Origin of the sequence: Bacillus sp. EKM206B (assembly GCF_011066015.1) — a bacterium.
GTDB classification, from domain to species: Bacteria; Bacillota; Bacilli; order Bacillales; family Bacillaceae; genus Bacillus; species Bacillus velezensis.
Genome location: NZ_JAAMNL010000007.1, coordinates 115,343 through 173,013, shown reverse-complemented (window position 1 = coordinate 173,013; position 57,671 = coordinate 115,343). Strand labels below are relative to the sequence as shown.

The following is a 57,671-nucleotide window of genomic DNA, read 5'->3' as shown; positions in this document are numbered from 1 at the left end:
GAGAAAAAATACAGCGATTTGTCAGGCGGACAAAGAAGAAGAGCGGATATTGCCCGTGCCATCATCCATAAACCGACTATATTATTTTTAGATGAGCCTACTACAGGTCTTGATCCGCAAACGAGAGTTTTTGTTTGGAATGCGATTAAAAGGCTGCAGGAAGAAACAAACATGACGATCTTTTTAACGACCCATTACATGGAGGAGGCCGCTGTGGCTGATAACGTTGTGGTCATCAAAGAAGGACGTCTGATCGCAGAGGGTACACCGAGTCAGCTGAAAGATCAATATGCGTTTGACAGTCTGCATATGATGTTTAAGCAAGGCGTTGATCCGACTGCATGGTTTGAAAATAAACAACTGGATTTTACGGTTAAAAACTCTATTTATTCCCTTCGTGTAGAGTCCACTCTCCAAGCGTTTGACATTTTGAAAGGTCTTGAAGGAAAAATTGAATCTTTCGAGGTGATTAAAGGGAATATGGATGATGTGTTTATCCATATTATCGAAGAACAAGGAAGCAGTTTGCCAGTAAAGGGGAGCATTGCATAAATGAAGTCTTTATCCAGTTTAATCAGCAGAAATATAAAAATATACTTCCGTGATCGAACGCTTTTGCTTCTTTCTTTGCTGTCAGTATTTATCGTCATTCTGTTATATGCCGTGTTCTTACAGCAGACACAGCTGGACGCCATTAAGGCCTTGGTCGGTTCGACAGATGATTCCAAAGCAATGGTGAACGAATGGATGGTGGCGGGATTGCTGTCCATTACAGCTGTGACAACGACTTTAGGCGCTTTCGGAATTATGGTGAAAGATAAAGAAAGTAAAAGAACGTATGACTTTTTAACAGCTCCTTTATCAAGGGCGACCATCCAATTGAGCTATGTCATTCATTCATTTGTCATCGGCTTGATCTTTTCTTTCATCGCCTTTTTAGGCTGTGAAATTTTTCTCGTTTCAACAGGCAGCAAACTTTTAAGCGGAACAGATATACTTGAAGTATTGGGGATCATTATTCTTTCAGTTGCACTGTCAAGTTCCATAAATTTATTTTTAACGCTGTTTATTCATACACAAAATGCATTTTCGACGTTAAGTACGATTGTCGGAACAGCCATCGGTTTTTTATGCGGAGTATATGTGCCGATCGGCGGCGTACCGGTGTTTGTGCAGAAAATTATTATGTATTTCCCTATCAGCCACACCGCTGTTCTGTTCAGAAAAGCGTTTATGACAGACTCAGTTGATAAGGTATTTAAACATGCCTCTGCGGACCAAATACAGGAATATGAAAAGCATTACGGGATCGTCTACAAGTTAAACGGCCATTTTATCAGTACAGCAGCAAGCTTGTGGATCATTGTCATTACAGCCATCATATTTACCGTCATATCTATTTTCATATTTAAAAAACAAAATAAATGACTTCTTCAGACGATACATAACGATGTAACAGGCAGCATCCGTTTACTGGATGCTGCCTGTTTTGTTTATCATTATTTCCGAAGCCTTACTTAATATTTAGATAATCCTTAACAAATTCTTTGTCCTCTTCGTCTTCAGGGAAAATCCCCAAGTTATTGAATTCCCAAATCATTTGTCTTTCGTATTCGTCCAAATCAGATTCAATAACATCTTCATAATCATAATTAATTGAGAACGTTCCAGTGCTTTCAAGCTTCAGGGTCAAATTTGTCCATGCTTCGGGATTATTTTCTTTAAATTCATTGTGTAACTGTTTAAATAACTCTTGAAGATCTAATAATAGTTCTGTATAAATTTTTTTACTGACTTGAAATTGTTCTGGAATGTCGTGAGAGTATATATATTCATCGTTTTCTGGTGTTTGAAAGAAAAAATACACTTCTCTGGAGCCGTCTAATATTTCTGCATAAAGAACAACTTTGCTCCATTCGGAAGGGATCATATCATTAATTTGTTCTGCTATCTTTTGATATAGAACTTCCATCTTTTTTGTTTCCATTAGATTAACCCCCTGGTTTATTTTCTATAGTAACTTGTCTCGCTCTACGATTACCTATCTTATATTCAACATTAAATAATACAGGTCTTAGTGAATCTCCCTGATAAACGGGTTCTATATTAACTTTTACTTGCTTAGGAGGTTTTCCGTTTAATGCCTTTGACCACACTTGCTCCATTTTGTACCATTTCCCGCCGCTCCTATTAATCTGAGAATTCATCGGCACGATATTGTCGAATTGGCCTGAGCCTTTGAATTGGGTGGCGATTAGGTGGCCTCCATCGTCATCTGTCAGACGGTCTGGTTTACCTGCTTTTGACTGCGCATATTGGTTGCGTTTTGCTTCTCCCAGCTGCAAGTCTGCTTTGACACTTGTAATTCTACCATAGTTGTCAGTAGTGTATGTGTAGCCTTCTTTTGTTTTGTAGATGACATTCGGCTTCAATACTTTCTTTCTGGTCCATTTCGCAAAATGCTCGCCGTATTTGACTGTTACCGGCGGTACATGCGGTGCCGGTGTACGCCTGCCGCTTGCGGAGGTTCCGTACGGTTTCGGCAGGATGACCTTGGTGAATTTCTGAAGTCCTTCTTTAAGTGTGACCCCGCTGACAGCATTGTAAGGCACGCCCGCCGGCACTAAGTCGTGACGCGGATGATACGGGAGAATATCAGCTAGAGTGAGATTTCCGATTTGATTCAACTTGGTTTTGACACGTTTTTTTGATACTTCCATGCCTGTGTTGACCTTTTGCTTGATGTGGTCAACGGTTTGTTTTGAGACCGTTATCGCTTTTTGAGCTGTGGCGGATTTGCTTGCTGCTGTTTTAACTTTGGTTGTCACTTTGGCGGCTGTGCCTGTTTTTGAGACGGCGCCGACGCCTTTTGTGCCGACGACTGATGTCACAACGGTGCCCACTGCATATGACACCCATCTTGCTCTGGAGTAGGTGTCGCCATTCACCATGTCTTTTTGGTACGATTCTTCGATTGCCGCTGAAATGGCTTCATACGTTTTGATCGGGTGAGCCACCGCTCCTGTAATGGCTTCAACCGTTCCGCCCGGATCTGTGACCATATCCCACAGGCCTGTGACCGCGTCTTTTCCGGAATCATAAAGGCCGACGGCAACGCCTTTGAAACCGTCTGTAAGTTCACGCGTGTTTTCAATTTGAGTGAAGTAGCGCTGCTGTTCTTTTGTCAGGTTTTTATAGCCGATCGTTTTGGCCATTGAGTAGAATTCATCAGCATTCGTATAATCGTAGTTTTTCAGTCTTTCTTTCAGTTTTTCAATCTCCCGCTCTTTCGCTTCTTCCTTCTTAATCGTCAAATAAGCATCCGAATGTCTTGCAATCTCGCCTTTCTTCTTATGGATGTCGCTTTCACGATATGCTTTGGCGTTGTAGTGAAGCGGTGTGGCGCTTTTTCCTTTGCCTGTTGCGTTTTGAAGCTGCTGAAAGTCGGCCTGGATGAACTGTTCGTTCGCTTCGGTTTCTGCGTATTCTTTCGTTAGATCGTGATCAAGTTTGCCGAGTTTATGTATCGTTTCGTTTCTCTTTTTGTCGGCTGATTGGAGCTTGTGATCCACGCTTTCGGTGGAAAAGAGATCAAGCGAGATGATGTCATCGATCTCTCCGAGGATGGAGCGCATGTCCTTTTTCTGCTCCTCCATAATCTCCTTTGATTTACTGAGGGCGTGGGTGAGCTCGTGTTCCAGAAATGATTCCTCCACATGCGAATTGGAAAGTCCGGCATCTTCGACCTTACCGGGAAGGCTTGTGAGAAATGCGATTTTCATGTCGATCAGATCAAGCCAGCTGTCTGTGACGCCGGCGTGGTCCTGGAAAAAGGCTTTGATGTTGTCAGCGCCCCGGCCGGAGAAATCGCTGTCACCAAGGTCAGCCATACCTTGAAACGCTTTTTTCAGGTTGACCATCTGACCGCGCAGTTTTTTATATTCACCCGCGCGCTGTTTGGCGGCGGCGAGGAGGCTGTTTGCTTCGAAAACTTTCATGACCATATCCTTTCCCCTTTCATTCGGGGTTATTTTTTCAGTTTATAGAGGGAAAGATTAAGAAACTTATCAGGGACTGTGCAAACATAGGAATAGGGTTTCCCTGAATCTATAAAGACTCAATATTTTTTTCGATTTTTTGAATGACTTGTCTGAGCCATAGTATTGGGGGATAGTTCGTAACTATTGATATCTACACCATCAGCAGATTCTTCTATAAAAACGTTTTTTTGTTCTTCTGAGTAATCGCTATTTATAAACGCTTTGAGTGCTTCTACATCGTTTTCTTGTTCTTTTTTAGGTATTTCTGCTAAGTATTCTTCAAGAGCTGACTCAGAAGTGTCTATATCTTGATGGAAAATCCCTCCTAAAAATTGAAATGCAGGTTCAGAAATATTTGTTTCAATCATTAATCTCACCTCTTGGGTAGGCTGTTTGCTTCGAAAACTTTCATGACCATATCCTTTCTTTTGTTCGATATCAAAATTTTACCACGTGAGTCAGGATATACAGTGTAGGAAATAGGTAATGAGAATAAAATGAATCTTTTGGCTTGCGACTTCCTTCCTGTATGAAGGGAGGCTTTTTATGTTTTGTATAATAACCCTCACATTCGGCTTACTGCGCTCCGGTGATTTTAAGCGTGCCTGTTTTTTCTAATGTCTTACACTCGAAACAACCCAACCGCTGAGGTATAATAGAAGCAGAGTATTTATCATACAGATTCAATTCGTGAAAGAGAGTGGAACAAAATGGGCCGTAAGTGGAACAATATTAAAGAAAAGAAAGCATCAAAGGACGCAAATACGAGCCGGATTTACGCGAAGTTCGGCCGTGAGATTTATGTGGCGGCAAAACAAGGCGAGCCAGATCCGGAATCGAACCAGGCGTTAAAAGTGGTGCTTGAGCGCGCGAAGACGTACAGTGTGCCGAAAAATATTATTGAGCGTGCGATTGAAAAGGCGAAAGGCGGCGCGGAGGAGAACTTTGACGAGCTGCGTTACGAAGGTTTCGGGCCGAACGGTTCAATGATCATCGTTGATGCGTTAACCAATAATGTAAACCGCACGGCGCCTGAAGTGCGCGCCGCATTCGGGAAAAACGGCGGAAATATGGGTGTGAGCGGGTCTGTCGCTTACATGTTCGATGCGACTGCCGTTATCGGCGTTGAAGGCAAGACGGCGGATGAAGCGCTGGAATTGCTGATGGAAGCTGATGTGGACGTGCGCGATATTTTAGAAGAGGATGACAGTGTGATCGTGTATGCCGAGCCTGACCAATTCCATGCCGTACAGGAGGCATTCAAAAATGCCGGCGTTGAAGAGTTCACGGTTGCGGAGCTGACGATGCTCGCGCAAAATGAAGTCGAGCTTCCGGAAGATGCGAAAGCTCAATTTGAAAAGCTGATCGATGTGCTGGAAGATCTGGAAGACGTACAGCAGGTTTATCACAATGTAGATTTAGGCGAATAAAGACAAAAAGGCCGGGGCGGCATAAGTTCCGGCCTTTTTATTTTGCTTAAGCGGTCGGCCTGTATCGTATTTTTCTCCGTAAGCAATTATTGATTATTTCGCCAAAACTGGGCGGATGCCCATACGTTTCCTTCCGGATGTCATAAACTGGACTGTAACCTATGTGAAGGAGCGATAAACCATGAATGAAAGAAGACCGATTTACGGCGGAGGCTATGGCGGCTACGGAGGCTACCCGGGGTACGGTTTTGGCGGCTACGGCGGCTACGGAGGATATCCGGGATACGGTTTCGGCGGAGGCTACGGCTACCCGGGATACGGTTTTGGCGGTTACGGCGGTTTTGGCGGCTACGGAGGCTTCGGGGGATATCCGGGGTACGGTTTTGGCGGCTATGGCGGAGGCTACGGCGGCTACCCGTTCCATCATCATCATCGGGACAGCCAATATATCTGACCATTCGGGAAAAAGCACTCTTGGAACAGCAAGAGTGTTTTTTTGTGACCGTTTCTAAGCGCTGGCTTTTTTCATTTCTTGCGGGGCATAAATGCCGATACGGATTCATACCTATTAAGGTCATGTGTTGAGGAAAGGAGGATCGTAATGAAAGAAAATCAGCCGTTTACACCGGTCAAATCCTATAAACCCTTCCACAGCCGGTTTGATCCCTGCCCGCCGATCGGGAGAAAATACTTCAGAACGCCGCCGCATCTTTATATGCGGTTTCAGCCGTATCACTTGGAGCAGTTTTCTCCGATGGAGGCATTGAGAAAAGGGACCCTTTGGAAGGATCTTTACGATTTCTATGATAATCCTTATCGGGGGGGAATCGAATATGGCGAAAAAGATTGATGATGAATATTATCGGCTGCTGGAGCAAATTCAGGCGGCGGACTTTGTCTTGGTGGAGCTGACGCTTTATCTGGATACGCATCCCCATGACCGTCTCGCGCTTCAGCAGTTTCATGAATATTCCCGGTACTCAAGACAGCTGAGAAAGCGGTTTGAGCCTGAGTACGGACCGCTTCTGCAATTCGGCGTGAGTCAGGTCGGCGCTCAATGGGACTGGGGCCGCGGTCCTTGGCCATGGCAAGTATAAGGAGGGATCTGTAAATGTGGGTATATGAAAAAAAGCTGCAGTATCCGGTTAAAGTCAGTACATGCAACCCGATGCTGGCTAAGTTTCTCATTGAACAATACGGCGGGGCGGACGGCGAATTGGCCGCAGCGCTCCGGTACTTAAACCAGCGCTACACGATTCCTGACAAGGTGATCGGCCTGCTGACGGATATCGGCACGGAGGAGTTTGCGCATTTAGAAATGATTGCGACGATGATTTATAAGCTGACAAAAGATGCGACCCCGGAGCAGCTGCGTGATGCAGGGCTCAGCGATCATTACGTCAACCATGACAGCGCGCTGTTTTATCACAATGCGGCCGGAGTTCCGTTCACAGCGTCTTACATACAGGCGAAGGGAGATCCGATCGCTGATTTATATGAGGATATTGCGGCTGAAGAAAAGGCGAGAGCGACGTATCAATGGATTATTGATATTTCCGATGATCCTGACCTGAATGATTCACTCCGTTTTCTGCGTGAGCGTGAAATCGTCCACTCTATGCGTTTCAGGGAAGCGGTTGAGATTTTAAAAGAAGAACGTGATAAGAAGAAAATTTTTTAAACGGCCCTCAAACACGACGGCTGTTTTTTTCCTTTCTGCGTTTGGTCTATAATGAAGGTGTCAAATATTCTGATTACAGGAGGATTTTATGGCACCTTTTACGATTACGGAGGAGAAGGCGGGGGCATTCCGGGTCACCTCCGCCCGGAAAGATGATGCAAAAGAGGTCATGGATCTGCTCGTGCAAGCGGCAGAATGGCTTCGCTATAAAGGGTCGAACCAGTGGAGCGGCCTTCTGCAAGGGGAAGATACCCACAATATGCGGGAGGCGATCGCCCAAGGGTATGTTTTTTTATTCAGGCAGAATGAAGAGCTGGCCGGCGTCGTCATGCTGCTTCCCGAAGCAAGCGGGTGGGACAGACGTCTTTGGGGCGATGAGGGACATGAGGAGTCCGTATATCTCCACCGGCTGGCGATTAACAGGCGGTTTGCAGGGGCGGGGCTCGGCCGGACAATCATGACTTGGGCGGAAACGGGTGTGTCTTGTCCGGGAAAAACGAAAATCCGGCTCGATTGCGTGTCCGAAAACAAGGCGCTTCAGTCGTTTTACAGCGGAATGGGTTACGAATCAAAAGGACTCGCGCCGGGTTATCATTTGTTTGAAAAAAAGGTGAGTAAATAAAAAGCTTCTTATGACGGAGGTAAAAGATATGGGTTTTTTTTATCTGATCTGTCTGGCCGCATTTTGTCTTAACTTTGCCGTATCGGCTGTGCTCCGCAAGAAATGGCCGAAAAAGATGTGGCCTGAGTGCCTTTTGGCGGTGCTGGGCCTGACTGCTTTCGGTACGGTTGTTTACAGCATTTTCGGTGTCGGCGGCTGGGAAGGAATGGGCTTGGGGCTTGCCGCGATGTTTGCGGGTTCCGGAGCGGCCGCCGGTTATGCCGCTGAGGTGTGCTTACGGGTCGTCAGATCGAATCAAAAACAGTAAGCAGAAGTGAAAAAACGCGGCCTCGGCTGCGTTTTTTTGTGTGTTGCCGGCCGCTGTATAGAAAACAGGCGAATGTCCATAATGGTAATGACTTTTAAGAAGAAGGTGCGAATATGGGACATTTACTTACAGTGGCTTGGGAGTTAGTATGCGGTTTGGGTATTTTATTTGTGATTTTAAAATTGCTTGGAAAAACTCAATTCTCGCAAATTACGCCGTTTGATTTTATTTCCGCGCTCATCCTCGGCGAACTGGTCGGAAATGCGGTGTATGATAAAGGCGTCAGGATTTTTGAAATCATTTTTGCCTCTCTGTTATGGGGGATTTTAATTTATCTCATCGAACTGATTACGCAGAAAGTAAAAAGCTCCAGAAAGCTGTTGGAAGGCGAGCCGAGTATTATCATACATAAAGGAAAACTGAAATATGATGTGCTGAGAAAGAATAAGCTGGACATTAATCAATTGCAAAGCCTTCTCAGACAGGCGAATTGCTTTTCCATACAGGAAGCGGAGTACGCGATTTTAGAAACAAACGGGATGGTCAGCGTCCTGCCGAAATTTCAATATGACACGACGAAAAACGGCGACATGCAAATAAAGCCGAAGCAGGTCTCTTTGCCGGTCACGCTGATTATTGACGGCGAAGTGCTGTATGAAAATCTGAAAGAAGCCGGGCTGGAAGAAAAGCAGCTGAATCAGGAGCTGAAAAAGCTGAACATCAAAAAAACGGAGGACGTGCTGTATGCGGAATGGAAGCCCGATAAACCGCTGTTTGTCCTGCCGTATGATGAGAAAAAATAAAAAGAGCATTGCCCTGGGGCAAATGCTCTTTATTATTTTTCGTGTACGCCTGTTTTAACGGCTCTGACATGATACATACCGACATCCGTCCCAAGCATATAATCAGGTTTCGGCTTGCCTTGGTTTGCTTTGTGGGCCGCGATGTGGTCTTCGCTTTTTTCCCATTGTTTCCAATGGTCTTCTGACTCCCAGCGGATTAACACGACGACTTCTTCATCACCGCGGCGGACTTTTTTTTCCAGGACCGTTACGTCTATCAAACCTTCCTGCTTTTCAATCACGCCTTCTGAACTGAAGCGTTCGATTACTTTGTCGGCATGTCCTTCTTTTACGGTCATTTTTCTGATTTGCACGAACATCTGGCATCTCTCCAATCCTTTTCACGGCTTTATCCAACATTTTAAATGAAAATGATTCTCAAAGTCAATTAAGATGCCTGACGGATTACGATTTCAGGAGAAAGACATGACCATCCTCATCTTTAAATTGCACGAAGCTGCCCCATTCCATTTGTTTCGGTTCATCTAAAAAGGTGATGCCGTTCTTTTTCATCTGTTCGTATGCGGCAAAGACATCTTCACACTCAAATACGATAGAAGCCTTCATATGCTCGGCCCCTTTCATCATCGATTTCGGATAAATAACCAAATGAGTGGCGGCCCCTTTGGGCGCAACCTCAAGCCAGAAGGCGCCCGGGCCCATCGGATGCTCGGCGACGGTTTCAAACCCCGCTTTTTCCGTCCAGAATGTTTTCGCTTTTTGCTGATCATCAGTGTATACGGCGACTGTTGCGATTTTTTTGATCATCATACTGACCTCCTGTTTCATTTCTTTTATAGTGTATCCTCCTGCCGAAAAAAGCAATCAAAAGCTTTAATGTGCAGGCTTTTTTTAATTTCTCTAGTACGATCGGCGATTCCGATTTATAATTTAGACAAAAGTACATATTCTTGAAAGAGGAGACGGCAGTGAACAAAGACCAATTACTTCATGATTATATTATTACACATTCGGCAGAGCTGACGGAAAAATGGCTCAAGCTGAGACGGAAGCTGAGAGGGCGTTTTTATTCTGCAGATCAATTAAGTGAGGAAATGAAACAGCTGCTGATCGAGCAGCATACCTTTACAAACACGGTCATCGCAAGTGCTTTTTTGGAGGATCCTGCCGTTTTTCAGCATAACAAAGAAAAATGGGCCGCACAGGTAGCGAAAAGCAGAGTGGAGCAGGACGCGGAGGTTCATGAGGTCGTTGAGGCGATCGGCAATTCAAGAACCGTCTTTTGGGAGGCGGTCACCCGTTTTATGGATGAGCATCAGGACATCGTAACAAACGAGGATGCCCGCCGCTGGAATCACCTTGTCAACGGCTCGTTTGATCAGCTGATGACGGATTTTACTGAACAGTTTCAGAAATTAATGATCGCGAGGCTGTCATCTCAGCAGGAGCTTATTTCCGAATTGAGCTGTCCGGTTATTTTGATCGCGGATACGATCGGCACTCTGCCGCTCATCGGCTCGATTGATACGAGACGGGCACGCGTGATTTTGGAGTCGGTGCCGGAAAACTGTGTCGCCAAACGGATCACAAATCTTGTGATTGATCTGTCCGGTGTGCCCATTGTCGATACGATGGTGGCGCAGCAATTGTACATGCTGTCGAAAACATTATTTCTCCTCGGCATCAAAACCGTGTTTTCCGGCATTCGGCCTGATGTGGCACAGACTTCTATCCAATTGGGGCTTGATTTTTCAGAGTATCAAACTTACGGCTCCCTGGAGCAGGCGCTCGCCAGTATGGGTGTCACATGTGTGATCGAGGAAGCAAAAGCATAGTAAAAAGGTGCTCCGGCCAGAGGCGGGGCGCTTTTTTTTGTCAGCGGAAAACAATGTAAATATATCGGAACTTGAAGATTGCGTTCTTAAAAACAGCTATATGACGCCTTGGGAGTCGATTTCGGGATGACACGGTTTATATCAAAGCGAAGGAAGTGAAAGTTTTCGCAAAGAAAACATATCCAAAAATTGTGTAAATGTTATTGATTTCTGAATGAAAACATAATAGTATAATTATATATTTCTTATCAGAATAGTATGAATTAAAACACTCATTGTCAAAAGACGAACGGCCAGACATAAAGGGGGAGCATGATGACGTCCAAAGGAAACGTAGATCCGCATGTGATCGAAAAGATTATCAGCGCGCTGGAAACGCTCGATTTCGGGACAGTTCAGATTACGGTTCATAATTCCCAAGTGACACAAATTGATAAGGTGGAGAAATATCGATTTTCCCTGAAGAGCAAAGAAGTAAAACAATCTTAAAAAACAGCCAATGACAGGAGGCGGTACATATGAAGCATTCAACTGTTCCTTTCCGGGAGAGCCGGTATCTGCACCTGCCCGAAGTGCGCTTTCTGCATTGGTGCACGAAGCAATACGGCATTAACAAAGGCGTGCTCAATACAATTGACGGCTGGTTTTATGATGCGGGCGTCATTCCGATTCCCGTCAGGCGTCTTTATGTGCTGGCATTTCTCGATTTCGCGAAAACGCCGGGGCAGAAGGGGAATATCCGATTCGGGCACGGCGGCTTGACGAAAAAACTGCATGATTTCATGGATATGCAGGAATGCGCAGCAAAACGTCAGGCCTGACATCCTTAAAATCTTCTTAAAATCATACAAATTTCTCCCATTTTATTTATAATAGACCTATCACGATCATTTTTTGGGAGGACTTTTGACATGCAAACTGCTGCTTATGAGAGCAAACAATCTATTATGCAGCGCATTATAACGGTATTTGTGTTTACACTGTTAGTTGCGACAATCGGCCTGTATACGGGTCAGTTCATTCCGCCGGCATTGATGCTGCCGCTGTCGGTCTTAGAGGTCGTCATGATCATCGCCGCATTTTGGCTGCGCCGAAAAAAAGCCGTCGGATATGTGTTTGTCTTTTCATTCGCTTTCATTTCCGGAATGACGCTGTTTCCGATTATCAGCCATTATGCGTCCGCAGCGGGGGCCTATGTCGTATTGGAGGCATTCGGTTCATCGTTTGTGATTTTTGCGGTGCTCGGCACGATCGGCGCTAAGACGAAAAAGGACTTGTCGTTTTTATGGTCCTTCTTGCTTGTCGCTGTTATCGCGCTTCTCGCAGTGGGGATCTTTAATATTTTCAGCCCCCTGAATTCCGCCGCCATGATGGCGTATTCCGTCATCGGAACGATTGTGTTTTCAATGTACATCTTATACGATCTGAACCAGATCAAGCACCGGAACATCACGGCTGACCTGATTCCTTTGATGGCATTGACGCTTTATATCGACTTTATCAACTTGTTTATCAACCTGCTACGTTTTTTCGGAATTTTAAACAGTGATGATTAACCGCGCGAAAAAGGCGCCCTGCTGAGAGGGGCGCCTTTTTATGTTCTGCCGCCGGAAAACAGCAGAAGCTTATCAAATAATACTTCAAGCATTTTTGTCAATTCCGCTTTTTGTTCAGCGGTGAAGCTTTCCATGACTCCTGAAATGTTGGAGAAGTGGCCGGGAAGAAACAGCATCAGCTTTTCTTTTCCTTCTTTTGTGAGTTCGATGCTGATTTTTCGTCTGTCGCCGGTATGCCGGCTGCGGTTTACAAAGCCGTCCCGTGCGAGTCCGTCGATCAATCCGGTGATGGTCGCTTTGGTGACGTTGGATTTTTTCGCCAGCTCTGTCGGACTCAGGCTGTGTCCGGGTGCGTCAAACAGAAACATCAAAATTTTGAATTTCCCTTCGGACAATCCGTGACTTGAGAAATAATGCTCCATGACCTGATTCATTTTTTTAGACATATCAAATAACGTCAAAAATGTTTTCAATGATTCAGCATCCATATCGGCGTAAATCTCAGCGCGTCCGGCAATCTGCGAATAATCCGGCAAATGTCTCAACTCCATTTTTGTAAGCCTCCGTACCATTTTAGTGATTCAAAGTATAAGCTTGCCGGATTCAAAAGGCAACCTATAAAGATTGACAGTTTTTCAGCTCATATAGTAAGGTGGCTAATAGTTAATGAATAATAAATAAATAGAGAAGGCGGTATCGTGATGAACCATGAAGTGAAAAAGATCATCATAGCGGGCGGAGGGATCGGCGGCCTGTCCGCAGCGATTTCTCTCGGCAGAGCGGGTTTTGAAGTGACCCTTTGCGAGGCGGCGTCCGACATGCGAAAAAGCGGAGCGGGCATTCTCCAGCCTCAAAATGCGCTGCGGGTGCTGCGGGAAATCGGTGTGTATGATGAATGCTGCCAACACGGCTTTCAAACGGAATGGCTGAAGCAGCATGATGAAAACGGAACGCTGCAGTTTAAAGTGAGTGAGGCGTTTTTAGATGATTCATTGCCGGGGCGGAATAATATATTGCGGCAAACGTTAAACGATATCCTCAAAAAGCATGCTGAAGCGGCGGGGGTCACGATTCTGCCCGGTAAAAAAGTCGTGTCTTACGAAGAAACGGCAGATGACATAACGGTGCATTGTGCAGACGGAACCGCGATGACGGCTGACATTCTCGCCGGCTTTGACGGCATTCGCTCCGCTGTCCGCGATCAAATGCTGCAAAGAGAAGTGAAAACAGAGTATCTCGGCATGGGAGCGCACAGATTTTACATTTCTTTTCCCGAGCCGATATTTCATGATTCGACACTGATGTATAAAAAAGGGCAGACGCAGGTCGGAGTCGTGCCGCTCTCTGAAAAAACAGGATACGTATTTATCATCCGGCCGTATGACGCTGACTTCAGGGATGACGAGGACACGCGTTTTGAACGGGTGAAAGACTTGCTGCGCGGAATTCCGGGAGTGAAGTTTGTGACAGAGAATATGTCAAAGGAATATCCCGTTTTGTTTCATAAGATTGAGCAGATGGCGGTCAAAGAACCGTGGCACAGAGGCCGCGTCGTTCTGGGCGGGGATGCCGTCCATGCAGGAGCGCCGACATTGGCGCAGGGAGCGGCGATGGCGATTGAAGACGCGATTGTGCTTAGTGAAGAACTGCGAAAACACGAAAACCATGAAACTGCATGTCAAGCATACTTCGAAAGACGGGCGGAGCGGGCATTACAGGTGCAGAATCTATCATCTGAAATCGTCCGCCGCGAGATAAAGGGAACGCCCGGCGTCCAAGACATCATCAGTGAATGCTATCGATTGCTCAAAGAGCCTTATTAAATAAAGAAAGTCCAGAACATGGCGTCTGGACTTTTGTCAGTCTTGTTCAGATTTATTCCGTATCCGCTCAATCACCTCATGCAGCCCCTCAGGCTTGTGAAACTCCACCGGCGAACTGCCTTTTTCAAACGAGATCGTCTCCGCCTCAATGAGCGCGACATAGCGCCCGTTCACTTTTGCGAGATGGATGGATTCGCCGAAATCAGCCAGTAATCCTTTAATCTCTGTTTCTCCGACTTTCATTTTCAGCTCGGCTTCCGGCGTGTGTTCAATGATCTGCGCGGATGCCTCGATGACTTGATGGGTGTCGAGGCGCTCCTGAATTTCCCGCTTTTCACTCGCTTCCCAAATTTCAATGTCGTGCTCAAACTGCTGAAGCTCTTCGCTGTTTTCTTCAAAAGTTTCATACACGTGTTCCTGCACCATGTTCATGACTTGGCTTTTCATGATTTCCGGCATCGATTCGCCGTATTCGACAAATTTGAGAAAATCTTCGAAATAACGGGCGTGCGAGGCCTGGTGGATTTTCAGCTCATGCTCTTCCGTCATGCCTTCTTCCGGCATATACGGATATTGAATGCTTTTCATGTTTTTTGTCGTGATGGCCATTTCGACCTTTTTAATGAGAGACGAGGCGTCTGAGATGCGGGCGACCTTCGGCTCGAAATCGCATTTCATCATAAAGACGAATTTGTCTTCAAAATACTTGCGCGGAACGGCCGATGCCACGATAAAAACACCGCCGCGCACGGCGCTCGTGTCAAGGTAAGTGCGGACGAACTGCTCGCTTGCTTCGATAAATGCTTCCTTCGTATCCGCAAGTCTGGCGCGGTTGAAAAGGTTGTAATTCGGATTTGAATCAAGCTCATGGCCCGGCTCCGTGATAAAATGGCCGATTTTTGTTGGGACTTGCTCGGATTGCGGATGCCGTTCGGCTTTCCGTTTGACGATTTTCTTTAATTCCCCGTCAAGAAAATCCTTCAGCTCGCTTTCTTCAAATTCTTCCGTGTCAAGCGTCTGGAAATGCTTGAACTGTTTGTTTGCCTGTTCGTCTTTTCCTTCTACTTGAATGACATAAAACGATAAAAACTTGATTTCAAAATCCATATATGAACTCACCTTATTTCTGTATTTGACAAGCCTCTCCAGTATAGAAAAAACCGTTATCGATCGTCAATCCGATGATTGATCCGTGACGGCGGATAATCGGCCGGTGAAAAGGGCAATGTAGTTGGAAGGAACGCATCAATGTGTTAGAAAGGGTGTTATTCATGAAGGAAACAGGTCCGATTCCGCAGCCGAAGACATTCGGCCCGCTCGGCAATCTTCCTTTGCTTGATAAAGACAAGCCTACAATGTCGCTGATCAAACTGGCAAACGAGCAGGGGCCTATTTTTCAGCTGCATACGCCGGCGGGCGCCATTATCGTCGTGTCCGGCCATGAACTGGTGAAAGAGGTTTGTGATGAAGAGCGGTTCGATAAAAGCATTGAAGGAGCTTTGGAGAAAGTCCGGGCGTTTTCCGGTGACGGGCTGTTTACAAGCTGGACGCATGAGCCTAACTGGCGAAAGGCGCATAATATTCTGATGCCGACCTTCAGCCAGCGCGCGATGAAAGATTATCATTCGATGATGACTGATATCGCGGTGCAGCTGATTCAAAAATGGGCTAGGCTCAACCCGGATGAGGCCGTTGATGTGCCTGCTGATATGACCCGCCTGACGCTCGATACGATCGGGCTTTGCGGCTTTAACTATCGGTTTAACAGCTATTACAGGGAAACGCCTCATCCGTTTATCAACAGCATGGTGCGCGCCCTTGATGAAGCGATGCACCAAATGCAGCGCCTTGATGTTCAGGATAAGCTTATGATCAGGACGAAGCGCCAATTTCATCATGACATTCAGGCGATGTTTTCGTTAGTAGACAGTATTATCGCAGAGCGCCGGTCAGGCGGCCGGGATGAAAAGGATCTGCTGGCCAGAATGCTGAATGTGGAAGACCCGGAAACGGGCGAAAAACTTGATGATGAAAATATCCGGTTTCAAATCATCACGTTTTTAATTGCCGGCCATGAAACGACAAGCGGCCTGCTTTCCTTTGCCATCTACTTTCTGCTGAAACATCCCCGTGTTTTGGAAAAAGCCTATGAGGAAGCTGATCGGGTATTGACCGATCCCGTTCCTTCATATAAACAAGTGCTGGATCTTACTTATATCCGAATGATTTTGCAGGAGTCATTGCGCTTATGGCCGACCGCGCCTGCGTTCAGCCTTTATGCGAAAGAGGATACGGTGATCGGCGGGAAATATCCGATCACGCCGAAAGACAGAATTTCCGTCTTAATTCCCCAGCTTCACCGTGATAAAGACGCGTGGGGAGACAATGCGGAGGAATTTTATCCGGAGCGGTTTGAACATCCTGATCAAGTGCCTCACCATGCGTATAAGCCGTTCGGAAACGGTCAGAGGGCGTGTATCGGTATGCAGTTCGCCCTGCATGAAGCAACTCTTGTTCTGGGGATGATTCTGCAGCATTTTACTTTTATCGATCACACCGATTATGAGCTCGATATTAAACAGACACTGACGATCAAGCCCGGCGACTTTCATATCCGGGTGCGGCCGCGAAACAAAGGAGCCGTTGCGGCTGCTCTCCCGGCGGCTGAAAAAGCGGCGGAAGACGTCGAAAAAGAAAAACGGGAAACAAAAGGCGCATCCATTATCGGGCTTGATAACCGACCGCTTCTGATTCTGTACGGCTCAGATACGGGAACCGCAGAAGGCGTGGCGCGGGAGCTTGCCGATACTGCCGGGATGCACGGCGTCCGGACTGAAACGGCGCCTTTAAATGACTGGATCGGAAAACTGCCGAAAGAAGGAGCTCTCTTGATCATTACGTCCTCTTATAACGGAAAGCCTCCGAGCAACGCGGGACAATTCGTTCAATGGCTTGAAGAAGTCAAACCCGGGGAACTGGAAGGCGTCCGATATGCCGTCTTCGGCTGCGGTGATCATAACTGGGCGGCGACATATCAGGCCGTGCCGAGGCTTATTGATGAGAAGCTTGCCGAAAAAGGGGCGGAACGCTTTTCCTCCCGAGGCGAGGGGGACGTCAGCGGCGATTTTGAAGGAAAGCTTGATGAATGGAAAAAAAGCATGTGGACGGACGCCATGAAGGCATTCGGTCTCAAGCTGAATGAAAATGCCGAAAAAGAGCGAAGTGCGCTGGGCCTTCAATTTGTCAGCGGGCTTGGCGGGTCTCCTTTGGCACAGACGTATGAAGCGGTTTACGCATCCGTTGCGGAAAACAGGGAACTTCAGGCGCCGGAAAGCGGCCGGAGCACAAGGCATATCGAAATCACTCTGCCGAAAGAGGCTGCCTATCATGAAGGGGATCATCTCGGCGTGCTGCCGGTAAACAGCAAAGAGCAGGTCAGCCGTGTTCTCCGCCGGTTCAATCTGAACGGGAATGATCAAGTGCTGCTGACGGCCAGCGGACAGAGCGCGGCTCATCTCCCGCTCGATCGGCCGGTCAGGCTGCATGATCTTCTGAGCAGCTGTGTCGAATTGCAGGAAGCGGCATCAAGGGCTCAAATCCGGGAAATGGCCGCTTATACGGTCTGCCCGCCGCACAAACGGGAATTGGAAGATTTTCTTGAGGAGGGCGTCTATCAGGAGCAAATCTTAACATCGCGCGTCTCGATGCTCGATCTCCTTGAAAAATATGAAGCGTGTGAACTTCCGTTTGAGCGATTTCTGGAGCTTTTGCGCCCGTTGAAGCCGCGGTATTATTCGATTTCAAGTTCGCCCCGGAAACATCCCGGGCAGGCTTCAATTACCGTCGGCGTCGTTCGCGGCCCCGCCCGGAGCGGTTTGGGGGAGTATCGCGGAGTCGCTTCGAATTATTTAGCGGACCGCGGCCCTGAGGATGGTATCGTGATGTTTGTCCGCACTCCGGAAACACGATTCCGGCTGCCGGAAGATCCGGAAAAACCGATTATTATGGTCGGTCCCGGCACAGGAGTCGCCCCGTTCCGCGGATTTCTGCAGGCCCGGGCGGCGTTAAAAAAAGAAGGAAAAGAGCTGGGGGAGGCTCATCTGTATTTCGGATGCAGAAACGATCATGATTTTATTTACCGTGACGAGCTTGAAGCTTATGAAAAAGACGGAATCGTGACGCTTCATACGGCTTTCTCCCGCAAAGAAGGCGTACCGAAAACGTATGTGCAGCACTTAATGGCGAAAGACGCCGGCGCTTTAATTTCCATCCTCGGCCGGGGAGGGCACCTCTACGTATGCGGCGACGGCAGCAAAATGGCGCCCGATGTAGAGGCAACGCTGCAAAAAGCGTATCAGTCGGTCCGCGAAACAGACGAACGGCAAGCGCAAGAATGGCTTTTGGACCTCCAGACAAAAGGCATTTACGCAAAAGATGTTTGGGCGGGGATTTGACCGATTTGATGAAAAGGACTGGATGACTCCAGTCCTTTTTCCTTCAATAAAATGAATTGCTTTCCAATCGATATACATTCGGTTTGTCAGCAATCTGAAGGCTTTGTTGTGAGATCTTATAACAAGATAAGGATGTCTCACAGTGGTGGAAGGATATCAGCGCCAAGAGTCCCGTCTGCTGTTTCCAAGACTAAATAGTTGCGCCTATTTTGGATAAAACCTCTTTACAAATATATGGAATTAGAATATACTCTGTTTCACAAAGTACTCTGTGAAAAGAGGAGCCTGTCTTATGTCAAATCAGAATTTTCGTGAATCAGAGATAGCTGAAAACTTATCTCATATCAAAGTCTTGACGAACTACAAGACTGAGTACTCAAGGCAAACCAGTCCATATTTCATTATTTGGGGCTGTATATGGATTATTGCGTACTCCGTTTCTTTATGTAAGGTACCTTCTGTAGTCCTTGCTTGTGTCTGGTTAATACTGGCAGTATTAGGGTGGATACTGACTTTGAAGACATATCTTAAGCAGAAACAATTTGATCCCATGCCCACTTTCTTAAAGAATCAATTAAAATATGCATGGATTGGATTCATATTAGTGATATGCATTTTTGTTTTTCTGATTTTAATGGGGTTATTGCCGCGAACAGGAGAATTTCTATCGTTTTTGATCGTTTTAATGGTGTCTATTATGTACATATTCTTAGGCATCGTGTTAACAAAAGAGATTTTTATTATGGGATTTTGGCTGGGCATACTCGGTATGCTTACATTCTGTTTATTTCCTGAGGCAATGAATATTGTTTTTGCATTTATTGGCGGAGGCAGCCTATTACTTACAGGAATGATTTTGAAAAGAAAAGGGCAAGGAAATGAGTAATGTTAACAATATCAATGATTTAATACATGCCAAAGTACGGTTGGGAATTATGAGTTTATTGATGACTTATGATCAATGTGATTTTACTTTCCTGAAAAAGTCATTAGACATCACAGATGGGAATTTAGGTTCGCATCTGAAAAAGTTAGAAGATGCAGCTTATATAGAACTAACCAAGAAGTTCGTATCCAAAAAGCCGAAGACTATTGTTCAGATTACGAAAGAAGGGAAAGCAGCCTACAAGGAGTACATTAATACAATTGAATCCATATTTAAGATGAATAACAGCGGGGGAATGGTGTAAATGCTGCAAGTTGAACATATAAGTAAGCGCTATGGCACGACTCTGGCTTTGGACAATGTGGCTTTAACAATTCCAAAAGGAGTCTGCTATGGACTTGTTGGACCGAACGGATCCGGCAAATCTACCTTAATTAAGATCATCTCGCGCATCATCCGGGAATATGACGGTAAGGTTGAATTTGTCGGTAATGAAAATGGCAGACTGGGTTATGTTCCACAGGATATCAGCCTTGAAGAAAAATTAACCGCAAAGACCAACATGGAATTTTTCGGAAAGGTGCATGGACTGAATGGCTTAAAACTAAAGCAAACAACAAAAAAACTGTTAGAAGATATCGGGTTGTCAGAAAGGGCAAACGACGTTGTGGAGAACTTTTCCGGAGGAATGAAGCGCCGTTTAAATATCGGGTGTGCACTAATGCACGATCCAGATTTAATTATTCTAGATGAGCCGACGGTAGGCGTGGATCCGCAATCACGCCGCTACATTTTTAACATCGTAAATCGACTCAAAAAAGCCGGTAAAACCATTATTTATGTGAGTCATTACATGGAAGAGATTGAAACTCTTTGTGACTATGTAGCTTTTATCGACAGAGGGCAGATTATCGATGAAGGAGAAATAAATGAACTGCTTGAACGACATGAAGAATCATCTATTATGTTTAACTCCTCATTGTCTCATGAATTAATAAAGAGCCATGGCTTTGAGTTTTCAGTCGTTAATTCAGGGCTGATAATAAAAACCCAAGAACCTTTAGAAACCATGGAGCGCTTAATTAGGATCAGTAAGGAAAACAATATTGTGCCTCATCAGTTGTTTTTATATAAGCCAAAATTAGAAGATGTATTCTTTAAACTTACCGGCACTGATTTGCGTGATGAAGAATAAAGGGGGAATTTATCATGTTACCGCTCGCTCAAATTGAAACGCTAAAACAGTTAAAGGATAAGTCTCTGTTTTTTTGGACCATTATATTACCCATTGTGTCCATCATATTGCTGATTGAGCTATTTACGACAGACAGTACAAACAAAACTTTAGTAGCTTCTCAATCCGTAACCGGCATGAGCGTATTCTTTTCAACATTCATTATTATCTCCATCGTTATAAGTTTTGTAAAGGATCGGGAAAAAGGAATTGTATCAAGACTGGCAAGTACCCCTTTAAAGCCTTATAACTTCTTCTTAGGAAAAAGTACCCCTTTTTTAGTCATAACTTTTATGCAAATTCTTCTCCTTTCCGTTCTGGGAATATTTCTGTATGATATTGAAATTAATAATTTTCCGGCGTATCTGTGGGTTGTTGTGTTGATATCTTTACTGGTTACATCCTGGGGAGTTGCCATTTCAGTCTTTGCAAAGACTGAAAATACCGGTTTGGTCATGACAAATGTGATTGCATTAGGTACCGCTGTTGTATGTGGTTTATGGACCCCTTATGATCAATTGCCAAGCTATCTTCAAACTATTGGAATGCTCTTTCCGCAGTACTGGGCGCATCAAGGGTTAATTCAATCGGTCTCGACGATATCGGGAGGAGAAAGTCTAATATGGGTAACCCTTGTTGTACTGAGCTATACAATACTGGGATTTATAGTTTCTCTAATTGGATACCGGCATTACATTCAAATGGCAAGAAACTAGACCGCTGAAGAATGGGTCATTAAAACGCAGCTGGGACTAAAAGGAGAGCGGGAAATGATAAGTGAAAAACTAAAACTGTATGTCGAGGCTCTATTTAAAAAGTACGAAAGAAATTCGTTACTGAGCAGAAAAAAACGGAGCTAATTCCTTTATTGGCGGGTTTGATGAAACCAGTTCACAATTTTTTTCGCTAATGAGAAACAGAAATTTGCAAGACGCGTTAAGGACCAGTGTTGGAGAACAGTTAAAGCAGTCACAAATGCCAGCTCTGCTGCATGGTTGGATTATAAAAAACAAAAGGTAAACGTGAAGAAAGCATTTTTGTATATCTTTAGGGTCTAAGCGATAATTTGACAGGTAAAGGACTGGATGACTCCAGTCCTTTTTTACATCAGCCAAAAAAACCTTCAAGTTTTTCAACCCCTTTGCATACAATAACTTCAGCCCGCCTGTTGGGCGGCTGTCTTTGATATTCATTTTTCGTTTTTAGAAGTTTGTGTTATTCTTATATTTGGTATCTCCTATTTTCAGACCGGGTCTGATACGGTACCTTTTAATGCCAGAAAAAAATGTGAAACGAAGAACGGATATCCTGCGTCTAATGGCTGGCGGGATAAGATGTTCAATGGGCATGACACGAATGATAAATATATCGTTTTTTTAAATGGTGTGTTTATGGGGCTGTGTGATGCTTTCGTTTTGCTCGGAAAGCAGGAATTGAAGCAAAAAGTAAGAATACAGATTTAAAGTGTTTAGGAAAGTAGAGGTTGCCATGAAGAAATTATTTTCTTACAGACTTAGTTTTTTTGTACTGGCTATTATTTTGTTTTGGGCCAAAACGTATTTAGCCTATCATGCTGAATTCAACCTTGGGGTGAAGGGTCCGACGCAGCAGTTTCTGCTTGTGATCAATCCGTTCTCAAGCGCCATTTTCTTTTTAGGACTGGCATTGTTTGCGAAAGGCCGCAAATCAGCGATTATCATGGTGATTATTGATTTCATCATGACGTTTATTTTGTATGCAAATATCCTATTCTATCGATTCTTCGATGATTTCTTGACATTCCCGAACTTAAAGCAATCCGGTAATGTGGGAAATATGGGAGACGGCATCTTCAGCATTATGTCCGGCCATGATATTTTATACTTTGTTGATATTATTATTTTAATCGCGCTTCTGGTGTGGAGACGTGAGCTGAAGGAATTCAAGCTGAAAAAACGGTATACGTCATTAATTATCGTGACGGGTATTGTTTTGTTCTTCGTGAACCTGGCGATTGCCGAAGAGGACCGCCCGGAGCTGCTGACAAGAACGTTTGACCGCAATTACATTGTAAAATACTTAGGCCTTTATAATTACACGATTTATGACGGCGTACAGACGGCGCAGACGGAATCCCAGCGGGCATATGCCAGCAGCGATGACCTGACGAGCGTTGAAAACTACACATCGTCGCATTATGCGAAGCCGAACGCCGAGTATTTCGGCAAGGCCAAAGGCAAAAATATCATTAAGATTCACCTGGAGAGCTTCCAATCGTTTTTGATCAACTACAAACTTGACGGAAAAGAAGTCACGCCGTTCCTGAATAAACTCGCCCGCGGCGGAGAGGACATGACGTACTTTGATAACTTTTTCCACCAAACGGGCCAAGGTAAAACATCTGACGCCGAGCTGATGATGGATAACAGCCTGTTCGGACTGCCTGAAGGGTCAGCCTTCGTGACAAAAGGGGAAAACACGTATCAATCGCTTCCTGCCATCCTTGACCAAAGTGAGGGCTATACAAGCGCCGTTTTACACGGTGACTACAAATCATTCTGGAACCGTGACCAGATTTACAAACATATCGGCTACGATAAATTCTTTGACGCCAGCACATACGATATGTCTGATGACAACCTTGTCAATATGGGACTGAAGGATAAACCATTCTTCAAAGAATCCATTCCGAAGCTTCAATCGCTGAAACAGCCGTTCTACGCGCATTTGCTCACGCTGACGAACCATTATCCGTTTACGCTTGATGAACAAGACGCAACGATCGAAAAAGCGAAAACGGGCGACGCGACTGTGGATGACTATTTCCAGACGGCGCGTTATCTCGACGAGGCGCTTGAACAGTTCTTTAAAGATCTGAAGTCATCCGGTTTATATGACAACTCGGTGATTATGCTTTACGGAGACCACTATGGAATCTCTGAAAACCATAACCGCGCGATGAAAGAAATTCTCGGCAAAGAAATTACGCCTTATCAAAACGCGCAGAATCAGCGTGTGCCGCTTATGCTTCGCATCCCCGGCAAAAAAGGCGGGGTGAACCATACGTACGGCGGTGAAATGGACGTTGTGCCGACGATCCTTCACTTGGAAGGCATCGATTCTAAGAAATATATTAATTTCGGCACCGATCTCTTCTCGAAAGACCATGATGATACGGTGACGTTCCGTAACGGAGATTACGTCACGCCGAAATATACTTCCATCTCCAATGTCGTATACGATACGAAGACAGGAAAAGAACTGAAAGGCAATCAGGAAACGAAAAACCTGAAAGCCAGAGTCACAGAGCAGCTGAAGCTGTCTGACAGCGTGATGTACAAAGACTTGCTCAGATTCCACAAATTGAGCGACTTTACGCCGGTTGATCCGTCTAAATATCATTACGGCAAAGAAAAGCTGAATCAGGATAATAAATAATAGAAAGAGCCTTACGGAATTTCCGTAAGGCTCTTTTTTTGTGTGTATCTTCACCAATCTGAAAAAAGAGAGAGCTTTTGGTCACAAAGGGCGCCAATCTCTCATATCTTACAGTAGATTTTGAAACCGGTGATAGAGAATCGGACAAATTATCGGGTTGGTTTCTCTTATACGGGCGGTTTCGAATCCAATATTCACAGAGAAGAGGGGTAGAGATGAAAGCAGTCATTCTCTGCGGCGGAAAAGGAACGAGAATGAGCGAAATCACCAATGAACGTCCCAAACCGCTCGCCATGATAGGCGGCAAACCGATTCTATGGCATATTATGAAACTCTATCAATACTATGGCGTGAGCGAATTTATCCTGCTTCTTGGTTTCAAAGGAGAGATGATTAAGGAATATTTCTTAGATTATGACTGGAAGAATCACAGCATGACGCTGGACAGCTCTACCGGAGAAGTGCGGATATTGGGAAAATCCGAGCCGTGGAAAATCACTTTTTTAGACACGGGGGAACACACGCAGACAGCGGGGCGGCTTTTACAGGCGAAGGACATCATCGGTGATGAAACCTTTCTTATGACGTACGGGGACGGACTGGCCAACATCAACCTGTTTCATCTGATCAGCTATCATCAATCAAAAGGGGCTGCGGCGACCGTCACCGGTATAGAAAAGACCTCGCAATTCGGAACGCTGACGGTTGAAGACGGTATGGCGAAAAGCTTTTCTGAAAAAACCTCAAGTGACGGCATCATCAACGGCGGATTTTTCGTGCTCAGCCCGAAGGTATTTGATTATCTGCCGAAAGACAGGGATGTCATGTTTGAAGAAGAACCGCTGAAGGAGCTGGCGAAAGACGGCGAATTGGCGGTATACCGGCATTACGGTTTCTGGACGGCGATCGATACGTATAAAAACCTGCTGGAAATCAACAAGATGTGGGACCGGGGACAACATGTATGGAAGGTATGGTGATCAAGTTTGAGTTTCTGGAAAAATAAAAATGTGTTTGTGACGGGATGTACAGGTCTTTTAGGAAGCTGCTTGGTGAAGGAACTGATCGATCAGGGGGCCAATGTGACGGGACTTGTCCGTGACACTGTGCCTAAGTCGAACCTGTATCAGGGAGAACAAGTGAAGCAAATGAATATCGTGCAGGGCGCGCTTGAAGATCTGGATGTGATTGAGCGGGCGCTGGGCGAATATGAAATTGACACGGTCTTTCATTTAGCCGCTCAGGCGATCGTCGGCGTCGCAAACCGCAATCCGATTTCCACATTTGAAGCCAATATTCTCGGCACATGGAACATCCTTGAAGCGTGCCGCAGGCATCCGCTCATCAAGCGGGTGATCGTCGCGTCCAGTGATAAAGCGTACGGCGACCAGCCGACACTGCCGTACGATGAAAACATGCCTCTTCAGGGCAAACATCCGTATGACGTATCAAAAAGCTGTGCCGATTTGTTAAGCCACACATATTTTAATACGTACGGACTTCCGGTCTGTATTACGCGCTGCGGCAACTTGTACGGCGGCGGAGATTTGAACTTCAACCGGATTATTCCGCAGACGATTCAGCTCGTGCTGAACGGTGAAGCGCCGGAAATCCGCAGCGACGGCACATTTATCCGTGATTATTTTTACATCGAGGATGCGGTCGAGGCATACCTTTTGCTGGCGGAAAAGATGGAGGAGCTCAATCTTGCGGGAGAAGCGTTCAACTTCAGCAATGAGATTCAGCTGACGGTGCTGGAGCTTGTAGAAAAAATTCTTAAGGCCATGGACAGTGACCTCAAGCCGAAAGTGCTCAACCAGGGAAGCCATGAAATCAAGCACCAATATTTATCGGCGGAAAAGGCGAGGAAGCTTCTGAATTGGACACCCGCGCATACCATTGATGAAGGATTGGAAAAAACGATCGAATGGTATAAAGCCTTTTTTCAAAAGTAACAGAAACAGAGGTGAGAGAAAGACGTGACAAGCGCATATTGCACAGTTTTATCAAAAGGAAGGCTGTATCAGGCTATCGCTTTGTTCGGCTCATTGAAAGCGGTTCAGGCGGACGCCCCCATTTTTACTTTGTGTATGGACCAAGACACCTATGACGTGCTTCAGGCAATGCGGCAGGATAATGTCACCTTGATTCAGGTGTCCGCACTGGAAAATGAGGAGCTCCTTGAACTGAAGCGGACGAGGGATCAGAGCGAATACTGCTGGACGGTGAAGCCGGTATTTCTCGAATTCGTGCTGGACGGACATCCGGAATTAGAGCGTGTCACGTACATTGATGCCGATTTGTTTTTCTTCGCTGATCCGCGCGCGATTTTTGACAATCAGCCGGATTGTTCGGTGCTTCTGTCACGGGGCGATATCGTCATTCCCTCATTTGAAAAACAGGAAATCGACATGCTGCAGCGTCTTTTAGGCCGGTATAATTCCGGTTTTCTCAGCTTCAAAACCGACAGTGCCGGCACAGATTGTCTCAGATGGTGGAAAGAACGCTGCCTGGAAGAATGCAAAAATGCGCCGGGCGAAGGAAAATTCGGAGATCAAGGCTACTTGGATTACATGTCCGGCCTGTTCCCGAATGTGTGTGACATCACCACGCCCGGCGTGAATATCGGCCATTGGAATTACGGCCGCCACACGTTTTCATGGAAGGACGGGCGTCTTGTGCTCGAAGACGGAAGTCCGCTGATTTTCTATCATTTCAGCGGATACCGGATCGTTACAGCCGGCGACATTCGGCAGATTCATGAGACGGACCGGACCGACCTGCCGTTTGTCCATCAGCTTTATCAGGACATTCTGAAGCGGGTGATCGGGACGGTCAGCGCCGTCTGCCCGGAGTTCAGCGGCTTTGCATCTGAGGATGATAACAAATAAATGATCATATACAGGAAGTGAACGAAAAGTGAAGGCAAGCGTCATTGTTCCCGCATATAATTCCAAGGAGCGGCTTTATAACAGCCTGCTGTCCCTGAATGAACAGGAATGCACAGAGCCGTTCGAAGTGATTGTGGCTGACAACGGTTCGGAAGACGGAACCTTATCCATGCTTGAATCATTCAGCGCGAATTTTCCGCTGATTTTTGTGAGAATTAAAGAAAACAGAGGGATCGCTTACGGCCGGAATCAGGCGGTCCGCAATGCCAGAGGCGATATTTTGATCTTCCATGACAGCGATATGCTTGCCGAAAAGGATTTGGTGGCGAAGCATATCAAGGCTCATGAGAACCGGGACGATCTTGTCGTATGCGGTATGTTCTGGAAGCGGATTTACAGCTTTTATTATGACCGTTTTGAAAAAGAGCATAAAGAAAAACTCGCCGAACTGTATGAAGAGCTGCCGGGCGATAAAGAGCCGCTCCTTGATGAAAGTGATATCAGAGACGGAAGTTTTCTTGACCAATGTTTTGATTTAGATACCGACTTTATCCGGGTGCTGAAAAGCATTTTGGAAAAATACGGAGATGATTTGAACGGCTACCGTCTGCCGTGGCGTTTTTTCATTACGAACAATTCGTCAGTCAAGAGACAGCACGTGGCAGATCTCGGCCTGTTTGATGAAGGCATTGTCAGATACGGCTTTGAAGATTATGATCTCGGCATCAGGCTTCATCAGTCGGGAATGAGATTTCAGCTGCGGCGCGATATCATGAGCGTCCATCAGGAGCATCCGAGCAACTGCGCTTCCGTTGATGATATCAGGGCGAATATCGCGTACATGTGCGACAAGTACAATGACATTCATTCGCTTGACGTGCACCTCGCGTTTAACGGCCCGTTTGACGCGGAGTTAACCAACAGCATGATGGCAGACATCGAAGTGCTGCTTGATTATGAGAAATATGAAAGCCTGCTGCACATTTTTCTCGAGCTGCTGCACGCGGTTAAAGACCGCAACCTCGACCCGGACTGGAAGACGAAAAGCCCGCGGATCACGGCGAACAGCTTCAATCTGCCGGAGGTCGGAAAGCTTTTGGCAAAAGCGGAAAAAAAGCTGGGCGTCACGCACTTTGCAAGGGCGTTCAAAGCGCTGGCTGCTGATTTACTGCATGTGGATCTTAAATAAATTGGATGTGATATGGTGAGTAAATATCATTTTTCAACCATTGTTTCCAGAACGCATATCTTTAAACTGATGCCGATGATTCATTCTCTCCATGAGCATTGCCGGGATTTTCATCTGTATGTGCTGTGTGTCGATCAGAAAGCGTACGAACTGCTTCAGCAGGTGCCGTGGGAACATATCACGGCGGTTCAGCTCCATGAAATGGAGGACCCGGAGCTGCTTGAAGCAAAGGGCGGCCGGACGTTTCATGAATATTGCTGGACGCTGAAGCCGGCATTTCTGTTCCATGTGATGACAGAGTATGATGAAGCTGAATATTTTGCCCACTTGGACACCGATCTCTTTTTCTTCTCAGATGCGGGCGAGCTGTTTGCGGAAAAGCCTGATGCTTCCCTTTTTCTGACGGATCACCGCAATTCAGAACGGTTTGCGTCTTATTACAAGCTGACGGGGCAGTACAACACCGGGTTTGTCGGCGCGCGGAATACCGGGGAAGCGTATCGGGCGGTCTGGCAGTGGAGACAGGATTGCATCTCCTATTGTACGGTGGAGATGAATGAAGAAAAAAAGACATACGGTGACCAAAGGTATGTTGAAAAGTGGCCCGCGCAGTTTGAACACGTTCATGTCACGGAGTCGATCGGCGCGAATGCGGCGCTTTGGAATATTGAGCAATATGACGTCAGCCTGCGTGACGGGGCTGTGTATGTCAATGACACCCCGCTGATATTTTATCATTTTTCAGGCTTTACGCTCGTCACGGAGAACGAATTCAATCTGTGCTGGTACTATCACATTGATGACGAGGCGACAGTCAATATGATTTACGTGCCGTACATCAAAAACGTGAAAAAATGGATTGATGAAATTCAAAAAGCATTTCCCGATTTCAGAGACGGGTTTATTCCGAAATATGCGGTTCCTGACACTCATTTTTATACGGTTGAAACATAAAATCCCTGCCTTTTCGGCAGGGATGTTTTTATGAATGCCATTCTTTTAATGTTTTGTCGCTCGGCAGGACAAAGGCGAGCAGACCTAAAACGGGCAGAAAGGCGACGGCTGTCATGGTCGGCGTCAATCCCGCTGAATCAATAAGAGCTCCGAGCGCAACGGCTCCGATCGCGCCCATTCCGAAGGCGAGCCCGACCGTAAGCCCTGACATCGTTCCGATTTTGCCTGGAACAAGCTCCTGCGCGTAGACAACCGTCACGGAGAAGCTGGACATCAGAACAACACCGATCAGCGCCAGTACGCCATAGGCGATGACAGGCCCCGCAAACGGAAGGAAAATCGTCAATGGAGCCGATGCTATCATCGAAACGATGATGACGTTCCGCTTTCCGAAACGGTCTGCAAGCGGCCCGCCGAGAAACGTTCCGACAGCTCCGAAAAATAAAAAGACGAAGATATAGCTCTGTGCCTGCTGAATGCTGACATGATAGGCATTCATCGCATAGAACGTATAAAAGTTGCCGATCGCGCTCACATACCAGGAGCGCGCGAAAATTAAGAAGATAATCATGATAAGGGCGAGAATAATCGGTTTTGTAATCACGGTCTGCACAGCGGCGGCCGGTGATTTTTTACTTACGGCGCGCAAATGAATAAGGCGGCCTTTATACCATTTGGCGATATAAATGAGAAACAGCACAGCGATTGCGGCGACAAGCGTAAACCAGACAGAGCCGAATTGACCGAGCGGAACGAGAATCAGCGCGGTAATCAAGGGCGCCATCGCCTGGCCGGTATTTCCTCCGACTTGGTAAATCGATTGCGCCAAGCCGCGCTTTTCGCCGGCGGCCATGTAGGCGACACGCGATCCTTCAGGATGAAAGACGGCGGAGCCAAGGCCGATAAAAAAGACACAGCATAAAATCGTCAGAAAAGACGGGGCGAACGCGAGACCTAAAATGCCGAGCATGCTTGCGGTGAGTCCGAGCGGCAAAGCATACGGCATCGGGCGTTTATCCGTATACCAGCCGATGACGGGCTGCATCACGGAAGACACCATATTCAGCGTAAAGGCGATAATTCCGAGCTGCGTAAATGTAAGATTCATGGAACGTTCCAAAATCGGAAACATCGCCGGAATCACCGCTTGCAGTGAATCGTTCAGCAGATGACAAATCCCGATAATGAACAAAATAGAATACATGGTTGTCTCGGGACGATGGACAGGTTTTTCTTTAAGCGGGGCGGCAATTGCCAAAGTGATTCTCCTCCTTTTTATGTAAACGAAGCATACACCATATTATTCATAAGGTGAATGAATTATCAAGTGCAAAAAAGGCTCTTCTTTCTCAAAAAGAAAAAAGAGCCTCCCTTTTTATTTATTTAACAAACTGTGTTTTCTCGAATACATCATATAAACGACGATCCCGGCAGCGATCCAGATGACAAAGGCGAGCCATGTCACGCCCGGCAGGCTGCTTGCGAGATACAGGCATAAGCATGCGCTGATAATCGGCACAACAGGCACGAAAGGAACACGGAAGGAAGATTTGATCTCCGGATGTTTCTTTCTTAAAACGATGACGGCGATCGCAATGACCGTAAAGGCCGCCAAGGTTCCCATGTTGACGAGATGCGCCAAGGTTCCCAGATCAATAAAACCCGCGATCCCGGCGGCAGCGATCCCCGTCACCCATGTGTTTTGAAACGGTGTTTTAAAACGCGGGTGAACCTTGGAAAACATGCGTGGCAAAAGGCCGTCTCTGCTCATCGCAAATGTAAGGCGCACCTGAGCGTAAAGCAGAGCGAGCATGACCGTTGTAATCCCGATAATCGCGCCGACAGAAATAATGCCTGCTATCTTGTTCTGGCCGACAAATTGGAGCGCGAAAGATACCGGATCTCCGACATTCAGCTTGGTGTACGAAAGCATTCCCGTCAGGACGAGCGATACCGTAATATAAAGGATGGTGCAGATGGCGAGCGCGCCGATGATTCCGACCGGCATTGATTTCTGCGGGTTTTTCACTTCTTCCGACGCGTTTGACACGGCATCAAATCCGAGATACGCGAAGAAAACGGTCGCGGCGCTCGTGATGACGCCTTTCATTCCGAACGGCATAAACGGCGACCAGTTTTCCGGTTTCACGTAGCCGAAACCGACAATGATAAATAGCAGAATGATCGCAATTTTCATCAATACAATGACATTGTTAAAGCGGGTGCTTTCTTTCACGCCTCTTGAAACAATCGCGGTAATGACCAAAATAATGATAACGGCCGGCAGGTTGAACACGGCACCCGTTTTGCTGCCGGGTGCGGCGGTCAGCGCCTCCGGAAGATGCAGCCCGAAGCCTGCAAGAAGCGATTGGAAATAGGATGACCAGCCGGTTGCGACGGCGGCAAGCGCGATGACATATTCAAGCATTAAGTCCCATCCGATTAAAAACGCGAGACACTCCCCGAGAGTGACATATGAATACGTATATACGCTGCCTGAAATCGGAATGGAGGAAGAAAATTCCGCATAACAAAACGCGGCGAGCGCGCAGGCAAGACCCGCGAGCACAAACGACAGAATCAAAGCCGGTCCTGCGCCTGTCGCGGCCACAGTCCCGGTAATCACAAAAATCCCCGTTCCGACAACACAGCCGATTCCGAGCAAAACCAAGTCAAAAGCGCTTAACGAGCGGGACAGGCTGGTCTGTTTGCTCTGGGCCTTTAAGTCGGCCAGCGGCTTTTTCCGAAATAGTAAAGACATATGGGTCCTCCTGAAAATTCATAATATTCTTATCATTATATACACTGACGTTTGTATTATATTGTCGAAATTTCTCGCAGTCAATTAAAGAATTTTCCACTTTAAAAGGACAAAGCTAAAAAGCGTCGATGCACGGAAGGAACGGGAATTTTATTGTGAAATAGTTCAATTTTCTCACCTTAAGACCGATACAAAAGATGACTCATCAACTAATTTCAAGTTTCGGTGAAAGGGAGATGTTTACATGTTTCAATATGAAGAACTAAATAAGCAGTTTATCGGCGGCCGATGGAGGGATGGGAGCAGCCGGAACGTATTGGAAAACAGAAATCCTTATACTCAAAAAGTCATCACCTCATTCCAAAAAGCGACGTCTGATGACGTGGATGCGGCATATCGCGCCGCGGCTCTTGCGAAACAAGAATGGGACAAAGTAAACCCTTTTAAAAAGCGGGCCATTTTGGAAAAAGCCGTTTCTTTCATCGAAGAGCACGAAGAAGCGATTATTTACTTAATCATGGAGGAGCTTGGCGGAACACGGCTGAAGGCTGAGTTTGAAATCGGACTTGTCAAAAATATGATAAAAGAAGCCGCAACATTTCCGGTGCGGATGGAAGGGAAAATTCTCCCGTCCACGATTGACGGAAAAGAAAACAGGCTGTACAGAATACCCGCCGGAGTCGTGGGAGTGATCAGCCCGTTTAATTTCCCGTTTTTCCTTTCGATGAAATCTGTTGCGCCGGCACTCGGCGCGGGGAACGGCGTCGTGCTGAAGCCTCATGAAGAAACACCGATCTGCGGCGGAACGCTTATCGCGAAAATTTTTGAAGCGGCCGGCGTACCGGACGGGCTGCTGAATGTTATCGTGACGGATATCGGGGAGATCGGCGACAGCTTTGTTGAGCATCCCGTGCCGCGGATTATCTCATTTACAGGCTCAACCGGAGTGGGCAGCTATATCGGACAGCTTGCGGTCAAACACTTTAAAAAACCGCTGTTGGAGCTTGGCGGAAACAGCGCGCTGATCGTGCTTGAGGATGCTGATCTTGAATACGCCGTCAATGCGGCCGTATTCAGCCGGTTTACGCATCAAGGCCAGATCTGTATGTCGGCGAACCGCGTGCTCGTTCACACATCTGTATATGACAAATTTACAGAGCTTTACGAAGCGAAAGTGTCATCGCTGAAAGTCGGCGATCCGATGGACCCTGATACGGTTATCGGTCCTTTAATCAATGAGAGACAGGCGGAAGGTCTGAGACGGTCTGTCGAAAAAGCGATAGAAGAGGGAGCGGTTCCGGTGCTGTCCGGCCGATTCAGCGGAACGGTCGCTGAGCCCGTCATTTTAAAAGATGTGAAACCTGAGATGAGCATCGCGAAGGAGGAGCTGTTCGGACCGGCCGTCTGCATCATGCCGTTTGAAACGGAGGATGAAGCGGTAAGCATCGCAAACGCGACACCGTTCGGTTTAAGCGGAGCCGTGCATACGGCAAACGTTGAGCGCGGCGTTGAGTTTGCTAAGCGGATCGAAACCGGCATGATTCACGTCAACGATACGACCATTAATGATGAACCGAACGTCGCGTTCGGCGGCGAGAAGCAATCAGGTCTCGGCAGGCTGAACGGCGAATGGAGCCTTGAAGAATTCACCACGCTGAAATGGATTTCGGTTCAGCATGAAAAACGGCAATTCCCATATTAAGAAGGAGTGAAAGAAATGAGTATACAGACGGAGCAGCAAACGCACAGCCTGCTTGACGCTTTTGTCAAAGTTGCGCCTTTTTTAAACAGTCTGATCCAAGATGACATCACCATCGGAATTTATGATACAGAAAAATTAATCGTGAATATTCCGGCTAAAACGTTTTCTCTTAATGTAAAGCCGGGAGACCCGCTGCAAAAAGGGGACATCATTACAGATGCGATCCGCATGAATCAGAAGAAGACAAGCATGGTGCCGAAAGAGCTCTTCGGATTTCCGCTGATCGCCAGAGCGATTCCGCTTCACGATGAAAACGGAAAAGTCATCGGCGGCGTCGGTCTCGGCACGAGCCTTGAAAAATCAGCCAAGCTTCATGATGTCGCTGAAAGCCTGTCCGCCGTCGTGGAACAGACCGCTTCGGCCATCGCGGATATCTCAGAATCCATCAGCGGTTTCTCAGCACAGATGACCGGGATTTCCACTCAGGCGAAACAAGTCAGTGAAAGCGCGGGAGAAATCGCCGACATTTCCGTCACTGTCAAGGGCATCTCGGATCAAAGCAATCTGCTCGGTTTGAATGCGGCCATTGAAGCCGCGAGAGCAGGAGAATCCGGCAAGGGCTTTTCCGTGGTGGCGGATGAGATCCGCAAGCTTGCCACTCATTCAAAAGACAACGTCGGCCAAATTGACCAGATTACGAAAAAAATCCACAGCCTGCTGAAAGGGCTGGAGGACTCTATTGAATCCATCAACCAGAATACAAACGGTCAAGCGGCGGCGGTTGAACAAATTTCTGCCACGATGCAGGAAATTTCGGGAAGCGCCCAGCATTTAGCGAAAATGGCTGAAAACGTACTCGGAGAGTCATAAAAAAAGGGAGCTTACGGGCTCCTTTTTTGTTTTCCCTTTATCAATCGTAAACTGCACTTACACGTTTGATCCGTCATGCTAAAGGGGTACACATACGAATACATCACCAATGATAAAGGAGAGTCTTGTATGTCTGATGCAAATCTGCACAACCCGCTGACGAAATATGATCATGATGAATTTCCAAAACAATATCAAGAACCGCCCGGTTTGCAGAAAGAGATGAAGCCTGTGCCGGACTGCGGTGAAACGAGCTATAAAGGAGCCGGCAAGCTGAAGGGAAGAAAAGCCCTCGTCACCGGCGGCGATTCAGGTATCGGCCGGGCCGCCGCGATTGCTTATGCCCGGGAAGGGGCGGATGTGGCGATTAACTATCTGCCTGAGGAACAGCCGGATGCTGAAGAAGTGAAAGCGTTAATTGAAAAAGAGGGAAGAAAAGCCGTTCTGCTGCCGGGAGATTTAAGCGATGAAGCGTTTTGCGTAGAATTGGCGGAAAAAGCGTATCAAGAGCTTGGCGGTCTTGACACGCTCGCTCTTGTCGCCGGCAAACAGCAGGCAGTGGATGATATCAGCGATCTTGCCACAGAACAAATCTATCAAACATTTGAAGTCAACGTATTCTCGCTGTATTGGCTCGTCAAAGCCGCGCTTCCTTATCTGCCGGAAGGCGCGTCTATTATCACGACAACGTCCGTAGAAGGGTATAATCCAAGCCCGATGCTGTTGGATTATGCCGCGACGAAACATGCCATTATCGGTTTTACCGTCGGCTTAGGAAAACAGCTGGCGAATAAAGGAATCAGAGTCAACTCGGTAGCGCCGGGGCCGATCTGGACGCCTCTGCAGATTTCGGGAGGACAGCCCGGTGAAAACATTCCGAAATTCGGCAAGGAAACACCGGCCGTTCCATTAAAGCGTGCCGGACAGCCGGCGGAGCTAGCAGGAATTTATGTCTTTTTGGCCTCAGAAGAATCGAGCTATGTGACATCCCAAATTTACAGTGTAAGCGGAGGAATTCCGACAGCGTGATCAATAAGGAGCTGCCCTTCATACGGGGGCAGCTCTTTTTTTGATGTTATGTGCCGAGCACGTTTTGATTATACAGGACACTCGGATGTGACGGATGATAGGAGGCGGCTTTGTCGTTATGAATCTTCGCTTTTTCTCTGTCGCCGAGCTGCCAGTGGCAGACGCAGAGCTGCAGATGGGGATACCAGGTGGAATATTCGAGCTGGGTAAAGCCTGCATCACTGCTTTTGGCGGATAGGGCGAGCTCATACCAAAACACGCCCTGCCGGTATTGCCGTTTCTCCGCAAAATAGTCGCCGAGCCTGCAGCAGAACTCCGGTCGCGGACAATCGATCAGAAATGATTTTAAGAGAGACGTCATGGCGGCCTCTTCATGGCCGACCGCCCTGTAGCAATCGGATAGATATTGGCACGTTCTGATCTCGTCTTCGATCCAGCACTGTTTTGTGGAAAGAAAATGGTGATAATACGTGATGGCGCGCTGATACTGGCCGTGATCCTTTAATTCATTCGCGAAGTAAAACAAATCGCGCGGTGTCATCGTTTCACTGTTTTCCGCCATTTTCTCATAAATCTTCAAGTTGCGGTCTGAGGGAGGCGAGTGCTTTTTCGCGGATTTCCGGTGTGTGACGGCAATATCGGTTTCTATGATGTTTCCGTATACTTCAAGATACTCATGCACGGCTCCGATCCAGCGGAACCCTTTTTCACGCTTGACGAGTCGGTTGCGGCGGTATCTGAAGCTGACCTCTCCCCGAGCATCAAAGCCGACGTGATAATACATGGATACCGCATCCACCTCTTTTGAAAGCGACGCCTTCAGCTCAATCAGCTTTTCACGGTCCTTTTCCGTCAGCATATCGTCGGCGTCCAGCCACAGAATATAATCCATTTCCGCTTTCGAAAACACAAAGTTACGGGCGGCCGCAAAGTGATCGATCCATTCAAAATCATAAATCTTATCCGTATAACGGGCCGCGATTTCTTTCGTCCGGTCGGTCGAGCCCGTATCAGCAATCACAATTTCATCCGCAATGTCTTTGACGGAATCAAGACAGCCCGCAAGCACTTCCTCTTCATTTTTCACGATAACGCACAAACTGACGCTGATCATGTCATCACCTCTTCACCTCCAGTGTATAAAAGGAGAGGCGGAAACATTCTTCGGACAAAATGATCTCTTCCAAGAAATTTGTCTGTCCTTTTACTAGTTTTATTCCAGCGCCTGATTTAAAATGAACACATGAACTTACGTGAGGATTGATAGGGACCATGAGCATCATAAAAGCGGAAAACCTTTATAAAACATACGGAGATAAGACATTATTCGACCATATCTCCTTTCATATTGAAGAGAATGAAAGAATCGGTTTAATCGGCCCGAACGGAACGGGGAAGTCTACGCTTCTGAAAACCATTGCCGGCCTTGAATCAACGGAAGAAGGCGAGATTACGGCTTCAGGAAGCGTGCATATTGAGTTTTTGCATCAGGACCCTGAGCTTCCGGCCGGACAAACCGTACTTGAGCATATTTATTCCGGCGGATCAGCCGTCATGAGAACGATGAGAGAATACGAAAAAGCGCTTCAGGCGCTGAATGAAGAACCGGAAAATGACCAGCGCCAGAAACAGCTGCTTGATGCGCAGGCCCGAATGGACGCGAATGATGCGTGGGAGGCGAATACGTTAGCCAAAACGGTTTTAACCAAACTTGGCGTCACCGATCTGATGAAGGATGTCAGCGAGCTGTCCGGCGGCCAGAGAAAGCGCGTCGCGATTGCGAAGAACGTCATCCAGCCGGCTGACCTGCTCATTTTGGATGAACCGACAAACCACTTGGACAATGAAACGATTGAATGGCTGGAAGGCTACTTATCGCAATATCCGGGCGCCGTTATGCTTGTCACGCACGACAGATATTTTCTGAACAGGGTAACGAACAGAATTTACGAGCTTGAGAGAGGCAGCCTTTATACGTATAAAGGAAACTATGAAGTATTCCTGGAAAAACGGGCCGAACGGGAAGCGCTGGCGGAGCAGAAAGAAACAAAACGTCAAAACCTCCTGCGCCGCGAATTGGCGTGGCTCAGAAGAGGGGCGAAAGCGCGCTCGACGAAACAAAAAGCGAGAGTGGACAGAGCGGAGGCGCTCAAAGAGCAAAAAGGGCCGGCAGTATCCGGATCACTCGATTTCGCGATCGGCTCCCACCGTCTCGGAAAACAGGTGATCGAAGCCGATAACGTCTCCGTTACCTATAACGGCCAAGCGCTGATCAGCCAGTTTAATGAGCTTGTCATCCCGGGGGAACGAATCGGCATCATCGGGCCGAACGGAATCGGGAAAACGACACTTTTAAACAGCCTCGCCGGCAGAATTCAGCCTGACAGCGGCAATATCACCATCGGGCAGACGGTCCGGATCGGCTACTACACCCAGGATCACAGCGAAATGAACGGTGATATGAAAGTCATTGAATATATAAAAGAGACGGCTGAAATCGTCAAAACGGCGGAAGGCGATGTCATCACCGCGGAACAAATGCTTGAGCGTTTTCTGTTCCCGCGTCCGATGCAGCAGACATATATCAGAAAGCTGTCGGGCGGGGAAAAGCGCCGTCTGTACTTGCTGAATGTACTGATGCAGGAACCGAATGTGCTGTTTTTAGATGAGCCGACCAATGATCTGGACACGGAAACATTAAGCGTGCTCGAAGATTATATCGAACAGTTCCCAGGCGTCGTCATCACCGTATCCCATGACCGCTATTTCCTTGACCGCGTCATTGACCGCCTGATCGTATTTGAAGGACAAGGTGTCATTTCCCGTTTCCAAGGTTCGTACAGTGAATACATGGAACACGCAAAAGCGAAGAAGACGGCGGTAAAACAGCCGGCCGAAGAGAAAAAGGCGGAAGAAGAGCCGAAGAAAAAGCGCAAAAAGCTTTCATATAAGGATCAGATCGAATGGGACGGCATCGAAGACAAAATCGCCGGCCTTGAAGAAAAGCATCAGCGTCTGGAGGCGGAAATCGCTGAAGCGGGAAGTGATTTCGGAAAGATTCAAGAACTGATGGCCGAACAGGCAAAAACGGCTGAAGAGCTCGAAGCGGCGATGGAGCGCTGGACCGAATTGTCACTGATGATTGAAGAACTTGAGAATTAAGAAAAGCCGGTACGGCCCCCGAGAAGATGGCGGGTCATACCGGCTTTTTTTATCTTACACAGATGTCTCCCGGCGCTTTAAAGACAAACGTTTTGTCCAAGCAAAGTTTATCAGGCGTAAAAAAGTTTACGTTTACGTTAAGGTTCAAATGGTGTATAATAGAAACAGATACGACAAGAGGGGGATTCACCTTGGAATGGATGAAGATTGATCAAGTTGCCAAGCGAAGCGGATTGACAAAACGAACCATTCGTTTTTACGAGGAGATTGGTTTGATTCCTGCTCCTAAACGGACAGAAGGCGGCGTCCGGCTTTACTCTGAAGATGATATGGAGGAGCTCGAAAAAGTAACCAGCACAAAAGAAGTGCTCGGTTTTTCCCTTCAGGAGCTTCAGCAGTTTATGGAGATGAGCCGTCAGCTGGAATTAAACAAAGAGGGGTACTTGTTGTCACTGGATCCGAAGGAACGGAAAGAAAAGCTGGAAGAGATTCAGCACGCTTTGAACCACCAGCTTGAGATGATTGATGAGAAGATCAGCACATTTCAGCATTTTAAAACGCGCCTTAACGGAATGAAAGAAAAAGCTGACCGCGCCATTCAATCAATCGAATGATTTTGCTGTAAACGCTATGGATATAGCGTTTCTTTTAATGGATGAAACAGGAGGTTTGGTCAAATGGATACATCATCACAACAGAAAACAGGCTTATTCAGCCAGCCGAAAGCCGTTTGGGCGGTTGCGTTTGCCTGTGTGATTTCCTTTATGGGAATCGGTCTTGTCGATCCGATTCTTCCGGCGATCGCCGCACAATTACATGCTTCACCTAGTGAAGTATCTCTGTTATTTACAAGTTATTTGCTCGTTACCGGTTTTATGATGTTTTTCTCCGGCGCGATTTCAAGCCGGATCGGCGCAAAATGGACGCTGCTTCTCGGACTTATTTTTATCATCGTGTTTGCCGCTCTCGGCGGAAGCTCAAGTTCAATCGCTCAGCTTGTCGGCTATCGCGGCGGCTGGGGGCTTGGGAATGCTCTCTTTATTTCAACCGCGCTTGCCGTCATTGTCGGGGTATCTGTCGGCGGCAGCGCCAAAGCCATTATTTTGTATGAGGCTGCACTCGGCTTGGGGATTTCCGTCGGGCCGCTTGCAGGCGGAGAGCTTGGCAGCATTTCATGGCGCGCTCCGTTCTTCGGAGTGTCTGTCCTCATGTTCATAGCGCTTTGCGCGATTTCACTCATGCTGCCAAAGCTGCCGAAACCGGCAAAACGCGTCGGTGTGTTTGATGCGATGAAGGCGCTCAAATATAAAGGCCTTTTGACAATGGCAGTATCTGCATTCTTATACAACTTTGGATTTTTTATTTTGCTTGCTTATTCTCCGTTCGTGCTGGATTTAGATGAACACGGCCTTGGATACGTCTTCTTCGGCTGGGGGTTATTGCTGGCAATTACGTCAGTCTTTACGGCGCCGCTCGTGCACAAAGCGCTGGGAACAGTGGGTTCGCTCGTCGTTCTCTTTATCGCCTTTGCGGTCATTCTCATCGTCATGGGGATCTGGACTGACCATCAGACGTTGATCATTACATGTATCGTTGTCGCCGGTGCTGTTCTCGGTATGGTGAATACGATCATGACAACCGCTGTAATGGGTTCTGCGCCGGTTGAACGTTCAATCGCGTCTTCAGCCTACAGCTCAGTCCGTTTTATCGGCGGTGCGCTCGCTCCGTGGATTGCGGGAATGCTGTCAGAACACTTCACTGCAAGCACACCATATACAGTAGGCGGGATCGTCGTTTTTGTCGGCATGCTTGTCCTTCTCATGGGACGCAAACATCTCGCCGGAATAAAAGCCGGACATTAAGAAAAAAAGGAACTTCCGCACAGGCGGGAGTTCCTTTTTGTGTTTACAGCACTTTCGTCGTCCAAGATTCACAATTCCATGTTTCCGTCGCGATATCCATGTAGAACTCGGGTTCGTGGGAAATCAGCAGAATGGAGCCTTTGTATTCTTTCAGCGCGCGTTTCAGCTCTTCTTTCGCATCGACATCCAGGTGGTTTGTCGGTTCGTCAAGCACGAGCAGGTTTGTTTCTGAATTGATCAGCTTGCACAGTCTGACCTTCGCTTTTTCTCCTCCGCTGAGAACGGAGACGCGGCTTTCAATGTGTTTGGTCGTCAGGCCGCATTTGGCGAGGGCGGCGCGGATTTCGTACTGGGTAAAGGAAGGAAATTCGCTCCACACTTCTTCGATGCACGTATTGTTATTGGTTTCTTTCACTTCCTGCTCGAAATAGCCCGTGTATTGATGCTCGCCCCGTTCCACCGTGCCTTCCAGCGGCTGGATTTCACCGAGCAGGCTTTTTAACAGCGTCGTTTTCCCGATGCCGTTTGCGCCGTACAGGGCGACTTTCTGTCCGCGCTCCATTCTGAGATTGAGCGGGCGTGACAGCGGAGTATCGTAGCCGATGACTAAGTCCTTCGTTTCAAAAATGAGCTTGCCTGACGTTCTCGCAGGCTTGAAATGGAATTCCGGTTTCGGTTTTTCAGCCGCCAGTTCGATCATATCCATCTTATCAAGCTTTTTCTGGCGGGACATCGCCATATTTCTCGTGCTGACGCGCGCTTTGTTGCGGGCGACGAAATCTTTCAGCTCAGCCACTTCCTGCTGCTGTTTTTTATAGGCGGCTTCGAGCTGCTGTTTTTTCACTTCGTATACTTCCATGAATTGATGATAATCACCGACATAACGCGTCAGCTCCTGGTTTTCCACATGATAAATCAAATTGATCACGCTGTTTAAAAACGGAATGTCGTGAGAAATTAAGATGAACGCATTTTCATATTCCTGCAAATAGCGTTTCAGCCATTCAATATGCTGTTCATCAAGGTAGTTGGTCGGTTCGTCCAACAGAAGGATTTCCGGCTTTTCCAAAAGCAGTTTGGCGAGCAGTACTTTCGTCCGCTGTCCGCCGCTTAAATCAGTGACGTCGCGGTCAAGTCCGACATCCTGCAGGCCGAGGCCGCGGGCGATTTCTTCAACTTTGCTGTCAATCACATAGAAATCATTATTAGTCAGGGCGTCTTGAATGACACCGACATCTTCAAGCAGCTGCTCAAGCTCATCAGGGTCCGCTTCGCCCATTTTGTTGTAAATCTCATTCATTTCCTCTTCCATTGCAAATAAGTAATGGAACGCATCTTTCAGCACGTCGCGGATCGTTTTTCCTTTTTCAAGCACAGTATGCTGATCGAGGTAGCCGACGCGCACGTTTTTCGCCCATTCAACTTTACCCTCATCAGGCTCAAGCTTTCCGGTAATAATATTCATAAACGTTGATTTACCTTCGCCGTTTGCTCCGATTAAGCCGACGTGCTCCCCTTTTAAAAGACGGAACGATACATTGTTAAAAAGCGCACGGTCACCAAAGCCGTGGCTTAAATCTTTTACGGATAAAATACTCATCATTACACCTCTATCGTTATCAGACACGCTTTATTTATCATGTGTCTTTCTCATTTATGATTATAAAGGAGGAGACCGTTTGTTAAAAGGCTTGGAAGGAAAAAGAAAATTGCGTTTGGCGCTTGCATTTGAGATACTATGGAGTAGATTTTAAGAATTGAGGAGAACGACATGACCCAAACATGGCCATTTTTACAGCATACACAACCATTTATCGCCGAAAACTGGGAGGCGTCAGGTTTTCAGGAGCCGACCGTCATTCAGGAAAAAGCCGCTCAGGTGATTATGGAAGGGAAAGACGTCATCGCCGAATCCCCGACGGGAACGGGAAAAACATTGGCGTACACGCTTCCGGTTCTGGACCGGATCAACCCGGAACAGAAACATCCGCAAGTGATCATTTTAGCACCGTCCCGCGAACTTGTGATGCAGATTTTTCAAGTGATTCAGGAGTGGATAAAAGGCTCTGATCTTCGCGCTTTGTCTTTGATCGGCGGAGCAAACGTGAAAAAGCAGGTGGAAAAGCTCAAAAATAAACCGCATATCATTGCGGGCACACCGGGCAGGGTGCTCGAATTGATTCAGGCGAAAAAGCTGAAAATGCATGAAGTCAAGACGATCGTTCTTGATGAAGCGGATCAGCTCGTGACACAGGAACACCGCGAAACGATGAAAAAAATCATTAAAACGACGCTGAAAGACCGACAGCTTTTAAGCTTTTCCGCTACGCTGCAGCCGGAAACAGAACAGGTGCTGAATACCATCGCACACGAACCGGCCGTTTTGAAAGTGAAGCGGAATACGGCGGAAAAAGCGCGCGTCACGCATCAATATCTCGTCTGCGATCAGCGGGATAAAGTGAAGCTATTACAAAAGCTGTCACGGCTGAACGGCATGCAGGCGCTCGTGTTCGTCAGAGATATCGGAAATTTAAGCGTCTATGCGGAAAAACTCGCCTATCACCACGTGGATCTCGGCATTCTGCATGGAGAAGCGAAAAAAATGGAGCGGGCAAAGATATTATCAGCGTTTGAACGGGGAGAATTTCCGCTGCTTCTGGCCACTGACATTGCGGCGCGCGGACTCGATATCGATGATCTTCCGTACGTCATTCACGCGGACATCCCGAATGAAGACGGGTACATTCACAGATCAGGCCGGACGGGGCGGGCCGGTAAAGAAGGAACCGTACTCAGCCTTGTCACGCCGATGGAAGAATCCAAATTGAAAAAAATGGCCAAATCACTCGGAATTGAGCTGAAAGAGGCCGTTTATTCAGGCGGAAAATTATCTGAGAAATAAGAAACGAAGGGCGGGAAGCCCTTCGTTTTTTTTGTTGTGAAATAATAGAAAAGGTTCAGGCGGGGGCGGGAAGATGGTTTCAATAGACAGATTTCAAATATTGAAGGAACATGAGCTGAAAATACTTGAACACTGGTTTAAGAACGATAATATCAGACGGAGAATGGATGCGATGCTGCCATTAGACGCGTGGTATGCACGATTGAATAAAGATGAAGACGATACTGTCATTATGGCATATGACGGGGAGTGTCCGGCAGGCATGGTCTCTATGGAGTTTGTGGAGGAGCGGGCGTATATCGGATTGATCGTCAATCCTTTGTACCAGCTTCAAGGGTACGGAAAACAAATCTTGCAAAAACTGCTTACTGACCCAGGGTTTACCAGTGTGAGGGAATGGGCGGCAAGCATCGAAAAAGACAATCAAATCAGTTTAGTCTGCTTTCAAGCAGCGGATTCAATTTGGAAGATACGGAGCCTGATGAAGACGGCTTTCTTACTTTGATTCTTCGCGGCTGATCCGAAAAAGGAGAAAAGGAGGGGACAAAGCCCTCCTTTTTTCATCATCATGTTAACTTAGATCACTGACTTTGATGATCTGTTTGCCTTTGTTTTCTCCTTTAAACAGGCCGAGGAACGCGTCAGGAATATTGCTGAATCCTTCCGTAATCGTTTCTTCATAATGAAGCTTTCCGTCCTTAAGCCATTCGGCCAATTGTTTCGCGCCTTCGGAAAAGCGGTCAGCATAATCGCTGACGATGAATCCCTGCATCAGCGCTTTTGTTTTGATCAGCTTCGGCTGGACGCGGGGGCCCATGTCTTCTTCTTCACTTTCGGTATTGTACGATGAGATCGCTCCGCATACCGGAATGCGGGCGAATTCATTCAGCAGGTTGATCACCGCATCTGAAATCGGTCCGCCGACATTGTCAAAATAGACATCGACGCCGTCAGGACATGCCTGTTCCAGCGCTTTTTGAATATCATCCGCCGTTTTGTAATTAATGGCTTCATCAAATTGAAGCTCCTCTTTCAAATACGCGATTTTTTCATCAGATCCGGCGATGCCGACAACCCGCGCGCCTTTGATTTTGGCAATCTGTCCGACTGTTGAGCCGACGGCGCCCGCCGCACCTGAAACGACGACGGTTTCGCCTTTTTTCGGACGGCCGATATCGAGCAGCCCGAAGTAAGCGGTCAGTCCGGTCATCCCTAAAATGCCGAGATACGCCTGGGCGGGTGCGATATCCGTATCCAACTTGCGGAGGGCGGACTCATTGACGGCTGAATATTCCTGCCACGCGAGATTTCCGATCACAACATCTCCTTTTTTCAGCTTATCGCCGTCTGTCAGAACCTCGGCAATCACTCCGCCTGTTATGGCTTCATCTAAAGCGAACGGCTCTACATATGATTTTGTATCCTGCATCCGTCCGCGCATGTACGGATCAACGGACACATAACTCGTTTTCACAAGCACTTCGCCGTCTTTCGGTTCGGGCACGGCAATCGTTTCAAAGCGGAAATCGTCATGGGCGGGAACGCCTTTGGGGCGTCTTGCCAATTGAATTTGCTGCTGATGATTCGGCATACTGAATCCTCCTTCAAGATAAGTGGTTGTTCCAAATGTAACACGAACCATTTCCCGATTACAAAATCAAACCGTCAGCGGTCATAAAAAAAGAAGGGCCCAGGGCCCTTCTTTCCTTATATGCATATTTAATAGAATAACCGGTACACATCGGTGTTTTTCTCATGTTCTAAATATTCATAGGCATTCGTTTTTGAAGAATGAAGCATGTCAGCGGTAACGACGGGCTGAAGCGCGGTCAGATAAGAACCCAGCCTATTTTCAATTTCTTTCGGCAGAACGGATTCGATATCACCGATATTGATAATGATAGAGAAAACGAAATCGATATTAATATGAAAAGTATCTTCAGCAAAGGCCGTAAGCTCTTTTATTCCATCCGGGCAGCGGGTATGCCGGCGGAATACCTGCTTCACTAAATCACTGACAACCCAAGCGTTAAATCGCTGTTCCGGTGAAAAGTAATGAATAGGAACCACCTCCCTGCTTAATCGGCTCATGAAGATTTTTATTTTTCAGATAAAAGTTGCTTTTTCTACTGTAACATGTCCCGCAAGAAAATATCCACCGACAATCTGCCCGTTTTCCCACTGAACTCTCTTTCTTTTGTTTGATCCTTGATTGATCGGGTAAACATCCAATATACAAAACAAAAGGGAGGACTTATCAATGAAACCGGTAGTAAGAGAATATACAAATGATCAAAAACTGATGCAGGACGTAAAAGAGCTTCAGCAATTGGGTGTCGCAAAAGAAGACGTATATGTGCTTTCTCATGATGACGACAGAACGGACCGCCTGGCCGATAATACTGATGTCAATACCATCGGAGCGAAAGAAACGGGCATTAAACACGCGGTCGGCAATATGTTTAATAAAAAAGGCGACGAGCTCCGCAACAAAATTCACGAAATCGGCTTTTCGGAAGAGGAAGCATCGCAATTTGAAAAGCGCTTAGATGAAGGAAAAGTTCTTCTGTTTGTCACGGATAACGAAAAAGTAAAATCATGGGCGTAAGCTGAACAGATCCCAAGGGGTTTTCGGTCCCTTGGGATTTTTTTGCGGTTTCCGCAATAAAACCGAAAGGCACATTCTGTACATTTTCGGTGCTGTTTCTCAACTGATTTGATACAATTCGATTGTAATAAATTGGAACAAAGAATCAGGAGGAGCACAATTCATGAAAAAAATGTTATTTATGCTGGCGGTTTGTTTATGTATGATCCCTGCGGACGTCTATGCCGCTGATCTGGGACGGCAGACGTTAGGAACAAATGACGGCTGGGGAGCCGCTTCCGGCGGGACAACCGGCGGCGCGAAAGCCTCTTCATCGAATGTATACACCGTATCAAACAGACAGCAGCTCGTTTCTGCATTAGGGGGAAGCGCCAACAGCACACCGAAGATTATTTACATACAAGGCACAATCAATATGAATACGGACGACCGCAATAAAACGCTCGGCTTTGATGATTATAAAGATCCGGCATATGATCCGAACGCCTATCTGAAGGCGTACGACCCGGACAAATGGGGAAAAAAAGCGCCGTCAGGCACCCAGGAAGACGCCAGACAGCGATCGCAAAAAAACCAGAAGGCACGGGTCGTGGTTGACATTCCTTCAAATACGACGATCATCGGCTCGGGTTCAAATGCCAAAGTGACAGGCGGGAATTTTAATATTAAGAACGGCGTCGACAATGTCATCATCCGCAACATTGAATTTCAAGACGCTTACGACTATTTTCCGCAATGGGACCCGACGGACGGCAGCAGCGGCAACTGGAACTCGGAATATGACAATATCACCATTAACGGCGCGACGCATATCTGGATCGATCATTGCACCTTTAATGACGGATCGAATCCCGACAGCGGTTTTCCCTACTATTACGGCAGAAAATATCAGCACCATGACGGCCAGACGGATATAGCCAACGGGGCGAATTATATTACATTGTCCTATAATAAATATCATGACCATGATAAAGGCTCCGTCATCGGAAACAGCGACAGCAAGACGTCGGATGAAGGAAAACTGAAGGTGACCCTTCACCATAACTATTACCAGAACATCGTCCAGCGCGCACCGCGGGTCCGGTACGGGCAGGTTCATATTTATAATAATTTTTACGCAGGCTCTAAAAGCGCCGCATACCCGTTCAGCTATGCGTGGGGCGCGGGCCACGCGTCAAAAATATATGCCCAGAATAATGTCTTTGAAGTGCCGGGACTGGCTGCTGATAAAGTCATCAGCGTCTTCAGCGGCGGAAAAGCGCTTCATGAAGACGGCACTCTTTTAAACGGCGCCTCCATCAACGCGTCAGCCGCCAACGGATTAAGTCAGTCCGTCGGCTGGACACCGTCATTGCACGGTTCCATCGGCTCATCATCAAATGTAAAATCAGATGTTATATCTAAAGCCGGGTCGGGTATATTAAAATAATAAACAAGAAGCACAAAGGAAAATATTCCTTTGTGTTTTTTAATTAACAAAAACGTTTATTAACTTAGTTAAGTAGTAAAATGGGATAGGGGATGGAAGACAACAAAATAGGAGGAGACCTGTAATGGCTTCAGAAAAAGACGCAAAAAAACAGCAGGCAGTAAAAATCATTCCTTTGCTTATTACTGTTGCTGTGGGATTAATCATTTGGTTTATTCCCGCGCCGTCCGGACTTGAACCTAAAGCATGGCATTTGTTCGCTATTTTTGTCGCAACAATTATCGGCTTTATCTCCAAGCCCTTGCCAATGGGCGCAATTGCAATTTTTGCATTGGCAGTCACCGCGTTAACGGGAACGCTATCTATTGAAAATACGTTAAGCGGATTTGGAAACAAGACAATCTGGCTGATTGTCATCGCCTTTTTTATTTCCCGGGGATTTATCAAAACCGGGCTCGGCGCCAGGATTTCTTACGTATTCGTACAACGGTTCGGGAAGAAAACACTCGGCCTTTCTTATTCACTGCTTTTCAGTGATTTAATTTTATCACCTGCCATTCCGAGCAATACGGCACGGGCGGGCGGCATTATTTTTCCTATTATCAGATCATTATCCGAAACTTTCGGATCAACGCCGGCAGACGGAACAGAGCGGAAAATCGGCGCTTTCTTATTAAAAACCGGTTTTCAAGGAAACTTGATTACGTCTGCGATGTTTTTGACGGCAATGGCGGCGAACCCGCTGATCGCCAAGCTGGCCCACGATGTCGCAGGGGTGGACATCACATGGACAAGCTGGGCAATCGCGGCCATTGTACCGGGATTGGCGAGCTTAATCATTACGCCGCTCGTCATTTATAAGCTGTATCCGCCGGAAATTAAAGAAACACCGGATGCGGCTAAAATCGCAACGGAAAAATTGAAAGAAATGGGTCCGTTTAAAAAATCCGAACTCTCCATGGTTATCGTCTTTTTATTAGTGCTTGCGCTGTGGATTTTCGGAGGAAGCTTAAATATTGACGCAACGACGACGGCCCTGATCGGATTATCCGTTTTGCTTTTGTCACAGGTATTAACATGGGAGGACATCAAAAAGGAACAAGGTGCATGGGATACGCTGACTTGGTTCGCGGCGCTTGTGATGCTGGCGAATTTCCTGAATGAGCTCGGCATGGTGTCTTGGTTCAGCAATATGATGAAATCTTCTGTTTCCGGTTTTTCATGGATTGTGGCATTTATGATTCTGATTGTCGTGTATTATTACACGCATTACTTCTTTGCGAGCGCAACCGCGCATATCAGCGCCATGTATGCGGCATTTCTCGCCGTCATCGTGGCGGCAGGCGCTCCGCCGCTGTTGGCGGCGCTCAGCCTGGCGTTTTTCAGCAACCTTTTCGGTTCGACGACGCATTACGGCTCGGGAGCGGCTCCGGTCTTTTTCGGAGCGGGTTATATATCGCAAAGCAAATGGTGGTCCATCGGCTTTATCCTGTCAATCGTCCATATTGTGACATGGCTTGTGATCGGCGGATTATGGTGGAAAGTATTAGGGTTATGGTAGAAGAAAAAGGCAGACTCAGGTCTGCCTTTTTTTATTTCTGTAAGGAAGGGGAAGGGCCTGCACATGATGACTCCAGTGCGAATAGAATATGGCCGGGGTGATAATATGAGCAGCGGCCGTAATCAATACATGATATTGAAACAGAAACCTTACAAATATATGAGCAGACATATGAAACGCCGGTATGAACAATTACCATGTGAACATGAAAGGCCGGAAACAGGGACGGAAAAACGGTTTCCGTCTTCAGATGAAAATCGATCTGCCTTGTGCGTACCCGGGCTGCGAGGTCCCGAAGGCAAAAGAGGACCCGCCGGCTCCCGCGGTCCGCAAGGGGAGGCGGGTCCGCCCGGTCCCCCGGGGCCTGAGGGACCGCCGGGAGCGGTTCCTGCGGTAGCTTTTCAAAATACAGCAGACCAAATGATGATTCCGTTAGAAGGAACACCGATAAACGTGTTAAGCGCAGTGATAGCCGCGCCGACAGATCAATTGGTGAAAACGGATGCCGTCATACAAGTAAATGTGGAATTAGATCCGCTCGCGTCTCATTTCTCATTGGTCTTAGCTGTCGATCTGCAAAGAAATGGCGTATCGATACAAACACAGAGACAAGAGCGGAACCTCTTTTCTTCAGGCGGACAAATCATAGGAATTCCTTTTACGTACATCGACGAAATGAAGGCGGATGAAACAGCCGCGTATCAGCTCTATTTATCCGTCCTTTCTTCGAATTACGTAACACAAGTCGCAGCGGCAAACCGCTCCCTCATTGCGACGGGATTCCCCATTCAAGGATCGGACTAAGGTGATGAATAGAAATCACCTTTTTTATTTAGGTTGTCAAAACACAGCCCGTATTAATATGCTGTCTTAATAAGTAAGACGGTCAACAACGGGAAGGAGAGGGAAAAAGATTGAATGAATAATCCGATTATAAACGGGAGCTTTGAAACCGGTACATTAGCGGGGTGGAGTTCGGCCAATACCCAGATTAACAGTTTGTTTGCACATTCAGGGAGATATTCCGCGCAATTTATTGGAGCTCAGCCATATGCTTACCTCAGTCAAATCGTTCCAATTTCAGCCAAGTCAGTGACTCTATTCGTATCACTCGCAACGCTCGGAAATGAGCCAAGTCCCCAAGTAACTCTCCAGATCATCTATGTCAGCGCAGCAGGTGAACAAATCAGTTCCATTCAAGAAAATATTACACCCGGAAATTTGCCGAACGTGCTCTTTCACACATGGTCTGAAATCTATAAAACAAGCAGTGTGCCTTCTGGCGCGGCCTCTGCCGTCATTGTATTAAGTAAAGTTTCTTCCGGCACGGTTTTAATAGACGACGTTTCATTGGCGCAAACCGGGGGTGAACCTGGCGTAACGGGAATTACAGGTCCCACAGGAGTGACGGGCCCTACAGGAGTGACCGGAGCAAGAGGAGCGACGGGGTCGACAGGATCAACGGGTGTAACCGGCCAAACCGGAGTGACTGGTCCGACAGGAGTAACAGGGGCGACGGGAGTAACTGGAGCTACCGGCTCGACTGGTGTAACAGGAGCAAGAGGAGCAACCGGAACTACTGGCTCAACCGGAGTGACTGGAGCAAGAGGAGCGACCGGAGTAACTGGTGCAACGGGAGCAACCGGAACTACTGGCTCAACCGGAGTGACTGGAGTAACAGGAACAACTGGCTTGACTGGTGCAACAGGCCCAACTGGTTCAACAGGAGCAACCGGAGAAACTGGCGCGACAGGCTCAACCGGAATAACAGGGGCAACCGGCTCAACTGGAGCGACAGGTACAACAGGCCTAACGGGTGTAACTGGTCCAACTGGAGTGACTGGGGCAACGGGGATAACAGGATCAACAGGCCCAACCGGCCCAACCGGAGTAACGGGTCCAACTGGAGAAACAGGGGCGACAGGAGAAACCGGTGCAACTGGATCGACAGGAGCGACTGGGGTAACGGGTGTAACCGGGGGAACGGGAACAACCGGACCGACAGGCGCAACCGGCTTAACTGGTGCGACGGGATTAACTGGAGAAACAGGCGCAACCGGGGGAACAGGTCCAACGGGTGTAACAGGAGAAACCGGTTCAACTGGAGTGACTGGTGTAACAGGAGAAACCGGTTCAACTGGAGTGACTGGTGTAACAGGTGCAACCGGAGAAACAGGTCCAACGGGAGTGACTGGCTCAACTGGTGTAACCGGCCGAACCGGAATAACAGGCTCAACAGGAACGACCGGCTCAACTGGTGCAACAGGCCCAACCGGATCGACAGGACCAACTGGTTCAACCGGTTCAACTGGAGTGACTGGTGTAACAGGTGCAACCGGCGCAACGGGATCAACAGGCCCAACAGGATCAACAGGCCCAACCGGTGCAACGGGAGTAACAGGCCCAACTGGTGTAACTGGTTCAACAGGAGAAACCGGAGCGACCGGTGTAACTGGCTCAACCGGTGCAACAGGAGCGACCGGAATAACGGGATCAACCGGAGCAACAGGCGCAACTGGTGTAACCGGGCTAACTGGAATAACAGGCGCGACGGGCCCAACCGGTGTGACTGGACCAACAGGGGTTACTGGCTCAACAGGAGAAACCGGTTCAACTGGAGCGACAGGATCAACCGGTCCAACTGGTGCAACGGGGGTAACTGGAGCAACCGGAGAAACAGGCGCAACTGGTGTAACCGGCTCAACCGGAGCGACAGGATCAACCGGCCCAACAGGCGCCACCGGAAAAACCGGTTCAACCGGCTCGACAGGCGCAACTGGCTCAACAGGTATAACCGGAGCAACAGGATCAACTGGAGTAACAGGATCAACTGGAGTAACAGGCCCAACGGGAGAAACCGGTCCAACAGGATCGACAGGTTCGACTGGGGTCACGGGTGTAACCGGGAGAACGGGACCAACCGGATCAACGGGCGCCACTGGAATAACTGGAATAACTGGAACAACTGGTGCAACGGGGTCAACTGGGGAGACTGGTCCAACAGGAGAAACCGGAGAAACTGGTGCAACGGGAGTAACAGGCTCGACAGGAGCAACTGGTGCAACGGGAGTAACAGGGGCAACGGGAGAAACTGGCCCAACTGGATCGACAGGCCCAACTGGATCGACAGGCCCAACAGGAATTACCGGAGCAACGGGATCAACTGGTATAACGGGACCAATCGGGGCAACCGGAATAACAGGAGCGATCGGAATAACAGGCCCGACCGGGGATACAGGAGCGACTGGTGTAACGGGGACAACCGGGGTAACAGGTTCAACCGGAGTGACTGGAGCAATAGGTGAAACAGGAGCAACGGGGCTGACTGGGCCAACGGGGTTCACCGGAGTAACAGGCCCAACGGGAGTAACAGGAGCGACAGGCATAACTGGCGCAGCAGGTCCAACCGGAGTAACGGGGTTGACAGGAGAAACCGGAGCGACCGGTGTAACTGGTGCAACAGGAATAACCGGAGCAACGGGATCGACAGGTTCAACAGGAACAACGGGCGCCACTGGCATAACCGGAGCAACTGGTGTGACTGGAGCAATAGGTGAAACCGGAGCAACGGGAGCCACCGGAGTAACAGGAGTTACTGGCCCGATCGGCACAACAGGAGCGACAGGCTCGACTGGCCTAACTGGATCAACAGGAGCAACCGGAGAAACCGGCCCAACTGGCTCAACCGGAGTAACTGGCTCAACCGGAGTAACTGGCTCAACCGGGGATACCGGTCCAACTGGAGTAACTGGCCCAACTGGAGTAACTGGCCCAGCAGGAGTAACGGGATCGACAGGATCGACTGGGGTCACGGGTGTAACCGGGAGAACGGGAACAACAGGAGCGACCGGAATAACAGGCTCGACCGGTCCAACGGGGGAGACTGGACCAACGGGAGTGACAGGCACAACCGGAATAACAGGGGAAACTGGGGCGACAGGAATAACAGGCGCAACAGGTATAACTGGAGAAACCGGCACAACCGGCCCAACAGGTGTAACTGGGGAAACAGGTCCAACGGGATCAACTGGTATAACTGGAATAACCGGCTCAACAGGCGCAACAGGTGGAACCGGAGTAACCGGAATGACTGGTGCAACGGGCTCAACAGGATCAACGGGGGTAACTGGAGCAACCGGAGAAACCGGCGCAACTGGTGTAACCGGTTCAACCGGAGTAACGGGTCCAACCGGAGAAGCCGGCCCTGCAGGAGCAACTGGCCCAACAGGATCGACGGGTGTAACCGGCCCAACCGGCGCAATAGGAGAGACCGGTGTAACAGGAATAACCGGAGCAACGGGGTCGACAGGAGAAACCGGTTCAACAGGAACAACTGGAGAAACCGGCTCAACCGGTGCAACAGGGGCGACTGGAGTAACAGGCTCAACTGGTGTAACTGGTTCAACCGGAGCAACTGGCCCAACCGGAGTCACGGGCTCAACAGGAGTAACAGGCTCAACCGGAGAAACAGGTGCAACTGGAGTAACTGGGGCAACGGGAGAAACCGGCCCAGCAGGAGTAACTGGCCCAACAGGAGTAACCGGGTCGACAGGAATAACCGGATCAACGGGAGTGATTGGGGCCACAGGAATAACCGGAGCAACCGGGCCAACGGGAGTAACAGGAGCAACAGGCCCAACTGGTGTGACTGGCCCAACTGGGGCGAGTGGTGTAACTGGTCCAACTGGAGAAAGCGGGTCAACAGGAGAAACCGGATCAACAGGAGTTACTGGCCCGACTGGGGTCACGGGCTCAACTGGTGTAACCGGAGTAACCGGATCGACAGGAGAAACGGGATCAACTGGTGCGACGGGATTAACTGGAGAAACCGGCCCAACTGGAATTACAGGAACAACCGGAGCAACGGGAGTGACTGGAACAACAGGTGTAACCGGCCCAACAGGTGTAACAGGAACAACCGGAGAAACGGGATCGACAGGAGCGACTGGGGTAACTGGTGTAACCGGGGGAACGGGAACAACCGGCTCGACTGGTGCAACAGGACCGACTGGATCAACCGGAGAAACCGGCCCAACTGGGGTAACGGGCTCAACAGGAGTAATGGGATCAACGGGAGAAACTGGCCCAACAGGTGCAACCGGAGCGACCGGCCCAACAGGAGTAGCCGGATCGACAGGAGAAACCGGATCAACTGGTGCGACGGGATTAACTGGAGTGACCGGAGTAACAGGTGCAACAGGAGCAACTGGCTCAACGGGAGAAACGGGTCCAACTGGTGTAACAGGCCCAACCGGATCGACAGGAGAAACGGGGTCAACTGGAGTGACTGGGGCAACCGGCCCAGCAGGAGAAACCGGATCAACTGGACCATCAGGAGCAACAGGATCAACAGGAGAAACCGGAACCACGGGCTCAACCGGATCGACTGGAGTAACAGGTCCAACTGGTGTAACTGGTGTAACTGGTTCAACCGGAGAAACTGGTCCAATTGGTGTAACCGGCTCAACCGGCCCAACTGGGGTAACGGGCTCAACTGGGGCAACTGGCTCAACAGGAGAAACGGGTGCAAGGGGAGTAACGGGTCCAACCGGAGTAACCGGGTCGACAGGAATAACAGGAGCAACAGGAATAACCGGAACCACGGGCTCAACCGGCCCAACAGGAGCAACCGGCTCGACTGGTTCAACAGGCCCAACTGGTGTAACCGGCTCAACCGGTGCAACTGGAGTAACTGGAGCAACGGGAGAAACTGGCCCAACAGGAGGAACTGGGTCAACCGGTGCAACAGGGGTAACTGGAGAAATCGGTCCAACCGGAGTAATCGGTGCCACGGGAGAAACCGGCACAACCGGAGTAACAGGCCCAACTGGTATAACCAGAGAAACGGGCTCAACTGGAGTGACTGGGGCAACGGGGATAACAGGAGCGACAGGAGCAACCGGAGTAACAGGGTCAACAGGAGTAACCGGCGTAACGGGATCGACCGGAATAACAGGCGCGACAGGCTTAACCGGTGTGACTGGCCCAACTGGTCCAACGGGAGTGACAGGATCAACCGGATCGACAGGAGTAACCGGTCCAACAGGCACAACCGGAGTGACTGGTGCGACCGGAGAAACAGGATCAACCGGAGCAACGGGTGCATCCGGGGTAACGGGGTCAACCGGATCAACCGGCATAACAGGCCCAACAGGTGTAACTGGTATAACCGGATCAACGGGTGTAACAGGAGTAACCGGCCCAACAGGGTCAACGGGGGTAACTGGAGCCACCGGATCGACAGGCGCAACGGGCCTAACCGGCTCAACTGGATTAACAGGAGCGACAGGATTAACAGGCTCAACCGGCCCAACGGGAGGAACTGGGTTAACTGGTGCAACAGGAGTGACTGGCCCAACAGGTGTAACGGGATTAACAGGCTCAACCGGCGCAACAGGCTCAACAGGAGTAACTGGAGCAACTGGAGAAACAGGCTCAACCGGAGTAACCGGTTCAACGGGAGTGACTGGAGCAACAGGCTCAACCGGCTCGACTGGTGTAACCGGGGCAACAGGAGTAACAGGAGTAACGGGCCCAACTGGAGCAACAGGACCAACCGGCGCCACAGGCAGTACACCAACCTTGCTCTTCACAAGAACCAACGGGCCGCTCACTGTTTATCCGCCGTTAAATACAGAAGTTCCCATTGTTACGCTGGCAATCCCGGTTAACGCTTTGCAGAATGTAAAGCTTGATTATGCACTCAGTGTCGCGCTAACAACTGCAGCCAATTCAAACTTTGTTTTTGAGGTGAGATTATATAGGGGAACAGTACAAATTCATACAAGAACTCTGTCGCGAACTAGTACTACCGCAGCTACGGATAGTTTTTCGATTGCTGATACAACAGTGGATACAGCACCGACCGCAGGAACAAATACGTACCAGCTGAGAGTTATTTTCACAACTGCGAATAATATAACAACAGCGACAGCTCTCAATATCGATTTTAACAGCATTCGTTTCCCGACAACCTAATACAACAGCAGACTGATATTTTAAAGATGAAAGACCTGACTTATGCACAGTTAGGTCTTTTTTCTGTAAATGTTGCATGATGCAGCCTTAAAGAACATTTAAAAATTTGCCCAATAGAAGTGGGGTTTTGCCACACCTTTTTTTATCATGGAAATATTATGAAAATAGAGGTGGTGTAATGAGAAAAGGAGATACTTGGTATAACAGATACGACTCTTGGGATTACGACTGCCGGAATAGTAATGAGTGTTGCTGTCATTTTCAACATAAAAGAAGAAATCAAAGGCGCAGTTATCAAAATCGGGCACATTGCTGTGAAGGATTCTGTTGCGAAAACTCTTGCTGTCATGAAAGATGGTGTCCATGCTGTCATCCAAATCATTTTCATGTAAGAGGATTCACCGGAGCAACGGGGTGCACCGGAGCAACGGGGCTGACCGGAGCAACAGGGCTGACTGGAGCAACGGGATTCACTGGAGCAACGGGGTTTACCGGAGCAACGGGCTCGACTGGGAATCCCGGCGCGACTGGGGTAACCGGCGTCACTGGAGATCCCGGCGCGACTGGAGCCACCGGCGCCACGGGAGCAACGGGAGTAACGGGCTCGACCGGCGCCACCGGCGCGACTGGAATAACCGGTGCCACCGGGGTAACGGGAGCAATGGGATTAACCGGCGCAACGGGAGTAACAGGCTCGACTGGAATAACCGGCGCCACCGGGGTAACGGGAGTAACGGGAGTAACCGGAGCAACCGGTGTAACGGGAGCTACCGGAGCAACCGGCGCAACTGGGGTAACGGGAACAACCGGAGTAACCGGAGCGACCGGGGTAACCGGAGTAACCGGAGTAACCGGAGTAACAGGAGCAACCGGAGTAACGGGAGCAACGGGAGTAACAGGCTCAACCGGAGTAACCGGCACCACCGGAATAACTGGAGCAACCGGGGTAACCGGAATAACTGGAGCAACCGGGGTAACCGGAGTAACAGGTGCAACTGGGGTAACGGGAACAACCGGAGTAACCGGCGCAACTGGGATAACGGGAGCGACCGGAGTAACAGGTGCAACTGGGGCAACGGGAGCCACTGGAGTAACAGGTGCAACCGGAGTAACAGGTGCAACCGGAGTAACAGGTGCTACCGGAGTAACAGGTGCTACCGGTGTAACCGGGGATACTGGAGTAACCGGAGCCACAGGGATAACCGGAGCCACTGGAGATATTGGAGCGACCGGAATAACGGGAGTAACCGGAGTAACAGGTGCTACCGGAGTAACAGGTGCTACCGGTGTAACCGGGGATACTGGAGTAACCGGAGCCACCGGGGCAACCGGTGTAACCGGAGGTACTGGAGCGACTGGAGTAACAGGCTCGACCGGAGTAACCGGAGTAACAGGCTCGACCGGAGCCACCGGCGCTACTGGAATAACCGGTGCCACCGGGGTAACTGGATCGACCGGAGTAACAGGCTCGACCGGGGTAACGGGAGTAACCGGGGATACTGGAGCAACAGGAATAACCGGAGCCACCGGAGTAACGGGAGCAACTGGAGTAACCGGCGCCACCGGAGTAACCGGCGCAACTGGGATAACGGGAGCAACCGGGATAACAGGAGCCACCGGAGTAACGGGAGCAACTGGGTTAACAGGAGCAACCGGAGTAACGGGAGCAACTGGGATAACGGGAG

The 57,671-nt window shown here is 48.2% G+C and carries 51 protein-coding genes and 2 pseudogenes (2 of these 53 running past the window's edge); 40 read left to right on the top strand and 13 right to left on the bottom strand.

Annotation, left to right across the window (positions count from 1 at the left end; all coding sequences use genetic code 11):
- Together G9F50_RS14720 and G9F50_RS14715 are read left to right on the top strand one after the other, a co-directional pair.
- A protein-coding gene (locus tag G9F50_RS14720; RefSeq protein ID WP_060562199.1) for an ABC transporter ATP-binding protein crosses the window boundary here: on the top strand, nt 1-552 show its 3' portion. 402 nt of this gene lie to the left of the window's left edge; only the last 552 of its 954 coding nucleotides appear in the window; its start codon lies off the left edge, out of view; the stop codon is at nt 550-552.
- Nucleotides 553-1,428, top strand: coding sequence for an ABC transporter permease (locus G9F50_RS14715; RefSeq protein WP_007609910.1), 876 nt, complete (start codon nt 553-555; stop codon nt 1,426-1,428). It begins immediately after the preceding gene.
- Nucleotides 1,429-1,513: 85 nt separating this feature from the next.
- On the opposite strand, the gene G9F50_RS14710 is transcribed toward G9F50_RS14715, so the two are convergent.
- From G9F50_RS14710 to G9F50_RS14700, 3 genes and pseudogenes are all read right to left on the bottom strand, one after another.
- Nucleotides 1,514-1,987, bottom strand: coding sequence for an antitoxin YezG family protein (locus G9F50_RS14710; protein ID WP_053573659.1), 474 nt, complete (start codon nt 1,985-1,987; stop codon nt 1,514-1,516).
- Between the two features lie 4 nt (nt 1,988-1,991).
- Nucleotides 1,992-3,998, bottom strand: a complete 2,007-nt coding sequence (locus tag G9F50_RS14705) for a T7SS effector LXG polymorphic toxin (protein WP_113708618.1) — start codon at nt 3,996-3,998, stop codon at nt 1,992-1,994.
- Between the two features lie 109 nt (nt 3,999-4,107).
- Nucleotides 4,108-4,408, bottom strand: a pseudogene (locus G9F50_RS14700) (contact-dependent growth inhibition system immunity protein).
- A 342-nt stretch (nt 4,409-4,750) separates the two neighbouring features.
- Here G9F50_RS14700 and G9F50_RS14695 point away from each other — a divergent pair.
- The 8 genes from G9F50_RS14695 (at nt 4,751) to G9F50_RS14660 (ending at nt 8,883) form a co-directional block, all read left to right on the top strand.
- Entirely contained in the window at nt 4,751-5,470 is a 720-nt protein-coding gene (locus G9F50_RS14695) for a YebC/PmpR family DNA-binding transcriptional regulator (protein WP_003155709.1), read from the top strand.
- A gap of 181 nt (nt 5,471-5,651) precedes the next feature.
- Nucleotides 5,652-5,924 carry a hypothetical protein gene (locus tag G9F50_RS20820; protein WP_060562200.1) on the top strand — a complete coding sequence of 91 codons (273 nt, stop codon included), beginning with the start codon at nt 5,652-5,654 and terminating at the stop codon, nt 5,922-5,924.
- A gap of 147 nt (nt 5,925-6,071) precedes the next feature.
- Nucleotides 6,072-6,320, top strand: a complete 249-nt coding sequence (gene cotJA, locus G9F50_RS14685; RefSeq protein ID WP_007408933.1) for a spore coat-associated protein CotJA — start codon at nt 6,072-6,074, stop codon at nt 6,318-6,320.
- Nucleotides 6,304-6,567, top strand: a complete 264-nt coding sequence (gene cotJB / locus G9F50_RS14680; protein WP_007408934.1) for a spore coat protein CotJB — start codon at nt 6,304-6,306, stop codon at nt 6,565-6,567. The genes cotJA and cotJB overlap by 17 nt, the downstream gene beginning before the upstream one ends.
- A 14-nt stretch (nt 6,568-6,581) precedes the next feature.
- Entirely contained in the window at nt 6,582-7,151 is a 570-nt protein-coding gene (cotJC, locus tag G9F50_RS14675; RefSeq protein WP_003155700.1) for a spore coat protein CotJC, read from the top strand.
- Nucleotides 7,152-7,239: 88 nt separating this feature from the next.
- Nucleotides 7,240-7,773: a GNAT family N-acetyltransferase gene (locus G9F50_RS14670; protein ID WP_060562201.1), complete on the top strand. Its 534-nt coding sequence runs from the start codon at nt 7,240-7,242 to the stop codon at nt 7,771-7,773.
- Nucleotides 7,774-7,801: 28 nt separating this feature from the next.
- Nucleotides 7,802-8,080, top strand: a complete 279-nt coding sequence (locus tag G9F50_RS14665; RefSeq protein ID WP_017419062.1) for a YesK-like family protein — start codon at nt 7,802-7,804, stop codon at nt 8,078-8,080.
- 113 nt (nt 8,081-8,193) lie between these two features.
- Nucleotides 8,194-8,883 carry a YetF domain-containing protein gene (locus G9F50_RS14660; RefSeq protein WP_060562202.1) on the top strand — a complete coding sequence of 230 codons (690 nt, stop codon included), beginning with the start codon at nt 8,194-8,196 and terminating at the stop codon, nt 8,881-8,883.
- A gap of 32 nt (nt 8,884-8,915) precedes the next feature.
- On the opposite strand, the gene hmoA is transcribed toward G9F50_RS14660, so the two are convergent.
- Together hmoA and G9F50_RS14650 are read right to left on the bottom strand one after the other, a co-directional pair.
- Nucleotides 8,916-9,242: a heme-degrading oxygenase HmoA gene (gene hmoA, locus G9F50_RS14655; protein ID WP_003155696.1), complete on the bottom strand. Its 327-nt coding sequence runs from the start codon at nt 9,240-9,242 to the stop codon at nt 8,916-8,918.
- A gap of 85 nt (nt 9,243-9,327) precedes the next feature.
- Nucleotides 9,328-9,690: a VOC family protein gene (locus tag G9F50_RS14650; protein ID WP_007408938.1), complete on the bottom strand. Its 363-nt coding sequence runs from the start codon at nt 9,688-9,690 to the stop codon at nt 9,328-9,330.
- A gap of 161 nt (nt 9,691-9,851) precedes the next feature.
- Between G9F50_RS14650 and G9F50_RS14645 the strand changes: the two genes are divergently transcribed.
- The 4 genes from G9F50_RS14645 (at nt 9,852) to G9F50_RS14630 (ending at nt 12,274) form a co-directional block, all read left to right on the top strand.
- Entirely contained in the window at nt 9,852-10,718 is an 867-nt protein-coding gene (locus G9F50_RS14645; protein ID WP_060562203.1) for an STAS domain-containing protein, read from the top strand.
- A 315-nt stretch (nt 10,719-11,033) separates the two neighbouring features.
- The gene (locus tag G9F50_RS14640) at nt 11,034-11,207 is read left to right on the top strand and encodes a YezD family protein (RefSeq protein WP_003155693.1); all 174 of its coding nucleotides are present in this window, start codon (nt 11,034-11,036) and stop codon (nt 11,205-11,207) included.
- 29 nt (nt 11,208-11,236) lie between these two features.
- The gene (gene ribR / locus G9F50_RS14635) at nt 11,237-11,539 is read left to right on the top strand and encodes an FMN riboswitch-binding regulator RibR (protein WP_007408940.1); all 303 of its coding nucleotides are present in this window, start codon (nt 11,237-11,239) and stop codon (nt 11,537-11,539) included.
- A gap of 90 nt (nt 11,540-11,629) precedes the next feature.
- Nucleotides 11,630-12,274: a Bax inhibitor-1/YccA family protein gene (locus tag G9F50_RS14630; RefSeq protein WP_060562204.1), complete on the top strand. Its 645-nt coding sequence runs from the start codon at nt 11,630-11,632 to the stop codon at nt 12,272-12,274.
- A gap of 38 nt (nt 12,275-12,312) precedes the next feature.
- Here the strand turns inward: G9F50_RS14630 and G9F50_RS14625 are convergent, their stop codons facing one another.
- Entirely contained in the window at nt 12,313-12,825 is a 513-nt protein-coding gene (locus G9F50_RS14625) for a MarR family winged helix-turn-helix transcriptional regulator (RefSeq protein ID WP_007408942.1), read from the bottom strand.
- 150 nt (nt 12,826-12,975) lie between these two features.
- Here G9F50_RS14625 and G9F50_RS14620 point away from each other — a divergent pair, with 150 nt between their 5' ends.
- Nucleotides 12,976-14,097 carry an FAD-dependent oxidoreductase gene (locus tag G9F50_RS14620; RefSeq protein ID WP_032867548.1) on the top strand — a complete coding sequence of 374 codons (1,122 nt, stop codon included), beginning with the start codon at nt 12,976-12,978 and terminating at the stop codon, nt 14,095-14,097.
- Between the two features lie 36 nt (nt 14,098-14,133).
- Here the strand turns inward: G9F50_RS14620 and G9F50_RS14615 are convergent, their stop codons facing one another.
- Nucleotides 14,134-15,204 (bottom strand): DUF3900 domain-containing protein, encoded by a 1,071-nt coding sequence (locus G9F50_RS14615; protein ID WP_007609950.1) that lies wholly within the window; start codon nt 15,202-15,204, stop codon nt 14,134-14,136.
- Nucleotides 15,205-15,368: 164 nt separating this feature from the next.
- On the opposite strand from G9F50_RS14615, the gene G9F50_RS14610 reads away from it, so the two are divergent.
- From G9F50_RS14610 to G9F50_RS14560, 11 genes are all read left to right on the top strand, one after another.
- Nucleotides 15,369-18,551 carry a bifunctional cytochrome P450/NADPH--P450 reductase gene (locus G9F50_RS14610; protein WP_060562206.1) on the top strand — a complete coding sequence of 1,061 codons (3,183 nt, stop codon included), beginning with the start codon at nt 15,369-15,371 and terminating at the stop codon, nt 18,549-18,551.
- Between the two features lie 292 nt (nt 18,552-18,843).
- Complete coding sequence (locus G9F50_RS14605; protein ID WP_060562207.1) at nt 18,844-19,437, top strand: hypothetical protein; 594 nt, start codon at nt 18,844-18,846, stop codon at nt 19,435-19,437.
- A complete protein-coding gene (locus G9F50_RS14600; protein ID WP_014417146.1) occupies nt 19,430-19,741 on the top strand; it encodes a winged helix-turn-helix domain-containing protein in 312 nt (103 codons plus the stop codon). The genes G9F50_RS14605 and G9F50_RS14600 overlap by 8 nt, the downstream gene beginning before the upstream one ends.
- Nucleotides 19,742-20,632: an ABC transporter ATP-binding protein gene (locus G9F50_RS14595; protein ID WP_060562208.1), complete on the top strand. Its 891-nt coding sequence runs from the start codon at nt 19,742-19,744 to the stop codon at nt 20,630-20,632.
- Nucleotides 20,633-20,646: 14 nt separating this feature from the next.
- The gene (locus G9F50_RS14590) at nt 20,647-21,387 is read left to right on the top strand and encodes an ABC transporter permease (protein WP_060562209.1); all 741 of its coding nucleotides are present in this window, start codon (nt 20,647-20,649) and stop codon (nt 21,385-21,387) included.
- 772 nt (nt 21,388-22,159) lie between these two features.
- The gene (ltaS, locus tag G9F50_RS14585) at nt 22,160-24,088 is read left to right on the top strand and encodes a lipoteichoic acid synthase (RefSeq protein WP_060562210.1); all 1,929 of its coding nucleotides are present in this window, start codon (nt 22,160-22,162) and stop codon (nt 24,086-24,088) included.
- Between the two features lie 215 nt (nt 24,089-24,303).
- The gene (gene rfbF / locus G9F50_RS14580) at nt 24,304-25,068 is read left to right on the top strand and encodes a glucose-1-phosphate cytidylyltransferase (RefSeq protein ID WP_060562211.1); all 765 of its coding nucleotides are present in this window, start codon (nt 24,304-24,306) and stop codon (nt 25,066-25,068) included.
- A 6-nt stretch (nt 25,069-25,074) separates the two neighbouring features.
- Nucleotides 25,075-26,043 carry a GDP-mannose 4,6-dehydratase gene (locus tag G9F50_RS14575; protein ID WP_012117042.1) on the top strand — a complete coding sequence of 323 codons (969 nt, stop codon included), beginning with the start codon at nt 25,075-25,077 and terminating at the stop codon, nt 26,041-26,043.
- Between the two features lie 24 nt (nt 26,044-26,067).
- Nucleotides 26,068-26,979: a putative nucleotide-diphospho-sugar transferase gene (locus G9F50_RS14570; protein ID WP_015239358.1), complete on the top strand. Its 912-nt coding sequence runs from the start codon at nt 26,068-26,070 to the stop codon at nt 26,977-26,979.
- Between the two features lie 28 nt (nt 26,980-27,007).
- A complete protein-coding gene (locus G9F50_RS14565; protein ID WP_007408950.1) occupies nt 27,008-28,168 on the top strand; it encodes a glycosyltransferase family 2 protein in 1,161 nt (386 codons plus the stop codon).
- 15 nt (nt 28,169-28,183) lie between these two features.
- Nucleotides 28,184-29,122 carry a putative nucleotide-diphospho-sugar transferase gene (locus G9F50_RS14560; RefSeq protein ID WP_060562213.1) on the top strand — a complete coding sequence of 313 codons (939 nt, stop codon included), beginning with the start codon at nt 28,184-28,186 and terminating at the stop codon, nt 29,120-29,122.
- 28 nt (nt 29,123-29,150) lie between these two features.
- Here the strand turns inward: G9F50_RS14560 and G9F50_RS14555 are convergent, their stop codons facing one another.
- Together G9F50_RS14555 and bcaP are read right to left on the bottom strand one after the other, a co-directional pair.
- Nucleotides 29,151-30,380 carry an MFS transporter gene (locus G9F50_RS14555; RefSeq protein WP_060562214.1) on the bottom strand — a complete coding sequence of 410 codons (1,230 nt, stop codon included), beginning with the start codon at nt 30,378-30,380 and terminating at the stop codon, nt 29,151-29,153.
- A gap of 117 nt (nt 30,381-30,497) precedes the next feature.
- A complete protein-coding gene (gene bcaP / locus G9F50_RS14550; protein ID WP_060562215.1) occupies nt 30,498-31,883 on the bottom strand; it encodes a branched-chain amino acid transporter BcaP in 1,386 nt (461 codons plus the stop codon).
- A 244-nt stretch (nt 31,884-32,127) separates the two neighbouring features.
- On the opposite strand from bcaP, the gene yfmT reads away from it, so the two are divergent.
- The 3 genes from yfmT to G9F50_RS14535 all read left to right on the top strand — a co-directional run bounded on the left by yfmT (nt 32,128) and on the right by G9F50_RS14535 (nt 35,484).
- A complete protein-coding gene (gene yfmT / locus G9F50_RS14545) occupies nt 32,128-33,585 on the top strand; it encodes a benzaldehyde dehydrogenase (protein ID WP_007408954.1) in 1,458 nt (485 codons plus the stop codon).
- 15 nt (nt 33,586-33,600) lie between these two features.
- A complete protein-coding gene (locus G9F50_RS14540) occupies nt 33,601-34,455 on the top strand; it encodes a methyl-accepting chemotaxis protein (protein ID WP_007609984.1) in 855 nt (284 codons plus the stop codon).
- A gap of 129 nt (nt 34,456-34,584) precedes the next feature.
- On the top strand, nt 34,585-35,484 hold the full coding sequence (locus G9F50_RS14535; RefSeq protein WP_060562216.1) for an SDR family oxidoreductase: 900 nt from the start codon (nt 34,585-34,587) through the stop codon (nt 35,482-35,484).
- 46 nt (nt 35,485-35,530) lie between these two features.
- Here the strand turns inward: G9F50_RS14535 and G9F50_RS14530 are convergent, their stop codons facing one another.
- Complete coding sequence (locus G9F50_RS14530) at nt 35,531-36,598, bottom strand: tetratricopeptide repeat-containing glycosyltransferase family 2 protein (protein ID WP_060562217.1); 1,068 nt, start codon at nt 36,596-36,598, stop codon at nt 35,531-35,533.
- A gap of 158 nt (nt 36,599-36,756) precedes the next feature.
- Between G9F50_RS14530 and G9F50_RS14525 the strand changes: the two genes are divergently transcribed.
- From G9F50_RS14525 to G9F50_RS14515, 3 genes are all read left to right on the top strand, one after another.
- Nucleotides 36,757-38,646 (top strand): ABC-F family ATP-binding cassette domain-containing protein, encoded by a 1,890-nt coding sequence (locus G9F50_RS14525; protein WP_060562218.1) that lies wholly within the window; start codon nt 36,757-36,759, stop codon nt 38,644-38,646.
- Nucleotides 38,647-38,837: 191 nt separating this feature from the next.
- Nucleotides 38,838-39,260 carry a MerR family transcriptional regulator gene (locus G9F50_RS14520; RefSeq protein WP_003155658.1) on the top strand — a complete coding sequence of 141 codons (423 nt, stop codon included), beginning with the start codon at nt 38,838-38,840 and terminating at the stop codon, nt 39,258-39,260.
- A 63-nt stretch (nt 39,261-39,323) separates the two neighbouring features.
- The gene (locus G9F50_RS14515) at nt 39,324-40,508 is read left to right on the top strand and encodes an MFS transporter (protein WP_007408959.1); all 1,185 of its coding nucleotides are present in this window, start codon (nt 39,324-39,326) and stop codon (nt 40,506-40,508) included.
- A gap of 43 nt (nt 40,509-40,551) precedes the next feature.
- Here the strand turns inward: G9F50_RS14515 and G9F50_RS14510 are convergent, their stop codons facing one another.
- Nucleotides 40,552-42,108: an ABC-F family ATP-binding cassette domain-containing protein gene (locus G9F50_RS14510; RefSeq protein WP_012117051.1), complete on the bottom strand. Its 1,557-nt coding sequence runs from the start codon at nt 42,106-42,108 to the stop codon at nt 40,552-40,554.
- Nucleotides 42,109-42,279: 171 nt separating this feature from the next.
- Here G9F50_RS14510 and G9F50_RS14505 point away from each other — a divergent pair, with 171 nt between their 5' ends.
- Together G9F50_RS14505 and G9F50_RS14500 are read left to right on the top strand one after the other, a co-directional pair.
- Nucleotides 42,280-43,410 (top strand): DEAD/DEAH box helicase, encoded by a 1,131-nt coding sequence (locus G9F50_RS14505; protein ID WP_060562219.1) that lies wholly within the window; start codon nt 42,280-42,282, stop codon nt 43,408-43,410.
- A 73-nt stretch (nt 43,411-43,483) separates the two neighbouring features.
- Nucleotides 43,484-43,929 (top strand): annotated as a pseudogene (locus G9F50_RS14500) (GNAT family N-acetyltransferase).
- A gap of 52 nt (nt 43,930-43,981) precedes the next feature.
- On the opposite strand, the gene G9F50_RS14495 reads toward G9F50_RS14500, so the two are convergent.
- Both G9F50_RS14495 and G9F50_RS14490 read right to left on the bottom strand, forming a co-directional pair.
- Nucleotides 43,982-45,001 carry an NADP-dependent oxidoreductase gene (locus tag G9F50_RS14495; RefSeq protein WP_015239367.1) on the bottom strand — a complete coding sequence of 340 codons (1,020 nt, stop codon included), beginning with the start codon at nt 44,999-45,001 and terminating at the stop codon, nt 43,982-43,984.
- A gap of 128 nt (nt 45,002-45,129) precedes the next feature.
- Entirely contained in the window at nt 45,130-45,480 is a 351-nt protein-coding gene (locus G9F50_RS14490) for a DUF3212 family protein (protein ID WP_007610002.1), read from the bottom strand.
- A gap of 190 nt (nt 45,481-45,670) precedes the next feature.
- On the opposite strand from G9F50_RS14490, the gene G9F50_RS14485 reads away from it, so the two are divergent.
- From G9F50_RS14485 to G9F50_RS14460, 6 genes are all read left to right on the top strand, one after another.
- Nucleotides 45,671-46,018, top strand: coding sequence for a YflT domain-containing protein (locus G9F50_RS14485; RefSeq protein WP_003155650.1), 348 nt, complete (start codon nt 45,671-45,673; stop codon nt 46,016-46,018).
- A gap of 163 nt (nt 46,019-46,181) precedes the next feature.
- The gene (locus G9F50_RS14480) at nt 46,182-47,447 is read left to right on the top strand and encodes a pectate lyase (protein WP_165406579.1); all 1,266 of its coding nucleotides are present in this window, start codon (nt 46,182-46,184) and stop codon (nt 47,445-47,447) included.
- A gap of 124 nt (nt 47,448-47,571) precedes the next feature.
- Entirely contained in the window at nt 47,572-49,008 is a 1,437-nt protein-coding gene (locus G9F50_RS14475; RefSeq protein ID WP_007408966.1) for an anion permease, read from the top strand.
- A 105-nt stretch (nt 49,009-49,113) separates the two neighbouring features.
- Nucleotides 49,114-49,812: a hypothetical protein gene (locus G9F50_RS14470; protein WP_025284405.1), complete on the top strand. Its 699-nt coding sequence runs from the start codon at nt 49,114-49,116 to the stop codon at nt 49,810-49,812.
- 114 nt (nt 49,813-49,926) lie between these two features.
- Nucleotides 49,927-55,986 (top strand): NTTRR-F1 domain, encoded by a 6,060-nt coding sequence (locus tag G9F50_RS20880; protein WP_221413079.1) that lies wholly within the window; start codon nt 49,927-49,929, stop codon nt 55,984-55,986.
- A 178-nt stretch (nt 55,987-56,164) separates the two neighbouring features.
- On the top strand, nt 56,165-57,671 hold the 5' portion of the coding sequence (locus G9F50_RS14460) for an exosporium glycoprotein BclB-related protein (protein ID WP_060562221.1). Its footprint extends 638 nt past the window's final position; only the first 1,507 of its 2,145 coding nucleotides appear in the window; its start codon is at nt 56,165-56,167; the stop codon falls past the right edge of the window.

What these genes read in the sequence shown, in the direction of transcription:
- G9F50_RS14715 (WP_007609910.1), top strand. Translation starts at nt 553, where the DNA reads ATGAAGTCTTTATCCAGTTTAATCAGCAGAAATATAAAAATATACTTC.
- G9F50_RS14710 (WP_053573659.1), bottom strand. Translation starts at nt 1,987, where the DNA reads ATGGAAACAAAAAAGATGGAAGTTCTATATCAAAAGATAGCAGAACAA.
- G9F50_RS14705 (WP_113708618.1), bottom strand. Translation starts at nt 3,998, where the DNA reads ATGAAAGTTTTCGAAGCAAACAGCCTCCTCGCCGCCGCCAAACAGCGC.
- G9F50_RS14695 (WP_003155709.1), top strand. Translation starts at nt 4,751, where the DNA reads ATGGGCCGTAAGTGGAACAATATTAAAGAAAAGAAAGCATCAAAGGAC.
- G9F50_RS20820 (WP_060562200.1), top strand. Translation starts at nt 5,652, where the DNA reads ATGAATGAAAGAAGACCGATTTACGGCGGAGGCTATGGCGGCTACGGA.
- cotJA (WP_007408933.1), top strand. Translation starts at nt 6,072, where the DNA reads ATGAAAGAAAATCAGCCGTTTACACCGGTCAAATCCTATAAACCCTTC.
- cotJB (WP_007408934.1), top strand. Translation starts at nt 6,304, where the DNA reads ATGGCGAAAAAGATTGATGATGAATATTATCGGCTGCTGGAGCAAATT.
- cotJC (WP_003155700.1), top strand. Translation starts at nt 6,582, where the DNA reads ATGTGGGTATATGAAAAAAAGCTGCAGTATCCGGTTAAAGTCAGTACA.
- G9F50_RS14670 (WP_060562201.1), top strand. Translation starts at nt 7,240, where the DNA reads ATGGCACCTTTTACGATTACGGAGGAGAAGGCGGGGGCATTCCGGGTC.
- G9F50_RS14665 (WP_017419062.1), top strand. Translation starts at nt 7,802, where the DNA reads ATGGGTTTTTTTTATCTGATCTGTCTGGCCGCATTTTGTCTTAACTTT.
- G9F50_RS14660 (WP_060562202.1), top strand. Translation starts at nt 8,194, where the DNA reads ATGGGACATTTACTTACAGTGGCTTGGGAGTTAGTATGCGGTTTGGGT.
- hmoA (WP_003155696.1), bottom strand. Translation starts at nt 9,242, where the DNA reads ATGTTCGTGCAAATCAGAAAAATGACCGTAAAAGAAGGACATGCCGAC.
- G9F50_RS14650 (WP_007408938.1), bottom strand. Translation starts at nt 9,690, where the DNA reads ATGATCAAAAAAATCGCAACAGTCGCCGTATACACTGATGATCAGCAA.
- G9F50_RS14640 (WP_003155693.1), top strand. Translation starts at nt 11,034, where the DNA reads ATGACGTCCAAAGGAAACGTAGATCCGCATGTGATCGAAAAGATTATC.
- ribR (WP_007408940.1), top strand. Translation starts at nt 11,237, where the DNA reads ATGAAGCATTCAACTGTTCCTTTCCGGGAGAGCCGGTATCTGCACCTG.
- G9F50_RS14630 (WP_060562204.1), top strand. Translation starts at nt 11,630, where the DNA reads ATGCAAACTGCTGCTTATGAGAGCAAACAATCTATTATGCAGCGCATT.
- G9F50_RS14625 (WP_007408942.1), bottom strand. Translation starts at nt 12,825, where the DNA reads ATGGAGTTGAGACATTTGCCGGATTATTCGCAGATTGCCGGACGCGCT.
- G9F50_RS14620 (WP_032867548.1), top strand. Translation starts at nt 12,976, where the DNA reads ATGAACCATGAAGTGAAAAAGATCATCATAGCGGGCGGAGGGATCGGC.
- G9F50_RS14615 (WP_007609950.1), bottom strand. Translation starts at nt 15,204, where the DNA reads ATGGATTTTGAAATCAAGTTTTTATCGTTTTATGTCATTCAAGTAGAA.
- G9F50_RS14610 (WP_060562206.1), top strand. Translation starts at nt 15,369, where the DNA reads ATGAAGGAAACAGGTCCGATTCCGCAGCCGAAGACATTCGGCCCGCTC.
- G9F50_RS14605 (WP_060562207.1), top strand. Translation starts at nt 18,844, where the DNA reads ATGTCAAATCAGAATTTTCGTGAATCAGAGATAGCTGAAAACTTATCT.
- G9F50_RS14600 (WP_014417146.1), top strand. Translation starts at nt 19,430, where the DNA reads ATGAGTAATGTTAACAATATCAATGATTTAATACATGCCAAAGTACGG.
- G9F50_RS14595 (WP_060562208.1), top strand. Translation starts at nt 19,742, where the DNA reads ATGCTGCAAGTTGAACATATAAGTAAGCGCTATGGCACGACTCTGGCT.
- G9F50_RS14590 (WP_060562209.1), top strand. Translation starts at nt 20,647, where the DNA reads ATGTTACCGCTCGCTCAAATTGAAACGCTAAAACAGTTAAAGGATAAG.
- ltaS (WP_060562210.1), top strand. Translation starts at nt 22,160, where the DNA reads ATGAAGAAATTATTTTCTTACAGACTTAGTTTTTTTGTACTGGCTATT.
- rfbF (WP_060562211.1), top strand. Translation starts at nt 24,304, where the DNA reads ATGAAAGCAGTCATTCTCTGCGGCGGAAAAGGAACGAGAATGAGCGAA.
- bcaP (WP_060562215.1), bottom strand. Translation starts at nt 31,883, where the DNA reads ATGTCTTTACTATTTCGGAAAAAGCCGCTGGCCGACTTAAAGGCCCAG.
- yfmT (WP_007408954.1), top strand. Translation starts at nt 32,128, where the DNA reads ATGTTTCAATATGAAGAACTAAATAAGCAGTTTATCGGCGGCCGATGG.
- G9F50_RS14540 (WP_007609984.1), top strand. Translation starts at nt 33,601, where the DNA reads ATGAGTATACAGACGGAGCAGCAAACGCACAGCCTGCTTGACGCTTTT.
- G9F50_RS14535 (WP_060562216.1), top strand. Translation starts at nt 34,585, where the DNA reads ATGTCTGATGCAAATCTGCACAACCCGCTGACGAAATATGATCATGAT.
- G9F50_RS14530 (WP_060562217.1), bottom strand. Translation starts at nt 36,598, where the DNA reads ATGATCAGCGTCAGTTTGTGCGTTATCGTGAAAAATGAAGAGGAAGTG.
- G9F50_RS14525 (WP_060562218.1), top strand. Translation starts at nt 36,757, where the DNA reads ATGAGCATCATAAAAGCGGAAAACCTTTATAAAACATACGGAGATAAG.
- G9F50_RS14515 (WP_007408959.1), top strand. Translation starts at nt 39,324, where the DNA reads ATGGATACATCATCACAACAGAAAACAGGCTTATTCAGCCAGCCGAAA.
- G9F50_RS14510 (WP_012117051.1), bottom strand. Translation starts at nt 42,108, where the DNA reads ATGAGTATTTTATCCGTAAAAGATTTAAGCCACGGCTTTGGTGACCGT.
- G9F50_RS14505 (WP_060562219.1), top strand. Translation starts at nt 42,280, where the DNA reads ATGACCCAAACATGGCCATTTTTACAGCATACACAACCATTTATCGCC.
- G9F50_RS14495 (WP_015239367.1), bottom strand. Translation starts at nt 45,001, where the DNA reads ATGCCGAATCATCAGCAGCAAATTCAATTGGCAAGACGCCCCAAAGGC.
- G9F50_RS14485 (WP_003155650.1), top strand. Translation starts at nt 45,671, where the DNA reads ATGAAACCGGTAGTAAGAGAATATACAAATGATCAAAAACTGATGCAG.
- G9F50_RS14480 (WP_165406579.1), top strand. Translation starts at nt 46,182, where the DNA reads ATGAAAAAAATGTTATTTATGCTGGCGGTTTGTTTATGTATGATCCCT.
- G9F50_RS14475 (WP_007408966.1), top strand. Translation starts at nt 47,572, where the DNA reads ATGGCTTCAGAAAAAGACGCAAAAAAACAGCAGGCAGTAAAAATCATT.
- G9F50_RS14470 (WP_025284405.1), top strand. Translation starts at nt 49,114, where the DNA reads ATGAGCAGCGGCCGTAATCAATACATGATATTGAAACAGAAACCTTAC.
- G9F50_RS20880 (WP_221413079.1), top strand. Translation starts at nt 49,927, where the DNA reads ATGAATAATCCGATTATAAACGGGAGCTTTGAAACCGGTACATTAGCG.